The organism is Pseudomonas oryzihabitans, assembly GCF_007665395.1.
Classification (GTDB): Bacteria; Pseudomonadota; Gammaproteobacteria; order Pseudomonadales; family Pseudomonadaceae; genus Chryseomonas; species Chryseomonas psychrotolerans_C.
Genome location: NZ_VDND01000004.1, coordinates 111,070 through 167,980 on the forward strand (window position 1 = coordinate 111,070; position 56,911 = coordinate 167,980).

A 56,911-nucleotide genomic window follows, 5' to 3' on the forward strand; every position below is an offset into this window, starting at 1 on the left:
ACCGGCAGCTTGCGCTCGAGGCCGTGCTGGGCGTCCAGTGCCAGCTGGATGCCGGCGCCCGCGCCGCCGAAGTCCACGTCCATGACGATGACCGCCGGATGGCGACTATCCAGCATCCGGCGGAAGTCGTCGGCGTCGCGACTGATCTGGATGGTGACGCCGAAGTATTCCATCTGCTGGGCCAGGCGCTCGGCGCGGTCGGTGTCGAGCAGGGCGATGTAGATCGGCTTGCGCAACGGCGGCAGGCTGGTGGTCTCCAGCTGATCGCCCTGGCGCAGGCCGGTGCGCGACAGGCTCTGCATGGCCTGGCTGAGTTCGGTGATGGCCTGGCTGTTGAGCCGGCCCCGGTTGGCGACGACCTGCGCCAGGGTGCCGCCGATGGTTTCCGCGAGGTCGGCATGGCCCTGCTGGTCGAAGCGCTGCGCGTATTGCCGCAGCCGGGCAGTGGCATCGGTCAGCTCGCCCAGGCTGCCGGCGCTCCACTCGTCCCGCTGCAGGCGCTGCCAGATCTCCAGTACCTGGCGCGACTGATGGATGACCCGTTGGGCGAAGTGCAGCTTGAGTCGGTCCCGGCTCGGGTCGTCATGTTCGCTCACGAAATGGTCCGTCATTCTGGAGGTGATGGCCCTATGCTACCAATTGATGACCGGCAGGGGAGAGGCGGTACCCTGGTTAGCGGCGGTAATGCCGCTCGCACGGACACTGTCGGTCGCTTCTGGAGTAGCGTCCGTCGCCTGTTGCCCTAGTCTCGGCAACGGCGGCGAGCGCGGTCCGGCCCGGCGTCGCCCCGAGCGTGGCGCAACCGCTGCCGCTGGCAGGGGTCCAAGCGCCAACATCTTTGAAATCTGTGCAAGGAATTGTCCATGCGGGAGTGGAACGTGAGGTCGGGATGGCTCCGGCTGGTGGCGGTGCTGGTGGCGCTGTACCTGCTGGTGACCCTGGCGATAGGGTGGTACTGGAGCCGGGAGCCGGATTTCTTCCCGGTCCAGCAACATGCCCAGGAGGCGGCCGCGGCCAGCGGGCGCAAGCTGGTGCTCGGCTACACCACGGTCGAGACCCTCAAGCAGGTGGCGGGTACCCTGCTGGACAAGCCGGGTGGCTACCTGTCCAACGACATCCTGCCGCCAGGCGTCTGGCTCGACGACATGCCGTCCTGGGAATACGGGGTGCTGGTGCAGACCCGCGACCTGGCCCGGGCGCTGCGCAAGGATTTCGCCCGCTCTCAGTCGCAGTCCACCGAGGACGTCGACCTGGCGCAGGCCGAGCCGCGCTTCAACTTCGACAACCACAGCTGGGCCATGCCTTCGTCGGAATCCGAATACCGCGCCGGCATCGCTTCCCTCGACCGCTATCTCGCGCGCCTGGGCGGCCAGAACACCCAGGGGCAACCCACCGCCTACTTCTATTCGCGCTCCGACAACCTGCGCAACTGGCTGGGTGACGTCGAGACGCGCCTGGGCTCGCTGTCCCAGCGGCTGTCGGCCAGCGTCGGTCGCGTGCGCCTGGATGCCGAGGTACGGCCGAACCAGGACATCCCCGCCGGTCAGGTGCCGGAAGTCCACGAGCAACGCGTCGAGACGCCGTGGCTGCAGATCGACAACGTCTTCTACGAAGCGCGCGGCCAGGCCTGGGCGCTGTCGCACATCCTGCGCGCCATCGAGGTCGACTTCGCCGATACCCTGGCGAAGAAGAACGCCACGGTGAACGTGCGCGAGATCATTCGCGAGCTGGAGGCGGCGCAGCAGCCGATCTGGAGTCCGATGATCCTCAATGGCAGCGGCTTCGGCATCCTGGCCAACCATTCGCTGGTGATCGCCAACTACATCTCCCGCGCCAACGCCGCCATCATCGACCTGCGCCAGTTGCTGGAACAGGGCTGATGACGCCGGGCGACCGCGAAGCGGCCCATCGCGCCGCCTCCGACCGGGAGGCGGTGGTCTGGGTGGATCGCGACGACCGGGTCCAGGGCCAGCTGCCACGGGCGGAGTTGCGCGCCCGCGGCCTGATCGGCCGCTGCACCTTCATCCTGCTGTTCAACGCGGCCGGTGAGCTTTGCGTGCACCGGCGTACTCTCAGCAAGGCGCTCTACCCAGGCTACTGGGACGTGGCCGCCGGTGGCATGGTGGCGCCGGGGGAGAGCTACGCCGAGTCGGCGGCGCGGGAATTGGCCGAGGAACTCGGGGTGAGCGGCGTGCCGCTGCGCGAACACGGCACCTTCTATTTCGAGGAACCGGGCAACCGGCTCTGGGGCGGGGTATTCAGCGCCCGCTGGGACGGGCCGCTGCAGCTGCAGCCCGAAGAGGTGCTGGAAGCCCGTTTCCTCGCGCCCGCCGCCATCCTCGACCAGGCACGGACCCTGCCTTATTGCCCGGACTCCCTGGAAGCGCTGCAACTGGCCCTGGGCCAGGCGGATGTCGCATCCCTGCCTTAATTTCTCGCATTCGTCCCTTAGCATCCGGCGGCGATGCTGCTACATTGCGCGGCCCCGGACCAGTGCGGCCCCTGCCGGCCCGCGCTGCATCCAAGGTTTGCTCCAGGCGCCCGGCGCCTGGTGCCCGACGCCTGCCCCCGAGCTGGGAGGGATCGCCCCTTGAGCAAGAAAACCTCGTCGCTGTCGGACCTCAGTCGCCTGGTGTACTCCACCGACGTAGGTCGCATTCGCCCGGAAGAACCGCAAGTCCAGGCACCGGCCGGCGACGGGATCGCCCGGGTACGGCGCGAGACCAAGGGTCGGGGTGGCAAGACGGTGACCACCGTCACCGGCGTACCGCTGGACGAGGCCGAGCTCAAGGACCTGGCCAGCGCCCTCAAGCGCCGCTGCGGCACCGGCGGCGCGCTCAAGGAGGGCGTCATCGAGATCCAGGGCGATCACGTCGACCTGCTGGTCGGCGAACTCGAGAAACGCGGCTTCAAGACCAAGCGTTCGGGCGGCTAGGCCGCGCCTTCGGTACCTCTGCATACAACTTACCGTCCCTGGCGGCGGTCCATCCAAGCAAGATTCCCTACAGGAGATTCCCGCGAATGTCCCCACGACGCACGCGCAAAGACGATGGCAGCCAGTGGACCGTGGCGGACAGCCGCAGCGTCTACGGTATTCGCCACTGGGGCGCCGGTTACTTCGCCATCAGCGATGCCGGCAACGTCGAAGTCCGCCCCCACGGCCCGGATGGCCAGCCGATCGACCTGCACGTCCTGGTCGGCCAGTTGCGTGAAGCCGGGCTGTCGCTGCCGCTACTGGTGCGTTTCCCCGACATCCTGCAGGGCCAGGTGCGCCACCTGACCGGTGCCTTCGACCGCAACATCGAGCGGCTCGACTACCAGGGCCGCTACACCGCCCTCTACCCGATCAAGGTCAACCAGCAGGAGGCGGTGGTGGAGAACATCATCGCCACCCGCGACGTTTCCATTGGCCTGGAAGCCGGCTCCAAGCCGGAACTGATGGCGGTGCTGGCGCTGGCGCCCAAGGGCGGCACCATCGTCTGCAACGGCTACAAGGACCGCGAATTCATTCGCCTGGCGCTGATGGGCCAGAAGCTCGGCCATAGCGTCTTCATCGTCATCGAGAAGGAATCCGAGGTCCCGCTGGTGATCGAGGAGGCGGCCGAGCTCAAGGTCACCCCCCAGGTCGGCCTGCGCGTGCGGCTGTCGTCCCTGGCCTCGAGCAAGTGGGCCGATACCGGGGGCGAGAAGTCCAAGTTCGGGCTGTCCGCCGCCCAGCTGCTGTCGGTGATCGAGCGCTTCCGCGCCGCCGGCCTGGAGCAGGGGGTGCGCCTGCTGCACTTCCACATGGGCTCGCAGATCGCCAACCTGGCCGACTACCGCCAGGGCTTCCGCGAAGCCATCCGCTACTACGCCGAGCTGCGTGCCCTGGGCCTGCCGCTGGACCACATCGACGTCGGCGGTGGCCTGGGCGTCGACTACGACGGTACGCACTCGCGCAATGCCAGCTCCATCAACTACGACATGGACGACTACGCCGGTACCGTGGTCGGCATGCTCAAGGAATTCTGCGACCAGCAGGAGTTGCCGCATCCGCACATCTTCTCGGAAAGCGGCCGCGCCATGACCGCCCACCACGCCATGCTGGTGATGCAGGTCACCGACGTCGAGCGCCACAACGACAGCGTGCCGGCCAGCGAGCGCTTCGAAGGCAAGGCCGAGGTGGTGCAGTGGCTGGCCGAACTGCTCGGCGACACCGATCCGGAGATGGTCACCGAGACCTACTGGCGCGCCACCCAGTACGTCAGCGAAGCCGCCGCCCAGTACGCTGCGGGCAGTCTCAGCCTGGGCGACAAGGCCCTGGCCGAGCAGTGCTACTTCGCCATCTGCCGGCGGCTGTACAACCAGCTCAAGGCCCGCCAGCGCTCCCATCGCCAGGTGCTCGACGAACTCAACGACAAGCTGGCCGACAAGTACATCTGCAACTTCTCGGTGTTCCAGAGCCTGCCCGATACCTGGGCCATCGACCAGATCCTGCCCATCGTGCCGCTGACCCGGCTCGACGAGGAGCCGGTGCGCCGCGCCGTGCTGCAGGACCTGACTTGCGACTCCGACGGCAAGATCAAGCAGTACGTCGACGAGCAGAGCATCGAGACCAGCCTGCCGGTGCACGAGGTGCGCGAAGGCGAGGACTATCTGCTGGCGGTGTTCCTGGTGGGCGCCTACCAGGAGATCCTCGGTGACATGCACAACCTGTTCGGCGACACCGACTCGGTGAACGTCTACCAAGATGCCGACGGCAGCGTGCGCCACGGCGGCATCGAGACCCACGATACCATCGAGGACATGCTCAGGTACGTGCACCTCTCGCCCGAGGAGTTGATGACCTACTACCGCGACAAGGTCGCCAGCGCCCGACTCACCGCTCGCGAGCGCACCCAGTTCCTCGACGCCATGCGCCTGGGGCTGACCCGCTCTTCCTATCTCGCCAGCTAGGACGTGGCCCAGGCGCTGCTGCGCCTTGGCCACACTGCGTTGAAAATGCCTTCGAATGCCCCTTTACTCTCGGTAAATTGCGCTTTCTCAGGTCTTTGCTGCGTCGGTGCTACCCTGCGGGCCAGCCGTTGGCTGTCACTCCCGTCGGGTCTGGCTCGTGGTCGCGAGCGCGTGAACAGCGTCCGAGCGAGCGAACCCTGACGGCCAGGCGGGCTCTATAGCCTTGCCGTCAGGATGGAGGAGAAGGGTATGAAGTGGCGCATGGCGCTTCTGCTGATGGGCAGTCTGCTGCTGGCGGGGTGTGGCAAGGTCACCCAGGAAAACTATTCCCGGCTCAAGGCTGGCCAGACCAAGGCCGAGGTGGAGCATATCCTGGGTGCGCCCACGGAATGCGCCGGCGCCCTGGGCGTTACCACCTGTACCTGGGGTGATCGCGGCTCCTTCATCAGCGTGCAGTATCTCAACGATAAGGTGGCGATGTTCGCCGGGCAGGGTCTGCGATGAAAACCTCTACCAAACTGTTGCTGCTGGCGGGTGCCGCCGGAGTGCTCGCGGCCTGCGCCAGCGGTCCGCGCCAGGTGCCGCCGCTCACCGCGGGCGCTGTCGATCTGCAGCGTTACCAGGGTCACTGGTACGAACTGGCACGCCTGCCGATGTTCTTCCAGCGCAACTGCGCCCAGTCCGAGGCGAACTACCACGTCATGGCCGACGGCAAGGTGGCGGTGTTCAACAGCTGCCGCACCCTGGACGGCAAGGTCCAGGAAGCCACCGGCACCGCCACGCCGGTCAAGCCCGGCGTGACCGATCGCCTGGAAGTACGCTTCGACACCTGGTTCAGCGGCGTGCTGCCCAACGTGGCTAAGGGCCCCTATTGGATCCTCTACGTCGACGAGGACTACAAGACCGCCCTGGTCGGCAGCCCGGATCGCAAGTACCTCTGGCTGCTGGCGCGCAAGCCGGAGATCTCCGCGGCGCAGAGCGAGAAGCTGCTGCGCATCGCCCGCGAGAAAGGCTACAACCTCAATCGTCTGGTCTGGCGCGAGACCGACGCCCACATGCCCTAGGCCACAGGAGCTCACCGTGAAACTCTGGACCGATGCCTTCTCGGATAACGCCTTCATGCCCAAGCGCCACGAATTCGACGTGGCCGACTTCGGTGCCCATGGGGAGAATATGTCGCCGGCGCTGCAGTGGTCGGATCTGCCCGCCGACGCCAAGAGCCTCGCCCTCACCGTCTATGACCCGGATGCCCCCACCGGCAGCGGTTTCTGGCACTGGGTGGTGGTCAACATTCCGCTGACTACCCAGGGGCTGGCGGAAGACGCCGGCCGCGCCGACGGCTCGGGCCTGCCCGCGGGCGCCCTGCAGCTGCTCAACGACTATGGCACCCGCGGCTTCGGCGGCGCGGCGCCGCCCAAGGGCGACAAGCCGCACCGCTACATCTTCCAGCTGCATGCGCTCAAGGTCGACCAGTTGCCGGTACCGGCGGACGCGACCAATGCGGTGGGTCGCTTCATGATCCATCTCAACCAGTTGGCCTCGGCGACCTATACCGGTCTCTACGAGATCAAGTAGGACGAGGGGCGGACGGGCTAGAGCTCGTCCGTCGACATCGCCAGCCTGACGCCGGCAGCGCGCATCTCGGCCAGGAAGGCCTCGCCCTGGGCCTCGAAGCCGGGTACCGAATGGCTGCAGTCGGTCAGCAATATCAGGTCCTGGCGTCGCGCCGCCGGCCAGTGATCGAGCAGGTCGCGCAGGGTGCTGGCCACGCAATGGGACAGGGCCTCGCCCGCTACCAGCAAGGTATCCGCCTGCTGCAGGCGCGCAATGAACCGGGCATCCACGGCGGTCTCGGGATCCTGCGGATCCGGCACCTCGGCGCGCAGCGCCGAATAGTGCTCGGTATGGGGATTCCCTCCCTTCATCACGAAATCCACCAGGCGGCCCTGGGTCCGCCCCCAGGCATTCAACGCCCGGTGCACGTCCTGCTGCAGCCCATGGCCCCAGCCGCCCACCAGGCAGTGTTCCGGCCAGATCACCAGGCGATAACGACCGCCCGCTTCCAGGGCCTGGACATAGGCCAGCCCGCGGGCGCGTGCGGCCGGGTCGCGAGTCTGCCAGCGACCGCTGGCCACCTCGTCCGCGCCGATCTGGGTAAAGGGCGCCGGGGCCTGGCCGGCGGCGTCCTGCCACCAGTGCGGATGGGCGATATGCAGCGGCTGGTGGGAATCCAGGGTCACCTGCACCCCGGCGAGGCGGGCGCCGAGGCGGTCGACCAGGCCGGCGACGCGTTGCAGGCCGGCGACCGCGCCGGGCACGGGCAGGGCGGCACCCGGCAGGTCGCAGAAGTCATTCTGCGGATCGATCAGCAACAGCTGCAGCCTGGGCTGGGGCATGGGACTCTCCTCGGGTGACTGGCCACCGATGGTGCGCGGCCATGAGGGGCGAGGCAAGCCCGAGCGGCGTGGAAACCCGGTAAGGTGCAGGTCTATGATGAAGGGGCTGACCCTGCCCCGCGGAGCGCGACATGCTGAATCTGTACCCGGAAATCAAGCCCTACGCCCGCCACGAGCTGGCCGTCGAAGCGCCCCATGTGCTCTATGCCGACGAGAGCGGCTCGCCCGATGGCCTGCCGGTGCTGTTCATCCACGGCGGTCCCGGGTCTGGCTGCGATCGCCTGAGCCGCCGTTTCTTCGATCCCAACCTCTACCGCATCGTCACCTTCGACCAGCGCGGCTGCGGCCGCTCCACGCCCTATGCCAGCCTGGAGAACAACACCACCTGGCACCTGGTCGAGGACATCGAGCGCCTGCGCGAGCACCTCGGCATCGAGCAGTGGGTGCTGTTCGGTGGCTCCTGGGGTTCCACGCTGGCCCTGGCCTATGCCCAGCGGCATCCCGAACGGGTCCGGGCAATGGTGGTCCGCGGCATCTTCCTCTGTCGTCCGGTGGATCTGCGCTGGTTCTACCAGGAGGGCGCAAGCCGCCTGTTCCCGGATTTCTGGCAGGACTACCTGCATCCCATCGCCGAAGCGGAGCGGGGGGATCTGATCAATGCCTATTATCGGCGACTGACCGGGCCGGACGAGCTGGCGCAGATGTCCGCGGCCCGCGCCTGGTCCTGCTGGGAAGGGCGCACGGTGACCCTGAGGCCCAACCCGGACGTGCTGGAAAAATTCAGCGAGCACGCCCTGGCCATCGCCCGCATCGAATGCCATTACTTCGTCCACGACGCCTTCCTCGAACCGGACCAGTTGCTGCGCGACATGCCGAAGATCGCCCATATCCCGGCGGTGATCGTCCATGGCCGCTATGACATGGTCTGTCCGCTGGACAATGCCTGGGCGCTGCACCACGCCTGGCCCGGCAGCGAGCTGCAGATCATCCGCGACGCCGGCCATGCGGCGAGCGAGCCCGGTATCTGCGATGCCCTGGTGCGGGCGACCGACCAGATCGCCCGACAACTGCTCGATCTGCCCCAGGAGGCGGAGTGAAGGCGCTGCTGCAGCGGGTCAGCCGCGCCAGCGTCGACGTCGAGGGCGCCACGGTCGGCGCCATCGGCCCGGGCTTGCTGGTGCTGGTCGGTATCGAACCCCAGGATGACGAGGCCGCTTGCGCGCGGCTGCTCAAGCGCCTGCTGGAGTACCGCGTCTTCGCCGATGGCGAGCAGCGCATGAACCTGTCGCTGCAGGATGTCGCCGGCGGTCTGCTGCTGGTGTCCCAGTTCACCCTGGCCGCCGATACCCGCAGCGGGCGGCGGCCGAGCTTTTCCACGGCGGCCCCGCCCGCCCAGGGCGAGCGTCTCTTCGGCCATCTGGTCAACCTGGCCCGCGACCTGCACCCGGAGGTTCAGACCGGCCGTTTCGGTGCCGATATGCAGGTTTCCCTGACCAACGACGGACCCGTGACATTTTTATTGTCGATTTAGTGAGGGCGCCCCTTACAGCGCCCTGCCAAGTGTCTATGATTGCGCAGTTCGAGTTTGAACGGTCGTCCAACCGGGGAATCATTGACCCCTGGGGGAGTCGGACCCTTGCCTATCCGTTTCGCGACCTTGGGTCGCCAAACGTATTCGTACGCTGATTTAGGAGGCTGCGTGTTATCTCATTCCAAAGTTAAGCCGGGCAAGCAGGGCTTTGCCCTCGTCGGGCTCTCCGTCGCACTGGGCCTGTTCAGTGCTCAGGCCCTTGCCTTCAGCCTGGACGATGTGGCCGCCAAGGCCAAAGAACTCTCCGGCCAGAAGTTCGTCGCGCCCAAGAGCAACCTGCCCGCATCCTTCAGCGGCATGAAGTATGCCGACTATCAGCAGATCACCTTCAATCAGGACAAGGCCTACTGGAAGGATGCCAAGACGCCCTTCCGCCTGAATTTCTACCACGAAGGCATGCACTACAGCGTGCCGGTGAAGATCAACGAGGTCACCGCGAACAATGTCGAAGAGATCAAATACGATCCCTCGATGTTCAATTTCGGCAACCTGCAGGTCGACCAGTCCCAACTCAAGGACCTCGGCTTCGCCGGTTTCAAGGTGCTCTATCCGCTGAACAAGGCGGACAAGAACGACGAGCTGATGACCATGCTCGGCGCCAGCTACTTCCGCGTGATCGGCAAGAACCAGGTCTATGGCCTGTCCGCCCGCGGCCTGGCCATCGACACCGCGCTGCCGTCCGGCGAGGAATTCCCACGCTTCACCGAATTCTGGGTCGAGCAGCCCCAGTCGGATCGCCGCAACCTGGTGATCTATGCGCTGCTGGATTCGCCCCGGGCCACCGGTGCCTACCGGTTCGTGCTGACCCCCGGCAAGGACAGCACCGTCGACGTCGAAGCCAAGGTGTTCCTGCGTGACAACGTCAACAAGTTGGGCATCGCGCCGCTGACCAGCATGTACCTGTTCGGCCCCAACCAGCCGAGCGCCCAGGTCAACTACCGTCCGGCCCTGCACGACTCCAACGGCCTGGCCATCCATGCCGGCAACGGCGAGTGGCTGTGGCGTCCGCTGAACAACCCGCGCCGGCTGTCGGTCAGCACCTACACCATCGAGAATCCGCGCGGCTTCGGTCTGCTGCAGCGGGGTCACGAGTTCTACCGGTACCAGGACCTGGACGAGCGTTACGACAAGCGTCCCAGCGGCTGGGTCGAGCCCAAGGGCGATTGGGGCAAGGGGCACGTCGAGCTGGTGGAAATCCCCACGCCGGACGAGACCAACGACAACATCGTGGCCTTCTGGACGCCGGATACGCTACCGGAGAAGGGCCAGCCGATCGATGTCGCCTATCGCCTGCACTTCACCACCGACGAGCCCAACCTGCACACCAAGGACCTGGCCTGGGTCGCCCAGACCCGTCTGTCCACCGGTGACGTGCGCCAGTCCAACCTGGTGCGCCAGACCGACGGCAGCCTGGCCTACATCATCGATTTCGAGGGGCCGAATCTCGACGACCTGCCCGAGGATTCGCAGGTCGGCTCCCAGGTCAGCCTGGACGCCAACGGTGAACTGGTCGAGAACTCTGTGAGATACAACCCGGTTACCAAGGGTTATCGCCTGACCCTGAGACTCAAGGTCAAGGATCAGACCAAGCCGGTGGAAATGCGCGCCAACCTCGCCCAGGGTGACAAACCTCTCAGCGAAACCTGGACTTACCAGCTACCTGCCAATGAATAACTCCACCCGTGATACCTCGGTCGCCGCTGCGGGCGACTACCTCGAACACCTGCCGCTGCCCGCCGGGCAGCGGCAGGCGCTGGATCCTGCGGCCGATGTCGAGACGCTGCACCGGCAACTGGCCGGTGCCCGGGGGGAGGGCGCCCAGGGCGCCGATGCGGTCATCGCCTCCACCGAGGCCCGTCTCGCGGCGGGTTGGGATGACACCCTGGATGACGGCGAGCTGCTGGGCGCCGACGCCCAGGGGCGGGTCTTCATCAAGGCCACGCCGCCCATGACCCGTTCCATGATGGTGCCCGATCCCTGGCGCACCAATCCCGTGGCGCGGAGCTGGAAGCGCCTGCTCGGCCGCAAGGACCACAGCCGATGGCAGCCGGATCCCGAGGCAGACGCCCATGCGCACTGGCGCAAGGTGGGTTCCTTCCGGCGCTTCATTCTGCTGATCCTCATGCTGGTGCAAACCGGCATCGCCACCTGGTACATGAAGGCCGTGCTGCCCTATCAGGGCTGGGCGCTGGTCGATCTCGGCGAGGTCTATCGCCAGGGTTGGGGCGAATCCATTCGCCAGGTACTGCCCTATGTGGTGCAGACCAGCATCCTGCTGCTGTTTGCCTTGCTGTTCTGCTGGGTGTCCGCCGGCTTCTGGACCGCCCTGATGGGCTTCTGGCAGCTGCTCAGCGGTCGCGACAAGTACAGCATCTCGGCCAGCTCCACCGGCACCGAGCCGATCGATCCGCAGTCGCGGACCGCCCTGGTCATGCCCATCGCCAACGAGGATGTCCCACGTGTCTTCGCCGGCCTGAGAGCAACCTACGAGTCGGTCCGCGCCAGCGGCGAGCTGGAGCACTTCGACTTCTTCATCCTCAGCGACAGCAACGACCCGGACAAATGTGTGGCCGAGGAGAAGGCCTGGCTGGAGCTGTGCCGCGAGGTCGGTGGCTTCGGGCACATCTTCTATCGCCGTCGTCGCCGTCGGGTGAAGCGCAAGAGCGGCAACATCGACGACTTCTGCCGGCGCTGGGGCAGCCAGTACAAATACATGGTGGTGCTCGACGCCGACAGCGTCATGAGCGGCGAATGCCTGGCCAGCCTGGTCCGGCTGATGGAAGCCAACCCCCGGGCCGGCATCATCCAGACCGCGCCCAAGGCCTCCGGCATGGATACCCTGTACGCCCGTCTGCAGCAGTTCGCCACCCGGGTCTATGGACCGCTGTTCACCGCCGGCCTGCACTTCTGGCAGCTGGGTGAATCCCACTACTGGGGCCACAACGCCATCATTCGGGTCAAGCCGTTCATCGACCACTGCGCCCTGGCCCCGCTGCCGGGCACGGGTTCGTTCGCCGGTGCGATTCTCTCTCACGACTTCGTCGAAGCGGCGCTGATGCGGCGTTCCGGCTGGGGCGTGTGGATCGCCTACGACCTGCCGGGCAGCTACGAAGAACTGCCACCGAACCTGCTGGACGAACTCAAGCGCGACCGTCGCTGGTGCCACGGCAACCTGATGAACTTCCGGCTGTTCCTGGTTAAGGGCATGCACCCGGTACACCGCGCGGTGTTCCTCACCGGGGTGATGTCCTACCTGTCGGCGCCGCTGTGGTTCCTCTTCCTGGTGTTGTCCACGGCGCTGCTGGCGATCCACAAGTTGCTGGAGCCCCAGTACTTCTTCCAGCCCCGGCAGCTGTTCCCGGTCTGGCCCCAGTGGCATCCGGAGCAGGCCATCGCGCTGTTCTCCACCACCTTGATCCTGCTGTTCCTGCCCAAGCTGCTCAGCGTGGTGCTGATCATCGCCAAGGGGGCCAAGGAGTTCGGTGGCGGCCTGCGGCTGTTCCTGTCCATGATGCTGGAGATGCTCTTCTCGGTGCTGCTGGCACCGGTGCGGATGCTGTTCCACACGGTGTTCGTGACCGCCGCCTTCCTAGGCTGGTCGGTGCAGTGGAATTCGCCCCAGCGGGACGACAACGACACGCCCTGGAGCGAAGCCTTCCGCCGCCATGGTTCGCAGATGCTGCTCGGTCTGATCTGGACCGCCGGTGTGGCCTGGCTGGACCCGCGCTTTCTCTGGTGGCTGTCGCCCATCGTAGTCTCGCTGATCCTGTCGGCGCCGGTCTCGGTGATCTCCAGCCGCACCAACCTGGGGCTGGGCAGTCGTCGCCATCACCTGTTCCTGATCCCGGAGGAATACGCTCCGCCGCGCGAGCTGGTGGCCACCGACGAATACCTGCACCTGAACAACCGCAATGCCCTGACCAAGGGCTTCCTGCGCGCCACTGTCGATCCGGTGCTCAATGCCCTGGCCATCGGCATGGCCCGCGGTCGTCACGGCAAGGTGGTGGAGCCGGCACGCCGGCTGCGCGAAGAGCGGGTGGCCCGGGTCCTGGCCGCCGGTCCCGAGAAGACCAAGGGCGACGACCAGTGGCGTCTGCTCAGCGATCCGGACGGCATGGCGCAGCTGCACCTGCAGGTCTGGAAGGCCGAAGAGCACCGCAACTGGCGGGAAGCCTACGCCACCCTGCGGCCGCGCTCCCACAGCGACTCGGCCGCGGATGCTGCAGCCAGTCCCGCCAACCTGACCCCGCGGCCCGCCTCCTGAGGAGGCGCTCCGCGCATTGAAAAGCCCCGGTGTCGCGAGACGCCGGGGCTTTTTCTTGTCCCTGATCGGGCTAAGACAGGCGGGCTAGAACAGACGGGCCAGCAGGGCGGGTACGGCATTCTCCACCCGCAGGATGCGCTCGCCGAGCTGGACGGGCGCCAGACCCGCTTCCTGCAGCTTTTCGACCTCGTAGGGTATCCAGCCACCCTCCGGACCGATCGCCAGCGTCACGGGCTCGCTGAGGGCGCGAGGGCAGGCCGGATAGTCACCCGGATGCCCGACCAGGCCGCGCGAGCCCGCCGCGAGGCCCGGCAGGCGATCCTCGACGAAGGGCTTGAATCTCTTTTCGATCAGCACTTCCGGCAGCACCGTGTCCCGCGCCTGTTCCAGCCCCAGGCGCAGCTGCTCCTCGATGGCCTGAGGCTCCAGGAAGGGGGTCTGCCAGAAGCTCTTTTCCACTCGGTAGCTATTGAGCAGCACCAGGCGCTCGACACCCATGGCCGCGACGGTCTGCAGCACTCGGCGCAGCATCTTCGGTCGTGGCAGGGCGAGCAGCAGGGTGAGCGGCAGCTTGGCGGGAGGCGGCTGGTCGAGGGTCACCTGCAGGCAGGCCCGGTCCGCAGCGAGGGCGTCTAGTCGGCCCCGGCCCATCAGGCCGCCGAGCAGGCCCACGCGCAACTGATCACCGGCCTGGGCCTGGTGGACGTCGCGGAGATGGGCGAGACGGCGTTGATCGCGCAGCACGACCTGGTCGGCGGCCGTGAAGTCGGCCGCCTCGAGCAGGATCAGGTTCACGGGCGTTCGGCGGGCGGTTGCGCGTCGGCGCTGCTGTCGTCGGCGCCCAGGGGTCTTTCACGCTTTTGCACGAAGCGGCCGAACAGCAGGCCGATCTCGAACAGCAGCCACATGGGCACGGCCAGCATGGTCTGGGAGAAGACGTCCGGCGGCGTCAGCAACATGCCGACCACGAAGCAGCCGATGATGACGTAGGGGCGGATCTTCTTCAGGTAGGCGACGTCGACCACGCCGATCCAGATCAGCAGCACGGTGGCCACCGGAATCTCGAAGGCCGCGCCGAAGGCGAAGAACAGCGTCAGGATGAAGTCCAGGTAGGCATTCAGGTCCGGCATCATCATGGCGCCTTCCGGCGTGATGCTGCTGAAGAAATGGAAGATGATCGGGAACACCAGGAAGTAGGCGAAGGCCATGCCGGCGTAGAACAGCACGATGCTGGAGATCAGCAACGGGATGGCCACCTTCTTCTCGTGCCGATAGAGGCCGGGCGCCACGAAGCTCCAGACCTGATGCAGGATCACCGGCATGGCGATGAACAGCGAGACCACCAGGGTCAGCTTGAAGGGCGCGAGGAACGGCGAGGTGACGTCCGTGGAGATCATGGTCGCGCCTTCGGGCAGCACGCGCCGGATCGGCTCGGAGGCGAAGGCATAGATCTTCTGGGCGAAATAGAACAACCCGAGAAAGATCAGGAAGGTGGCCAGCACGCACCTGAGGATGCGCGTACGGAGTTCGGTCAGGTGCGAGACCAGGGGCATTTCCTGGTCGTCGTGGTCGGAGGGCTTGTCGCTCATGGTGCTCTTGGCGGCGTCTGCGGCGGATCCTGCGGGCGTTCGGCAACCACGTCCTGGGGCATGGGCGGGGCAGCGGCGGCAGGGGGCGTCTGGGCTTCCGGCGTGGCAGCGCCAGGCTTGGGCCGGTTGTCGCGCTGCTCCATGGAAAGGATATGCTCGTTGCGCAGTTGCTGGCGAATTTCGTCAGCCCCTATCTCCCGCTCGACTTCCTGGCGGATGCTGTTGAAGCTGCGCCTCAGGCGACCGATCCACAGGCCTGCGGTGCGCGCCGCGCCGGGCAGGCGTTCCGGGCCCAGTACCAGCAGGGCGACGAACCCCACCAGCATCATCTCGGGGAAGCTGATTCCGAACATGTGGGGGCCTTAGTCCTTGCGTACCACCGGCTCTTCGACCTTGCGGTGCTCGGCGTCGAAGGTCTGCGGACGATTCAGGGGAGCGTTCGGGTTGGCGGTGGTGGTGGACGGCTGCTCGGCCTTGTCGTCCTCGTCGGTGTGCATGGCCTTGCGGAAGCCCTTGATGGCCTCGCCCACGTCGGAGCCGAGGTGCTTCAGCCGTTTGGTGCCGAAGACGATCACCACGACGAGCAGGATGACGATCCAGTGTTTCCAGTCGAAGATACCCATGGTCTTTCCTCGTTGCGAAGCTTGGGGTCAGGATTGAGTACGAGCGGCCTTTTCGGCGTGCCCGGAGAGGCCGAACCGCCGATCCAGTTCGTCCAGCACGGCCTGGGGATGCTGGCCGAGGGCCGAGAGCATGATCAGGCTGTGGAACCAGAGGTCGGCGGTCTCGTAGATGACATCGTCGTATTGCTGGCTGAGGGCGGCATCCTTGGCGGCGAGGATGGTCTCGACGCTTTCTTCGCCGACCTTTTCCAGGATCTTGTTCAGGCCCTTGTGATAGAGGCTGGCCACATAGGAGGAATCCGGGGCCGCCTGCTTGCGTTCTTCCAGCACCTGCGCCAGGCGTGCGAGGGTGTCAGTCATGGCTGTGGCCTCCGGCGTAGATGGCGCTGGGATCCTTGCGTACCGGGTCGACGGTCTCCCACTGGCCCTCGCGCAGCACGCGATAGAAGCAGCTTTCGCGGCCGGTATGGCAGGCGATGCCGCCGAGCTGCTCCACCTGCAGCACCACCACGTCGGCGTCGCAGTCGAGGCGTAGCTCGAGGACGCGCTGAATGTGACCGGATTCCTCACCCTTGCGCCACAGCCGGTTGCGCGAGCGCGACCAGTAGACCGCGCGGCCTTCGGCGGCGGTCAGGGCCAGGGATTCGCGGTTCATCCAGGCCATCATCAGGATGCGCCCCGTGGTGGGGTCCTGGGCGATGGCCGGTACCAGGCCATCGCTGTTCCAGTGGATCTCGTCTAACCAGTCGCTCATGAGTCTGTTCAATACTACGAATTGGGGTACTGGGCGCTGTCCGAAAATGCCTGCGCTCGGTCATGCGGCGACTTTCAGACAGGCCCTAGCCTCGCACAAGACGCAGCTCGAATACAGCGGCAAGGCACCAGTGGCTGAGGGCGTGTATTGCGCCCGCTGAAAGTGACAGTGTCGTGACAGCTTAAGGAGTTCAGCGGCGGATCACCAGAACCAGGCCGCCGACCAGCATGGCCCAGGCCGGCCAGGCCTGAGCATGGGGCTCCAGCCCCAGTTGCGTAGCCCCGACCAGCAGGACCGCGCCGACCACCCGGACGATCCAGTCGTCGTGGCGACCGCCCCAGGGATTGGGGGGATCCTTGCGATGCGGCTGGGTGATGCGCTCCAGGGTATCGCGGGCCATCTGCGCCAGGTGCGGGATCTGTTCCAGTTGCTGCTGGATGTTGCGGGCGATCTGCGGCGGGCTGAGCCGCTTGCGCATCCACTTTTCCAGATAGGGCTTGGCCGTGGACCAGAGGTCCAGGTCCGGATAGAGCTGGCGACCCAGGCCCTCGATGTTGAGCAGGGTCTTCTGCAGCAGCACCAGTTGCGGCTGGATCTCCATGTTGAAGCGGCGCGCCACCTGGAACAGGCGCAGCAGCAACTGGCCGAAGGAGATGTCCTTGAGCGGCTTCTCGAAGATGGGTTCGCAGACGGTGCGGATGGCCGCTTCCAGTTCGTTGACCTGGGTGTTGGCCGGGACCCAGCCGGAGTCGATGTGCAGCTGGGCGACCTTGCGGTAGTCGCGCTGGAAGAAGGCCCAGAGGTTACGCGCCAGGTAGTCCTGGTCCTCGGGGGTCAGGCTGCCGATGATGCCGCAGTCCACCGCGATGTAGAGCGGGTCCCAGGGCTTGGCGGTGCTGACGAAGATGTTGCCCGGGTGCATGTCGGCGTGGAAGAAGCTGTCGCGGAACACCTGGGTGAAGAAGATCTCCACGCCGCGTTCGGCCAGCAGCTTGAAGTCGGTGCCCTGGTCGCGCAGGGCGGCCAGGTCGGTGACCGGGATGCCGTAGATGCGCTCCATGACCAGGACTCGCTCGCGGCACCAGTCCCAGTACACCTGGGGCACGTAGAGGCGTTCGGAGCCCTCGAAGTTGCGTCTGAGCTGGCTGGAGTTGGCCGCTTCGCGCAAGAGGTCCAGTTCGTCGTAGATGGTCTTCTCGTAGTCGCTGACCACGTCCATCGGGTGCAGCCGCCGTGCTTCCGCCGAGAGCTTTTCAGCGGTACGCGCCAACAGGAACAGCCAGGCGATGTCCTGGCTGATGATGTTCTTCAGGCCAGGCCGCACCACCTTGACCACCACTTCCTCGCCGGTACGCAACTGGGCGGCATGGACCTGGGCCACCGAGGCCGAGGCCAGCGGCTGGTGGTCGAAGCGGGCGAAGGCCTGCTTGATGGGTACGCCGAGTTGCGACTCGATGAGCGCCACGGCTTTTTCCGGCGGGAAGGGCGGGACCTTGTCCTGCAGGAACATCAGCTCGTCGGCGATATCCTCGGGCATGAGGTCGCGGCGGGTGGAGAGGATCTGGCCGAACTTGACGAACACCGGCCCCAGTCCTTCCAGGGCCAGGCGCAGGCGCGCACCGCGTGGCAGCGTCTTGCTCGGCCGCGGCAGCCAGCGCCAGGGCAGCACGTAGCGGGTGGCGCGCAGGTACCAGGGCAGCGGCAGGGCATAGACGATGTCGTCCAGCCGATAGCGGATGACGACGAAGAAGATCCGCAACAGGCGGTTGAGGGCAGCGAACAGCTTCATTCGTCGGGGTTATCCCTGGCGTTGCGGGCGGTTTCCAGGCGGGCAAGCCGGGCGTCGAGCCGATCCACGTCCAGCCGCAGGGCATCGATCTCGGCGAAGCGTGCCTCGCCTTCGAGGCGACCGACCAGGTGACGACTCTCCTCGTTCAGCCAGTTGGACAGCGTCAGCTGCAGGCTGTCGCGGCTCTGCGCGCCCAGGGCCTGGCCACGTCGGGCCAAGTCGCCCAGCAGCGCGGCCGGCAGCGGGCCGAGCCAGCGGCTGACCTCGTGCTGCCAGTCCAGCTCCAGCTTCTGCAGGATGTCGGCGAGTTCGATCAGCAGGGTGCTGTCGCCTTCCAGGCGCACATCCGGCTGGTGCAGCACCCGCTGCTTTTCGCGGGCCAGGGCCAGCTCGGCCAGGCGCGTGGCCGGGGCCTGCAGGGTGCAGTCGACGTCGCCCTCGTGATGGGCGGCGAAGTGCAGGCCGTCACCGGCCGGCAGGATGTAGAGACGCAGCGCGGGTTGCCGCGTCTGGACGGCGATCACCCGACCGGTCAGGGCGGCCAGGCGCGGCAACGCCACCGGGTCGAGCGCCAGCAGCGGATTCAGGCCGCGCTCCAGCGCCGCCAGCAGGGCCTGGGTGACGAGGGCCATCAGGGCTTGATGCCGCGATGCAGGGCGACCACGCCGCCGGTCATGTTGTGGTAGGAGACCCGGGCGAAGCCGGTCTCTTCCATCATGGCCTTGAGGGTCTGCTGGTCGGGGTGCATGCGGATGGATTCCGCCAGGTAGCGATAGCTCTCGGCGTCACCGGCCACCAGCTTGCCCATCAGCGGCAGGAAGCCGAAGGAGTAGGCGTCATAGGCCTTGGATACCAGTGGATTGGTGGGCTTGGAGAATTCCAGCACCAGCAGCCGGCCACCGGGCTTGAGCACGCGCAGCATGGAGGCCAGCGCCTGGTCCTTGTGGGTGACGTTGCGTAGGCCGAAGGCGATGGTGATGCAATCGAAATGGTTGTCGGGGAAGGGCAGCTTCTCGGCATCCGCCTGGACGAAGCGCACGTTGCTGGCCACGCCCTCGTCAAGCAGGCGATCACGGCCGACCCTGAGCATGGAGTCGTTGATATCGGCGAGGACCACCTCGCCGGTGGGGCCGACCAGGCGCGCGAACTGCTCGGTCAGGTCGCCGGTACCGCCGGCGATGTCCAGCACCCGGTTGCCGCGACGCACGCCGGACAGCTCGATGGTGAATCTCTTCCACAGCCGGTGGATGCCCGCCGACATCAGGTCGTTCATCACATCGTACTTGGCGGCCACCGAATGGAAGACCTCCGCGACCTTGTAAGCCTTCTGGCTCTCCGGAACGCTCTGGTAGCCGAAGTGGGTCTGGGATTCGGCCTCGGGGCCTTTGCGCGGATCGCTCATGGGGCTACACCTGGGACAGGGACAAGAGGGCATTCTAGCAGGCCGATCGCCCGGCTTGCCCGGCTAAAACCAGGGCTGACCGCTCGGTTCTCGCGATTGGCGGCGTGGCGGGCTCTCGCTATAGTCAGGGCCCCTTATCCGGAGTTCCCCGATGTCCCAGATCACCATCGAACGCAGCCACTCGCTCGGGCTGGAAGGCGCCCGGCAGAAGGCCGACCAGCTGGCGGAAAAGCTCACGCGTGACTATGGGGTGGCCTGCGCCTGGGAAGGCGACACCCTGACCTTCGCACGCAGCGGCGTGGATGGACGAATCGAGGTGGCACCGGACCGGGTCCGGGTGCTGGCGACCCTGGGGATGATGTTCTCGATGCTCAGCGGCCAGATCGAGAAGGAGATCGAGCGTAAGCTGGACAAGGCCCTGGCGGCCTGAGTCCGGGTCAGAGCATCAGCTTGACCGCGCTGACGTGCGGGTCCCGCGTCTTGCCGGCGCGGGCCAGCTTTTCCAGGTAGTCGGCCCAGAGGTGGTCGCGGCGGCAGCCGAGTTCGTAGAGATAGTCCCAGCTGAACAGGCCGCTGTCGTGGCCGTCGTCGAAGGTCAGCTTGATGGCATAGCGCCCGGCCGGCTCCACGGCGGTGATGCCGACCTGCTGCTTGCCGAACTGTAGCACCGGATTGCCGTGTCCCTGGACCTCGGCCGAGGGCGAATGTACCCGCAGGAATTCGGCGGGCAGCTCGAAGGTCTCCGCGCCATAGCTGACGCTGAGGGTCTTCGAGGCCTTGTGCAGCTGGATGGCGGTGGGGATGCGCATGGTGAGGTTCTCGGGGCGGAGTTTCAGTCTTTGCCTAAGGCCATCGCGGCCCGCCGATGCGGCCGCTCCTACAGGCGGCCGTAGGTTGGGTTGAGCGCAGCGAAGCCCAACATTGGCTCGGGGCGTAGGCCATGTTGGGCTTCGACGATAGAGCTGTCTCAACCCAACCTACGATCTATCACGGCCATGGCTGCGATAGGACAGTTGCTCTTACAGGATATATCGGCACCTGTAGGGGCGACCGCCATGGCGTCAACCAGGTAACAAGCCTACCGTCACAGTATATAGCGCGACAGGTCTTCGTCCTGGGCCAGTTCGCCCAGGTGGCCGTTCACATAGGCCGCGTCGATGACGATGGCCTCGCCATTCTGCTGACCGGCGAGGTCGGCGGCGCTGAAGGATACCTCTTCCAGCAGGCGCTCCAGCAGGGTGTGCAGGCGGCGTGCACCGATGTTCTCGGTCTTTTCGTTGACCTGCCAGGCGATCTCGGCGATGCGGGTGATGCCGTCGGCGGCGAAGTCCACGTGCAGCCCTTCGGTCTTGAGCAGTTCACGATACTGCTCGGTGAGCGAGGCGTGCGGCTCGGTGAGGATGCGCTCGAAGTCCTGCGGGGTCAGCGCCTTGAGTTCGACGCGGATCGGCAGGCGGCCCTGCAGCTCCGGCACCAGGTCGCTGGGCTTGGACAGGTGGAAGGCGCCCGAGGCGATGAACAGGATGTGGTCGGTCTTGACCATGCCCAGCTTGGTGTTGACGGTGCAGCCTTCGATAAGCGGCAGCAGGTCGCGCTGCACGCCTTCGCGGGAGACGTCGGCACCGCTGGTGTTGCCGCGCTTGGCCACCTTGTCGATCTCGTCGATGAAGACGATGCCGTGCTGCTCGACGGCCTCCAGGGCGCGGCCCTTGAGTTCTTCCTCGTTGACCAGGCGGGCGGCTTCTTCGTCACGCACCAGCTTGAGCGCTTCCTTGACCTTGAGCTTGCGCTGCTTGGTCTTGCCCTTGTGCATGCCGGCGAAGAGATTCTGCAGCTGGCTGGTCATCTCCTCCATGCCGGGCGGGGTCATGATCTCGACGCCGGCCGGGGTGTCGGCGACCTCGATGTCGATGTCCTTGTCGTCCAGCTGGCCTTCGCGCAGGCGCTTGCGGAACAGTTGGCGAGTGTTGCTATCGGTGGCAGCCGGCTGCGGCTCGTTGCTGAAGCCCACCGAGGGGCGGGCGGCGGGCAGCAGGGCATCGAGGATGCGCTCTTCGGCGGCGTCTTCGGCGCGGTGGCGGTTACGCACCATCTCCTGCTCGCGGAGCATCTTCACGGCGGCGTCGGCGAGGTCACGGATGATGGACTCGACATCGCGACCGACGTAGCCGACCTCGGTGAACTTGGTGGCTTCCACCTTGAGGAAGGGCGCATTGGCCAGCTTGGCCAGGCGCCGGGCGATCTCGGTCTTGCCCACGCCGGTAGGGCCGATCATCAGGATGTTCTTGGGCGTGACCTCGGGACGCAGCTCGGCGGGCAGCTGCATGCGCCGCCAGCGGTTGCGCAGGGCGATGGCCACGGCGCGCTTGGCGTCGTCCTGGCCGATGATGTGGCGATTGAGCTCGTGGACGATCTCGCGGGGGGTCATGGACATGGGCAGTCTCTAAACCGGATCACGCCTGGGGCGCGTCCAGCTCCTCGATGGTCAGGTTGCGGTTGGTGAACACGCAGATGTCACCGGCGATGTTCAGCGCGGTCTCGGCGATCTCGCGGGCGCTCAGGTCGGTGTGCATGAGCAGGGCGCGGGCGGCGGCCTGGGCATAGGCGCCACCGGAGCCCATGGCGATCAGGCCTTCCTCGGGCTCTACCACGTCGCCGTTGCCGGTGATGATCAGGGAGGCGTCCTTGTTGGCCACGGCCAGCATGGCTTCCAGGCGACGCAGGGCGCGGTCGGTGCGCCAGTCCTTGGCCAGCTCGACGGCGGCGCGGACCAGGTGGCCCTGGTGCTTCTCGAGTTGCGCCTCGAAGCGCTCGAAGAGGGTGAAGGCGTCGGCGGTACCGCCGGCGAAGCCGGCCAGCACCTCGCCCCGGTACAGCCGCCGGACTTTCTTGGCATTGCCTTTCATGACGGTGTTGCCCAGGGAAACCTGGCCGTCGCCGCCGATCACGACCTTGCCGTTGCGGCGTACAGAAACGATGGTGGTCAAGGGAATCTCTCCGCGTTGCTTGGGGCGGTCAGCCCCGGTTACGCAGAGATATGGGGATGGCCGCGACGCCCTTCAAGCGCCGCGGCGAGGGGATTCATCCAATCAGTGACCGCGGCGTTGCTGCAGCAACAGATTCTTGAAGCCGCTGCCGGCGAGCTGCTTCTGCGCCTGGGTCAACTGGTCGCGATCGCTGTAGGGGCCGACCAGTACCCGGTACCAGGTGTCGTCCTTGACCTTGCCCGACTCCACCCGCACGTCCTGGCCGAGCATGATGATCTGGGCACGCACCCGGTCGGCATCGGCTTGGGTGCGGAAGGATCCGGCCTGGAGGAAGAACAGCGTCACCGGCGGCTGGGCCTTGGTGGTGGCTTCCTTGGGCGGCGTGGCGGCGGGTTGGCCCGGCGCGGTCGCGGTCGCGGGCGTGGCCGGCGTCGCGGTCGCTGGCTGGCCGGGTTGCGCCGGGGTCGCGGCGGCATCCGGTTTGCCCGGGGTGGTCGGCTTGGCGGCCGGATTGCGCGGCACGGCGTCCGGCGGCACGATCACCTCGGATTCGGGCAGCAGGGTATAGAAGTCGTACTTGGGTTTGATCGGCGTGGGCGGCGTGCCTTCGGTCTTGCCGGCGCTGGTCGACGGCTTGCCATTGCCCGCCGCGGCCGCCGGACGACCTTCTTCCGGCTTGGCGCGCTGCACCGCCTTGTTGCCCGGTTCGAGCTTCATCAGGAACACCACGAAGGCCCCGATGGCCAGACCCGACGCGAGCCAGACCCAGCCGGGCAGGGGCTGCTTCTTGGGAGCCGAGGTGTTGCGACTGGCGCCGCGCTTGGGTGGGGCTTTCTTGGTGGCCATCTGGCGGTGATCCGTCTCTTACATGCGTTCCAGGGTGTGCAGGCCGAGCAGTTCCAGACCCTGCTTGAGGGTGCGCCCGGTGAGGGCGGCCAGCCGCAGGCGGCTCTGGCGCAGCTCGGGGTCCTCGGCGGTCAGGATCGGGCAATTCTCGTAGAAGCTGGAGAACAGGCCGGCCAGGTCGTAGAGGTAGCTGCACAGCAGGTGCGGGGTGCCCTTGTCGGCGACGCTGGCGAGGATCTCGCCGAACTGTGCCAGCCGCCCGCCGAGGCCCTGCTCCTGGGGGGCGTCCAGGCGGATGCTGCCCTCGGGCTCGGTCTGCCCGGCCTTGCGCAGCACGCTGGCGACCCGGGTGTAGGCGTACAGCAGGTAGGGCGCGGTGTTGCCTTCGAAGCTGAGCATCTGCTCGAAGTTGAAGCTGTAGTCGCTGGTGCGGTGCTTGGAGAGGTCGGCGTACTTGACCGAGGCGATGCCCACCACGCGGCCGATGTGGCGCAGCTCCTCTTCGCTGAAGGGCGTTTCGCCACGCTCGGCGCGTCCGGCATTGCGCTCCTTGACCAGCTGGTAGGCGCGTTCCTCGGCTTCGTCGAGCAGGTCGACCAGCTTGACGGTGCCACCGTCACGGGTCTTGAACGGGCGGCCATCGGCGCCGTTCATGGTGCCGAAGCCCATGTGCTCGAGGTCCATGGCCGGATCGACGAAGCCGGCGCGGCGCGCCACCTCGAAGGCCATCTGGAAGTGCAGGGCCTGGCGCTGGTCGACGAAGTACAGCGCCCGATCGGCGTGCAGCTGGCGGCTGCGGTAGCGCATGGCGGCCAGGTCGGTGGTGGAATAGAGGTAGCCGCCACCGGCCTTCTGCACGATCACCGGCAGCGGATTGCCCTCGGCGTTCTTGAATTCGTCGAGGAAGACGCAGCGGGCGCCATCGCTCTCGGTGAGCAGGCCGGCGGCGTCCAGGTCGGCCACCACCTGGGCCAGGTCGTCGTTGTAGGCACTCTCGCCCTTGACGTCGGCCGGGGTCAGCTTGACGTTGAGGCGGTCGTAGACCTCCTGGCAGTGGGACAGCGAGACGGCGTTGAAGCGCTCCCAGAGCCGCAGGCAGTGGGCATCGCCCGCCTGCAGCGCCACCACCAGTTCGCGAGCGCGGGCGGCGAACTCCGGCGAGGCGTCGAAGCGGCCCTTGGCGGCGCGATAGAACACCTCGAGATCGGCCAGCTCGCCCTCGGCGGCCTGGGGCTGCTCTTCCATGTAGGCCAGCAGCATGCCGAACTGGGTACCCCAGTCACCGACGTGGTTCTGGCGGATCACCTCGTCGCCGAGGAATTCCAGCACCCGCGCTACCGCATCGCCGATGATGGTGGATCTCAGGTGGCCGACGTGCATCTCCTTGGCCAGGTTCGGCGAGGAGAGGTCCACCACCACGCGCTGGCGGGGGTCGTGCTGGGGCACCCCCAGGTGCGCATCGGCGAAGGCCGCATCCAGCCGCGCGGCCAGCTGCGCGTGATTCTGGAAGAAGTTGAGAAAGCCGGGGCCGGCGATCTCCACCTTGCTCACCGCCGGATCGGCGGGGAGGGCGGCCAGCAGCTTCTCGGCCAGGTCGCGCGGCTTGGCCCGCGCCGGCTTGGCCAGCAGCAGGGCGACGTTGCTGGCGAAGTCGCCATGGCTCTTGTCCTTGGTGTTCTCGACCTGGATGGCCGGGGCGACGTCGGCCGGCAGGGTGCCGTCGGCGATCAGGCGGTCGAGGGCGTGCTGGATGAGCTGGCGGATGCTGTCTTTCATGGTCGTTGGCCTTCGGCGTGCGCCGAGCGCGCACTGCGATGAAAACCCGGCATTATCCGTGGCCGGCCCGGCCTTGCCAATGGTAAGCCTGTGCCACTAGAACAGATCGATGGGATCGACATCCAGCGACCAGCGCACCTGGCGCGCCTCCGGCAAGCTTTCCAGCTGGACGACCCAGATGCCCAGCAGGCGGTGCAAGGGTGCGCGACTGCTGCTCTGCAGCAGCAGCTGGGCGCGGTGACGACCGGCGCGGCGCTCCATGGGCGCCGGTACCGGACCGAGCAATTCCACCTGGGGCAGGGCGAGATTCACCGCCAGCCCCTCGGCGACGTGATAGGCCGCTTCGAGGAAATTCTCCACCTGATCCTGCCGATGGGCATCGGCGCGCAGCAGCGCCAGGTAGGCGAACGGCGGCAGGCCGGCGGCACGGCGCTCCTGCAGCGCCTGGCGGGCGAAGGCCGGATAGCCTTCCTCGGCCAGCTGCACCATCAGCGGATGATCGGCCAGGTGGGTCTGGATCAGCACCTGCCCGGGCTCTTCGGCGCGGCCCGCGCGGCCGGCCACCTGGACGATCTGCTGCGCCATGCGCTCGCTGGCGCGGAAGTCGGCGGAGAACAGCCCGCTGTCGGCATCCAGCACGGCGACCAGGGTCACCTTGGGGAAATGGTGCCCCTTGGCGAGCATCTGGGTGCCGACCAGGATACAGGGGGCGCCGCTGTGGATGGTGCGCAGCAGTTTGCCCAGGGCGTCCTTGCGCGCCGTGGTGTCGCGGTCGATGCGCAGCACCGGGATGTCCGGGAACAGCAGCTGCAGCCGTTCCTCGGCTCTTTCGGTGCCGGCGCCCACCGGGCGCAGGTCGAGCTTGCCGCAGGACGGGCAATGGCGGGGCGGCGCCTGGCGATGGTCGCAGTGGTGGCAGCGCAGCTCGCCGGAGCCGCGGTGATAGGTCATGCGCGCATCGCAGCGCGGGCACTGGGCCAGCCAGCCGCAATCGTGGCAGAGCAGGGTGGGCGCGAAGCCGCGCCGGTTGAGGAACACCAGCACCTGCTGGCCGCGCTCCAGGGTCGCGCCCATCGCTTTCAGCAGCGGCTGCGACAGGCCGCTGTCCAGCGGGCGGCTGCGCACGTCCAGCCGCTCGAAGCGCGGCGGCTGGGCGCCGCCGGCGCGCAGTGACAGGCGCAGATGGGCATAGCGGCCCTGGTCGGCGTTGTGCAGGCTTTCCAGCGAGGGCGTCGCCGAGCCCAGGACCACCGGCAGGTTCTCGAAGCGGGCGCGGACCACCGCCAGGTCGCGGGCGTGGTACCTCAGGCCTTCCTGCTGTTTATAGGAGGCGTCGTGTTCTTCGTCGACGATGATCAGGCCGGGATGCTTGAGCGGGGTGAACAGCGCCGAGCGAGTGCCCACCACGATGTCCAGTTCGCCGTCGCGCGCGGCCAGCCAGATGTCCATGCGCTCGCGGTCGGTCAGCGCCGAATGCAGCAGGGCGATGCGGGCATTGAAGCGCTGCTCGAAGCGACCCAGGGTCTGGGGCCCCAGGTTGATTTCCGGAATCAGCAGCAGCGCCTGGCGTCCCGCCTCCAGGGTGGCGCGGATCAGTTGCAGATAGACCTCGGTCTTGCCGCTGCCGGTCACCCCTTCCAATAGATAGCAGTGGAAGCCGCTGCCGGCGCGGACCGCCTCGTAGGCCAGGCGCTGTTCGCCGTTGAGCGGCAACTCGGCCTGGGCGAGCCAGGAGCCCTGGTGCCGGGTCGGCTGGTGATAGCGGGTCTCCACCTTGACCAGGCCCTTGGCCTGCAGGAGGTCGAGACTGTCCTTGACCAGGCCGAGCTGGCCAAGCAATTCGTGGAGCACGCCATGGGGGTGCTGACGCAGGGTCTTGAGCGACTCGCGCTGCCGCGGCGCCCGGGCCAGGCGCGGGTCTTCCGGGCGGGCATCGGGCTGGGCGATCCAGAAGCGTTGCAGCCGGCGCTCGGCGGGCTCGCCCTGACGCAAAAGGGCAGGAAGTGCCCAGCTCAGGGTGTCACCGAGGCTGTGCTGGTAATACTGGGCGGACCACTGGCAGAGTTCGAACAGCGCGCTCGGCAGCGGCGGTCGCTCGTCGAGCAGCTGCAGGGCCTTGCGCAGCTTGTCCGGGGGCACCTCGGTGTCCTGGGCGACCTCGATCAGCACCCCGATGACTTCGCGGCGACCGAACGGCACCCGCAGCCGCACGCCCGGCCGCAACTGCTCCTCGACCGCGCCCTTGGGCGGCAGGTAGTCGAACAGGCGACGCAGCGGGGAGGGCAGCGCCAGACGCAGGATCAGGGGCACGGCAAGACTCGCAGGAGGAAAGCCCGATGGTAGCAGACGGGCGGCGTGGGGGTCGCTTGCACGTCCTAGCCGCTCTGGTATGATTTGCAGCCCAAATCTGTGCGGTATCCGGCAATGGCGCCGGGTGGCGGCACAGCTAGACCCCGAGGATAGCCCCATGAAAGCCGATATCCATCCCCAGTACGATGCCATCGAAGCTACCTGCAGCTGCGGCAACGTCATCAAGACCCGCTCGACCCTGAGCAAGAACATTCACCTGGACGTCTGCTCCGAATGCCACCCGTTCTACACCGGCAAGCAGAAGGTCCTGGACGCTGGCGGCCGTATCGATCGCTTCAAGCAGCGCTTCGGCGTGTTCGGCAGCAGCAAGTAATGCGCTGCCGTCGGCCATCTCCGCATGGCTCGACACTGAAGAAGGCGTCCCTCTGGGGCGCCTTTTTCGTTTGGGCGCTGGGTGGCGCGTCCCTCGCCCTCGCCGAGGAATGCCCGCTGCTACCGGACGGACAGGAGGTGACGGTCCGCCAGGTGGTGGATGGCGACACCCTGCGGCTGGTCGATGGCCGTTCCGTGCGCCTGATCGGCGTCAATGCCCCGGAGCTGGGCAAATCCGGCGGTACCGCCCAGCCCTTTGCCGAAGCGGCCCGCCGGCGTCTGCAGGCGCTGGTCGAGGCCAGTGGCGAGCGCCTGCGGCTGGTGCCGGGACGCGAGGCGACCGACCACTACGGGCGGACCCTGGCCCATCTCTATGATCGCCAGGGCAGCAACCTGGAAGCCCGCCTGATCGCCGAAGGACTCGGCTATGCGGTGGCCATCGCGCCCAACACCCGGTTGGCCAACTGCCAGGCGGCGGCGGAGCGCCAGGCCCGCCAGGCGCGACTCGGCCTCTGGAAGCAGGATCCGACCATTGCCGCCAGCGCCATCCGGGACGGTGGGTTCGCCCTGGTCCAGGGCCGTCTGCAGAGCGTGGAGCGCAATCGCGGTGGCCTCTGGCTGCAGTTCGACGGCGAGCTGGTGGTCAATGTACCGAGCCGCTTCGTAGATGCCTTCGACGAGCTGCCGTTGCCGCAATGGATAGGTCGCACGCTCGAGGCGCGGGGCTGGATTTCCGATCGCAGCAGGCGCAAGGAACCCGGTCGGGCGCGTTGGCAGATGACCCTGAGCGACCCCCATATGCTGGGTCTGAAGGTTGAATCGTTTTAGCCGAAAGTCGTATTGCGATTGATTTCAGGCATATGGCCGATTGCTTGTGGCACCTTGAGTCTTTGCGTATTCTCGCCCGACCCAAGACCCACACCACGCGGATATACCAATAATGTCTGATCTCAAAACCGCTGCCCTCGAATACCATGCTCAGCCGCGCCCCGGCAAACTCAGCGTCGAGCTGACCAAGCCCACCGCCACCGCCCGTGACCTGTCCCTGGCCTACAGCCCGGGTGTCGCCGAACCGGTCCGCGAGATCGGCCGCGATCCCGAACTGGCCTACCGCTACACCGGCAAGGGCAACCTGGTCGCCGTGATTTCCGATGGCACCGCCATCCTCGGCCTGGGCAACCTCGGCCCGCTGGCCTCCAAGCCGGTGATGGAAGGCAAGGGCGTGCTGTTCAAGCGCTTCGCCGGTGTGGACGTCTTCGACATCGAGGTGGAAGCCGAGAGCCCCCAGGCCTTCATCGATACCGTCAAGCGCATCTCCATCACCTTCGGCGGCATCAACCTGGAAGACATCAAGGCCCCCGAGTGCTTCGAGATCGAGCGCGCCCTGATCGAGCAGTGCGACATCCCGGTCTTCCATGACGACCAGCACGGTACCGCCATCGTCACCGCCGCGGGCATGCTCAACGCCCTGGAAATCGCCGGCAAGCGCCTGGAAGACGCCAAGATCGTCTGCCTGGGTGCCGGTGCCGCCGCCATCTCCTGCATGCGCCTGCTGGCCAGCATGGGCGCCAAGGTCGAGAACATCTACATGATCGACCGTCAGGGCGTGGTCCACAGCGGCCGCAACGACCTGAACCAGTACAAGGCGGCCTTCGCCACCGAGACCAGCAAGCGCACCCTGGACGATGCCCTCGACGGCGCCGATGTGTTCGTCGGCCTGTCCGGCCCCAACCTGCTGTCGGCCGAAGGCCTCAAGCGCATGGCGGCCAACCCCATCGTCTTCGCCTGCTCCAACCCGGATCCGGAAATCACCCCCGAGCTGGCCCACGCCACCCGTGACGACGTGATCATGGCCACCGGTCGTTCCGACTACCCGAACCAGGTCAACAACGTCCTCGGCTTCCCCTTCATCTTCCGCGGTGCCCTGGACGTGCGCGCCCGGGTCATCAACGAAGAGATGAAGATCGCCGCTGCCCTGGCGCTGCGTGACCTGGCCAAGCTGCCGGTACCCCAGGAAGTCTGCGAGGCCTATCAGGTCGACAGCCTGAGCTTCGGCCGCGAGTACATCATCCCCAAGCCGATGGACGCGCGCCTGATCACCCTGGTTTCCGACGCCGTGGCCAAGGCCGCCATCGAGACCGGCGTGGCCACCTTGCCCTACCCGGCGAACTATCCGCTGAAGTCGGTGGACGACGTCTTCGCCAAGTAAGACCCGCCCAATAAAAAACCCCGCCTCGGCGGGGTTTTTTATGGCCTGGAATCAGAAGATATCCATGGGCACGGTTTCGCTGGAAGGCAGCGGGGTGCCGGGCGCCACGCCGGGCGGGAGCTCGTCCAGGCTGGGCGGGGTGTCCTCGCTCTTGAACAGCTCGAAGTAGGCGTTGGGCGTGCCGGGAGGCGCCGCGCGACCGGTGGTGGGGTCGACCCGGATGGACACGATGCCGTCCGGTTCCTTGAGCTGGTGCGGCGGCTTGTCCTTGAGCGCCGCGCCCATGTAGCTCATCCAGATCGGCAGGGCGACGGTGCCACCGAATTCCTGGCGGCCCAGGGTATCGGGCTGGTCGAAACCGGCCCAGACCGTGGTCACGTAGTCGCCGTTGTAGCCGGAGAACCAGGTGTCCTTGGACTCGTTGGTGGTACCGGTCTTGCCGGCCAGGTCGTTGCGGCCCAGCTCCAGAGCCTTGCGCCCGGTGCCGCGCTTGATCACGTCCTGCAGCATGCTGTTCATGATGAAGGCGTTGCGCGGGTCGATGACCTGGGGCGCGAACACCGGCGCCGGATTGGCCGGGTCGGCGGACGCGGTGTCGGCGGCAGGGGTGACCTCGACGCCCGGGGCGGCCTTGGCCTGGACCTGCTGCGGCACCCGCGGCGCGGCGGCGCGATAGACCACCTTGCCGTCACGATCGGTCACGTGGTCGACCACGTAGGGCGTCACCTTGTAGCCCTCGTTGGCGAACACCGACCAGCCGGTGGCCACTTCCAATGGCGTCAGGCCCGGGGTACCGAGGGCCAGGGACAGGTTGCGCGGCAGCTGGTCCCGTTCGAAGCCAAAGCGACTGACGTAGTCCAGCGCATAGTCGATGCCGATGGCCTGCAGCACCCGGATGGAGACCAGGTTGCGCGAGCGATAGAGCGCCTCGCGCAGGCGGATCGGACCGAGGAAGGTGTTGTTGTCGTTCTTCGGTCGCCAGGCTTCGTCGGGATTCTCGTCCATGAAGACGATGGGGGCGTCGTTGACCAGGCTGGCCGCGGTGAACCCCTTGTCCAGGGCCGCGCTATAGATGAACGGCTTGAAGCTGGAACCGGGCTGGCGGCGGGCCTGGGTGGCGCGGTTGTAGTTGCTCTGCTCGAAGGAGAAGCCGCCGATCAGGGCGCGGATGGCGCCATCCTGGGGATCGAGGGAGACCAGGGCGCTCTGCGCCTTGGGGATCTGCGAGAACTTCAGGCTGCCATCGTCCTGGCGCTGCACCCGGATCAGGTCGCCGACCTTGACCACGTCGGCCGGGCCGTTCGGCCGCGGGCCCAGGCTGTTGGCGCTGAGGTAGGGGCGGGCCCACTTCATCGACTCCCAGGACACCGCCTCTTCCTTGCCGTCGCGGGTCAGCACCAGGATGCCGCTCTTCTCCACCTGGGTGACGATGGCGGGATCCTGGCCGCCGACGATGCGCTGCTTCTGGATCAATGCGGTCCATTCGGCCCGGCTGCGGTTGGGCCATTGCGCCTCGGGACCGCGATAGCCATGGCGGCGGTCGTAGTCGGTCAGGCCGTCACGGACGGCTTCGAAGGCGTCGGTCTGCAGCCGGCTGTCGATGGTGGTGTACACCTGGTAGCCGTCGGTATAGGCGTCGCCACCATAGCGGCCGACCATTTCCGCCCGCGCCATCTCGGCGATGTAGGGGGCGTTGAGCTCGGGGATGGCGACGTGGTGATAGGCCTCGAGCGGCTCGGCGATGCCGGCCTGGTAGGCCGCCTGATCGATATATCCGAGCTTGAACATGCGTTCGAGAATCCAATTCCGTCTTTCCAGGCTACGCTCAGGATTAGCGACCGGGTTGTAACGCGACGGCGCCTTGGGCAGACCGGCAATCATCGCCATCTGGGCGATGGTCAGGTCCTTGATGGACTTGCCGTAGTAGACCTGGGCGGCGGCCTCGATACCGTAGGCGCGGTTGCCCAGGTAGATCTTATTGACGTAGAGCTCGAGGATCTCGTCCTTGCTCAGTTGGCGCTCGATTTGCAGCGCCAGGAGGATCTCGGTGAATTTGCGCGAGAAGCTGCGCTCGCTGGTTAGGAAGTAGTTCTTGGCGACCTGCATGGTGATGGTACTGCCGCCGGTCTGGATGTGCCCGGTCTTGACCAGCTGGCTCACCGCGCGCGCCAGGCTCTTCACATCCACACCATAGTGATTGGCGAAGTTGTCGTCCTCGGCGGAGAGCAGGGCATGGATGAAATCGGGTGGTATCTCGTTGAAACGCAGCGGCGAGCGGCGCATTTCGCCGAATTCGGCGATGAGTTTGCCATCCGCGCTGTACACCCGCAGGGGGATCTGCAGTTGCACGTTACGCAGGGCATCGATGGAGGGCAGGCTAGGGCTAAGGTAGAGGAAGGCACCGCTGAGACCCAGCAACAGGCTGCAGATCAGGGCGACCAAAGACCACCAGAAAAATTTCAGAACACGCATCAAGAGACTTTTCGAATGGAAAGAAGGAAAGGGCGACAGGTGACGGTCAGCCTACACGGCGTCGCCATTATAGGCGCGTTTGGCGGTTGGCCGCTATTTGCTCGGGTGTCAAGTCTGTTATCTAATGCCCGTCCGCGGAATACCACCGTCGCTCATAGGGAACTGATGTGCTAGGGCTATTCAGAAAGAAGGCGAATACGCTGCTGGGTATCGACGTCAGTTCGACATCCGTGAAACTCATCGAGTTGAGCCGTGCAGGCGGTCGCTATCGGGTGGAAGCCTATGCGGTCGAACCCCTGCCGGCCAATGCCGTGGTCGAGAAGAACATCGCCGAGCTCGAGGGCGTCGGCCTGGCCATCGGCCGCGTGCTGGTCAAGGCGCGGACCTCCGCGCGCAGCGCCGCCGTGGCCGTCTCCGGCTCGGCGGTGATCGCCAAGACCATCGAGATGGATGCCGGCCTGTCCGACGACGAGCTGGAAAACCAGATCAAGCTGGAAGCCGACCAGTACATTCCCTATCCCCTAGACGAGGTCGCCATCGACTTCGAGGTGCAGGGGCCGTCGCCCCGCAACGCCGAGCGCGTCGAGGTGCTGCTGGCCGCCTGCCGGAAGGAAAACGTCGAGGTCCGCGAGGCGGCGCTGGCGCTGGCCGGCGTCTCGGCCAAGGTGGTCGACGTCGAGGCCTATGCGCTGGAGCGCGCCTACCAGTTGCTGGCCAACCAGCTGGGCGGGCACGTCGACGACCTGACCGTGGCGGTGGTCGACATCGGCGCCACCATGACCACCCTGAGCGTGCTGCACAACGGCAAGACCATCTATACCCGCGAGCAGCTGTTCGGCGGCCGCCAGCTCACCGAGGAGATCCAGCGCCGCTATGGCCTGTCGGTGGAGGAGGCGGGGCTGGCCAAGAAGCAGGGCGGACTGCCGGACGACTACCAGAGCGAGGTCCTGACGCCGTTCCGCGAGGCGGTGGTGCAGCAGGTGGCCCGCTCGCTGCAGTTCTTTTTCGCCGCCGGGCAATACAATGATGTGGACTACATTTTGCTTGCCGGAGGAACAGCGTCAATTTCCGGACTCGACCGTTTGATCCAGCAGAAAATCGGCACCCCGACCGTCCTGGCCAATCCCTTCGCCGACATGACCGTCAGCAACAAGGTCAACGCGGCAGCCCTGGCGGGGGACGCTCCGGCACTGATGATCGCCTGCGGCCTGGCCATGAGGAGTTTCGAATAGATGGCCCGCATCAACCTCTTGCCCTGGCGGGAACAGCTGCGCGAAGAAAGGCGCAAGCAGTTCCTGGTCATCCTGGGCGGCATCTTCGTGCTCTCGTGCGGCGCCGTGTTCCTCGGCGACCAGTACCTGTCCGGCGAGATCGCCCGCCAGGAGGCGCGCAACGCCTTCATCCAGCAGAACATCGCCCAGCTGGACGTGCGCATCAAGGAAATCAGCGAACTCAAGACCCGCCGCCAGCAGCTGCTGGCGCGGATGAAGATCATCCAGGACCTGCAGGGCAATCGGCCGGTGATCGGCCATGTCTTCGACCAACTGGTGCGGACCCTGCCGGACGGGGTGTATTTCCGTGAGCTGAAGATGCAGGGCGATACCCTGTCGATCAGTGGCGAGGCGGAATCCAACAACCGGGTCTCCAACCTGATGCGCAACCTGGACGCCTCGGACTGGTTCGCCTCGCCGACGCTGATCGAGGTGAAGGCGACCACCGCCGGGGCGGTGGACCAGGCCAATACCTTCCAGCTCACCGTCAAGCAGACCCAGCCCGGCGCCCCGGCGCCGGCCCCGCTCGCCCAGGGAGTCAAACCATGAGTCTCGCCGATTCCCTGGCCAGCCTGCGCAAGATCGACATCAACGAACTCAATCTGGAGAACCTGGGCTCCTGGCCCAAGCCGGTCAAGGTCATCGCCTGCCTGCTGATCGTGCTGGTGGTGCTGCTGCTCGGCTACCAGTTCCACCTCAGCGACATGCAGGCGCAGCTGGACAACCAGCGCACCCAGGAAGAGACGCTCAAGCAGCAATACGCCAGCAAGGCCTTCCAGGCCGCCAACCTGGATGCCTACAAGCAGCAGATGGTGGAGATGGAAGAATCCTTCGGCGCGCTGCTGCGGCAGCTGCCGGGCGACACCGAGGTGCCGGCGCTGCTCGAGGACATCACCCGCACGGGCCTGGGCAGTGGCCTGGAGTTCGAGCAGATCAAGCTCCTCCCCGAGGTCACCCAGCAGTTCTATGTCGAGTTGCCGATCCAGATCACCGTGGTGGGCAGCTATCATGACCTGGCGACCTTCGTCAGCAGCGTCTCCAGCCTGCCGCGCATCGTCACCCTGCACGACTTCGACCTCAAGCCGGTGGACGACAAGAACGCCAACGGCAACGGCTCGGTGTCCGGCACCGGTGGCAAGCTGCGCATGAACGTGCTGGCCAAGACCTATCGCTACAACGACAAGGGGCTCGGCAAATGAGAACGCCCCTGTTGCTTTGCCTCCTGACCAGCGTGCTGGTCGGCTGCGGTTCCAGCGATACCAGCGATCTGCAGGCCTTCATGGACGAAACCCGCGCCAAGCCGCGGGGCTCCATCGAGCCGCTGCCGCAATTTCGCGCCTACGAGCCCTTCACCTACGCCGCGGCCGCCCTGCGCAGCCCCTTCCAGGCGCCGATCCGCATCGATCCCACGGTACGCCAGCGCGGCACCGGCAACATCAAGCCGGACGCGAATCGGCCCAAGCAGTTCCTCGAGGGCTTCAACATCGAGACCTTCAGCATGGTCGGCATCCTGGCCAACGCCAGTGGCCGCTATGCCCTGGTCAACGGGGCCGGCGGGGTGCATCGCGTCAAGGTAGGGGACTACCTGGGGCGTAACGACGGGCGCATCACCAAGATTACCGACGGCGAGATCGACGTGATCGAAATCGTCCCGGATGGCGAGGGTGGCTGGCTGGAACGGCCGCGCACCATCACCTTGAAGGAAAAGACTTAATGGGCAGGGCGAGTACAGTGAAGACGAAAAGCGCAAGACGGTGGGGACTGGGCTTGGCCTTGCTGCTGGGCGGCCTGGCTGGCCAGGCCCTGGCGGCCGATCTGCAGGCCTTGAACGTCGCCTCCCTGCCCGGGGATCGCATCGAGCTCAAGCTGACCTTCGATCAGCCGGTACCCGTGCCCAAGGGCTACACCATCGAGCAGCCGGCGCGGATCGCCCTGGACCTGCCCGGGGTGGCCAACAAGCTGGGCACCAAGAGCCGCGACCTGGGCAATGGCAATGCGCGCAGCGTGACGGTGGTCGAAGCCGGTAACCGGACCCGGCTGATCATCAACCTGACCAACCTGGCCAGCTACGATACCCGTGCCGACGGCCGCAACCTCTTCGTCACCATCGGCGGCACCGCGGGTCGCCAGACGGTCAGCGCCCAGGCCAACCTGACGCCGAACCTGCCCCGCGCGGCGGCGCCGGCCACCGTGACCGCACCCGCGGCCGCGCCCCTGCCCGCCACCCGCGGCGCCCTGCCGCCGACTCCGGCCGCCTCGACCGTGGCCGCCATGACCGCGCCGCGCCCGGCACTGCGCGGCAAGGCGATCCGCCATATCGATTTCCAGCGCGGCCCCCAGGGTGAGGGGAACGTGGTCATCGACCTGAGCGAGACCGGCATCAATCCGGACATCCAGGAGCAGGGCGGCAAGATCCGCCTGACCTTCGCCGGCACGCAGCTGCCCGAAGAGCTGCGCGTGCGCCTGGACGTCAAGGACTTCGCCACCCCGGTGCAGTTCGTCAATGCCTCGGCCGACAACGGCGCCGCCTCCATCGTCATCGAGCCGACCGGCACCTACGACTACCTGGCCTACCAGACCAACAATCGCCTGACCCTGAGCGTCAAGCCGCTGACCACCGAGGAGAAGGAAAAGCGCGCAGCGGATCGCTTCACCTATACCGGTGAGAAGCTGTCGCTGAACTTCCAGGACATCGACGTGCGCTCGGTGCTGCAGCTGATCGCCGACTTCACCAACCTCAACCTGGTGGCGAGCGACACCGTGCAGGGCAACATCACCCTGCGCCTGCAGAACGTGCCCTGGGACCAGGCGCTGGACCTGATCCTCAAGACCAAGGGTCTGGACAAGCGCCAGATCGGAAACGTGCTGCTGGTGGCCCCGGCCGACGAGATCGCCGCCCGCGAGCGCCAGGAACTGGAGTCGCAGAAGCAGATCCAGCAACTGGCGCCGCTGCGCCGCGACCTGATCCAGGTCAACTACGCCAAGGCCGCCGACATCGCCAAGCTGTTCCAGTCGGTGACCAGTGCCGACAAGACCGCCGACGAGCGCGGCTCCATCTCGGTGGACGAGCGCACCAACAGCATCATCGCCTACCAGACCCAGAATCGCCTGGACGAGCTGCGCCGCATCGTCTCCCAGCTGGACATCCCGGTCCGCCAGGTGATGATCGAGGCGCGCCTGGTGGAAGCCAACGTCGACTACAGCAAGCAGTTGGGCGTGCGCTGGGGCGGTAACAGCAGCCACGGCAATTTCTCGGTCTATGGCAAGGATGGCGCGACGACCGTGGACAGCACCACCGGCCAGGTCTACCTGCCGGGGACCAGCACGGTCGGCAGCTTCACCTCCACCAGCGGCGTGGCGCCCACACCCTTCGTCGACATGGGCGTGTCCGGCAGCACCTCGGGCATCGGCATCGGCTTCATGGCCGGCGGCCAGATGCTTGACCTGCAGCTGTCCGCCCTGCAGTCCAGCGGCAATGGCGAGATCATCTCCCAGCCCAAGGTGGTGACCTCGGACAAGGAGACCGCCAAGATTCTGCGCGGTACCGAGATTCCCTACCAGGAGGCCAGCTCCAGCGGTGCCACCAGCACCAGCTTCAAGCAGGCCGCGCTGTCCCTGGAAGTGACGCCGCAGATCACCCCGGACAACCGCATCATCATGGAGGTCAAGGTCAACAAGGATGCGCCGGACTACCAGAACGCCCTCAACGGCGTGCCGCCGATCAGCAAGAACGAGGTCAATGCCAAGGTGCTGGTGAGCGATGGCGAGACCATCGTGCTCGGCGGGGTGTTCTCCAACACCCAGACCAAGTCCACCACCAAGGTGCCGATGCTGGGCGACATCCCCTATGTCGGCCGCCTGTTCCGCCGGGATGCGGTCACCGACAGCAAAGTCGAGCTGCTGATCTTCCTCACCCCGCGTATCATGAACAACCAGGCGATAGCGGTCGGTCGATGACATAAGTGCGTAATCTGTTTCTCGTGGGACCGATGGGCTCGGGCAAGAGCACCATCGGTCGGCTCCTGGCGAAGGAGCTGCGGTTGCCGTTCAAGGATTCCGACAAGGTGATCGAAGAGCGCACCGGTGCCGACATTCCCTGGATCTTCGACGTGGAAGGCGAGCAGGGCTTTCGCGAGCGTGAGCGCGCCGCGATCGCCGAGCTGTGCGCGGAAAACGGCCTGGTCATGGCGACCGGCGGCGGCGCCGTGCTGCGTGAGGATAATCGCCAGGCGCTCAAGCGCGGCGGCCGGGTCATCTACCTGCATGCCTCCATCGAGCAGCAGATCGAGCGGACTGCCCGGGATCGCAATCGGCCGCTGTTGCAGACCGCCGATCCCGCGGCGGTGCTGCGCAACCTCATGGCCATGCGCGATCCGCTCTATCGCCAGATCGCCGACATCATCATCGAGACCGACGAGCGACCGCCGCGGCTGGTGGTGCTGCAGATACTCGACCGTCTGAAAGCCCTGGCGCCGCATTAAAGCCGCGCGCGTTCTGCGCTATGCTAGGCGCCCTTTGAATCTTGGTGACGGCATGCGGACTCTTCACGTCGAGCTCGGTGAGCGCAGCTACCCGATCTACATCGGCCAGGGCCTTCTGGATCGGCCGGAATGCTTCCTGCCCCACCTCGCCGGGCGCAAGGTGGCCATCGTCACCAACGACACCATCGCGCCACTCTATCTGGAGCGGCTGCGGCGCACCCTGGGCGATCGCCAGGTCAGCGCCATCGTGCTGCCCGACGGCGAGGCGCACAAGAACTGGGAAACCCTGCAGCTGATCTTCGATGGCCTGCTGCAGGATCGCCATGACCGCAAGACCACCCTGATCGCCCTGGGGGGCGGGGTGGTCGGCGACATGGGTGGTTTCGCCGCGGCCTGCTATCAGCGCGGGGTGGATTTCATCCAGGTGCCCACCACCTTGCTCTCCCAGGTGGACTCCTCGGTCGGCGGCAAGACCGGCATCAACCACCCGCTGGGCAAGAACATGGTCGGTGCCTTCTACCAGCCCAAGGCGGTGGTCATCGACACCGACAGCCTGGCCACCCTGCCGGCGCGGGAGCTGTCGGCCGGCCTGGCGGAGGTCATCAAGTACGGCCTGATCTGCGACGAGCCCTTCCTCGGCTGGCTCGAAGAGCATGTCGAGGCGCTGCTGGCCCTCGATCAGGCGGCGCTCACCCAGGCCATCGAGCGCTCCTGCGCGGCCAAGGCCCAGGTCGTCGGCAGCGACGAGCGCGAGTCGGGGTTGCGCGCCATCCTCAACCTGGGCCATACCTTCGGCCATGCCATCGAGACCCACCAGGGCTATGGCGTCTGGCTGCACGGCGAGGCGGTCTCCGCCGGGATGGTGATGGCCCTGCAGATGTCCCTGCTGCTGGGCTGGTTGAGCGCGGCCCAGCGCGACCGCGCCATCCGCCTGCTGCTGAGGGCCAAGCTGCCCGTGGTACCGCCGGCCGACATGCGGCCCGCCGATTTCGAACGCCTCATGGCGGTGGACAAGAAGGTCCTGGACGGACAACTCCGGCTGGTGCTGCTCAGTGACCTGGGCCAGGCCGTGGTGACCGCCGACTTCGCCCGCGACATCCTCGAGCAGACGCTGCGTACCGATTACCGCGTTCTGACCGCCCAGTAAGGAGAGCAAGAGAGTCCCATGTCCAATCTGCACGCCGACGAAGCCTTTCTCGGTCACTACCAGTTCACCCACGACCCGTTCGCCGCACGCGTTCCCGGTTTCAAGTTCTTCCCGGCGCAGCGCAAGCCGGTGCTGGGCCAGTTGCATCACCTGGCCCGCTACAGCCAGCTGCTGCTGGTGGTCAGCGGCCCCGAGGGCAGTGGCAAGACGCTGCTGCGCCAGGCCCTGGCGGCCAGCACCAAGAAGGAAGCCGTGCACTGCGTGGTGATTTCCGCGCAGAACGGCGGCGACGCCCGCACCGTGCTGGCCCAGGTCGCCAAGGGCGTGGGCGCCGATAGCCAGACCCCGGCCGCCATTCTCGAGCAGGCCGCGGAAGTGCGCCTGGCCGGGCAGGAGGTCTACATCCTGGTCGATGACGCCGAGGCGCTGGCGACGCCCGCCCTGGAAGCCCTGCTGGAACTGGCCGGCGGCGCCGAGAAGGAGCGTCTGCACGTGTTCCTGTTCGGCGAAGCCGAGGTGGTGATGCGCCTGGAGGACATCGCCCAGGGTGAAGAGCGCTACCACGCCATCGAATTGCTGCCCTACAGCGAAAGCGAGGCCGAAGAGTACCTGGCCCAGCGCCTGGAAGGTGCCGGCCAGGGGCTGGAGATATTCACCGACGAGCAGCTGGCGACCATTCACGAGCGCTCCGGCGGCTGGCCCGGCCGGCTCAACGAAGAGGCGCGGGACATCCTGGTGGCGGGCATGAGCGCCCGCCGCAAGAAGGCGGCGGCGCCGGCCAAGGCCTCGCGCAATCTGCTCGCCGCCCTGCCGCGCAAGCACCTGATCATTCTCGGGGTGGTGGTGCTGGCGGTCGGCGCCGCGGCGCTGTCGCTCAAGGGCGGCAAGAGCGAGGCGCCGGCGACCACGGCGAGTGGACAGGACCTGCCCCTGGGTGGCCAGGCCACGGCTTCCAGCGGCAAGGATGCTCAAGGTGCGCCCATCCAGTTCGACGGCTCGTCCAAGCCGCTGCCGCTGCCCCTGGTAGGCGAGTCGCAACCGGTCATCCGCGAGCCGCTGGCGGAAGCCGCCGGTGGGCGCCAGGCCGGTACCGCGGCCGGCAACGACCAGGGCGCGGGAGGTGTGCCGCCGACCGTGAGCACCGAGGCGCCGCCGCTGGACGACGAGGACGAACTGCCCAGCCGGACGCCGGCCCGTACCCCGGCGCCCAGCGCCCCGGCGGTCGCGGCACCTGCGCCCCGGCATACGGCCCCCGCGGCGACTCCGACGCCGGCACCGGCCAAGCCCGCTCCGGCTCCCGCTGCGCCCGCGACGCATTCCGCGGGTGCGGCCGCCGGCTGGTACGGCAGTCAGTCCGGTAGCAAGTACGCCCTGCAGGTCGTCGGCACCAGTACCGAGAAGGCGGCGCAGGACTTCATCGCCGCCCAGGCCGACAGTGGCAGCTTCCATTACTTCAAGAAGAGCTACCAGGGCAAGGCGCTCTATGTGGTGACCTACGGCAACTTCGCCAATCGCGCGGCGGCCGAAGCGGCGGCCAAGCAGTTGCCGGCCAAGGTACAGGCCAGCAAGCCCTGGCCGCGGACCTTCGCCAGTATCCAGCAGGACATCGCCACCAGTCGCTGATTGTTGCTTGGCAGGAAAAGAAAGCCCCGGCGCTATCACGAGAGTGACGCCGGGGCTTTCTGTTTTGCGTCATGCAATTTTCATCAGGTGTCATCGGTATTTGTCGAAGGCGATTTTTTCGATACACTGGTCAGCCTTTGACTGTCCGAAAAAAGTTCAAACAAACGGACCGTTTTGTGATGCCTTCGCAACAACCTGATTGCCGGTGAGAGCGCTATGAAAGCAGGCCTGTTCAATCCCGATAGCTTCAAGGACAACTGCGGCTTCGGCCTGATCGCCCATATGCAGGGCGAGCCCAGCCATGACCTGCTGGAAACGGCCATCGAAGCCCTGACCTGCATGACCCACCGGGGCGGTATCAACGCCGACGGCAAGACCGGCGACGGTTGCGGTCTGCTCATGCAGAAGCCGGACGCCTTCCTGCGCGCCATCGCCCAGGAGCAGTTCGGTGCCGAGTTGCCCGAGCAGTACGCCGCCGGCGTGGTGTTCTTCAACCAGGACGAGGCCCGTGCCGAACAGGCCCGCGCCAACATGAACCTGGAGATCGAGGCCGCCGGCCTGACCCTGGTCGGCTGGCGCAAGGTGCCCATCGACACCTCGGTGCTGGGCGAACTGGCGCTGGCACGCCTGCCGCGCATCGAGCAGGTGTTCGTCGCCGGCCCGGGTCTCGACGATCAGCAGTTCGGGGTCAAGCTGTTCTCCGCCCGCCGCCGTTCCTCGGTGCGCAATGCCGAGGACGCCGAGCACTACATCTGCAGCCTGTCGTCGCGGGTCATCGTCTATAAAGGTCTGATGATGCCGGCGGACCTCGCCGCCTTCTATCCGGACCTCGGCGATCCGCGTCTGGCCACCGCCATCTGCGTGTTCCATCAGCGCTTCTCCACCAACACCCTGCCGAAGTGGCCGCTGGCGCAGCCCTTCCGCTATCTCGCCCACAACGGCGAGATCAACACCATCACCGGCAACCGCAACTGGGCCCAGGCGCGGCGGACCAAGTTCGTCAACGAACTGATCCCGGACCTCGACCAGCTCGGTCCGCTGGTCAACCGCGTCGGTTCCGATTCCTCCAGCATGGACAACATGCTGGAACTGCTGGTGACCGGTGGCATGGACCTGTTCCGCGCCGTGCGCATGATCATTCCGCCGGCCTGGCAGAACGTCGAGACCATGGACGCCGATCTGCGCGCCTTCTATGAATTCAACTCCATGCACATGGAGCCCTGGGACGGTCCGGCCGGCGTGGTGCTGACCGAAGGTCGCTACGCCGTCTGCCTGCTCGACCGCAACGGCCTGCGCCCGGCGCGCTGGGTGACCACCAAGAACGGCTACATCACCCTGGCCTCGGAAGTCGGCGTCTGGAACTACCAGCCCGACGACGTCATCGCCAAGGGCCGGGTCGGCCCGGGGCAGATCCTCGCGGTGGACACCGAGACCGGCGAGGTGCTGCAGACCGACGACATTGACAACCGCCTCAAGGCGCGCCACCCCTACAAGCAATGGCTGCGCAAGAACGCCATGCGTATCCAGGCGACCCTGGACGACAACGATCACGGCTCGGCCTTCTACGACCAGGATCAGCTGCGCCAGTACATGAAGATGTTCCAGGTCACCTTCGAGGAGCGTGACCAGGTGCTGCGCCCGCTGGGCGAGCAGGGCCAGGAAGCCGTGGGCTCCATGGGCGACGACACCCCGATGGCGGTGCTGTCGCGGCGTATCCGTTCGCCCTACGACTATTTCCGCCAGCAATTCGCCCAGGTCACCAACCCGCCGATCGACCCGCTGCGCGAGTCCATCGTCATGTCCCTGGAGACCTGCCTGGGCGCCGAGCGCAACGTCTTCGAGGAGACCGCCGAGCACGCCGATCGCGCCATCCTGAGCAGCCCGGTGGTCTCGCCGGCCAAGTGGCGGACCATCCTCAACATGCCCAAGCCCGGCTTCGAGCATGTCAAGATCGACCTCAACTACCCCGAGTCCATGGGGCTCGAGGCGGCGCTGCGCAACATCGTCGAGCAGGCCGAGGAGGCCGTGCGCGCCGGCAAGGTGCTGCTGGTACTGACCGACCGCCACATCGAGCCGGGCAAGCTGCCGGTACACGCGGTGCTGGCCACCGGCGCCGTGCATCACCACCTGGTCAACCTGGGCCTGCGCACCAGCAGCAACATCCTGGTGGAGACCGCCACCGCCCGCGACCCGCACCACTTCGCCGTGCTGCTGGGCTTCGGTGCCACCGCGGTCTATCCGTTCCTGGCCTACGAGGTGCTGGGCGACCTGATCCGCACCGGAGAGGTGCTGGGCGATCTCTACGAGGTGTTCAAGTACTACCGCAAGGGCATCACCAAGGGCCTGCTCAAGGTGATCTCCAAGATGGGCATCTCCACCGTCGCCTCCTACCGCGGCGCCCAGCTGTTCGAGGCCGTGGGCCTGGCGGACGAGGTCACCGACCTCTGCTTCCCCGGCGTCACCAGCCGCATCAAGGGCGCGCGCTTCGTCGACCTGGAGGCCGAGCAGAAGCTGCTGGCCGGCGAGGCCTGGAACAACCGCAAGCCGATCCAGCCGGGCGGCCTGCTCAAGTTCGTCTACGGCGGCGAGTACCACGCCTACAACCCGGACGTGGTCAACCTGCTGCAGGCGGCCGTGCAACAGGGCGACTACGCCAAGTTCCGCGAATACACCGCGCTGGTGGACCAGCGCCCGGTGGCCATGATCCGCGACCTGCTCAAGGTCAAGACCAGCGACCAGCCCCTGGCGCTGGAAGAGGTCGAGCCGCTGGCCAACATCTTCACCCGCTTCGATGCCGCCGGTATCTCCTTGGGCGCCCTGTCGCCGGAAGCCCACGAGGCCCTGGCCGAGGCCATGAACCGCCTGGGCGGTCGTTCCAACTCCGGTGAGGGCGGCGAAGACCCGGCGCGCTACGGCACCATCAAGAGCTCCAAGATCAAGCAGGTGGCCACCGGGCGTTTCGGCGTCACCCCCGAGTACCTGGTCAATGCCGAGGTGCTGCAGATCAAGGTGGCCCAGGGCGCCAAGCCCGGCGAGGGCGGCCAGCTGCCCGGCGGCAAGGTCAACGGCCTGATCGCCAAGCTGCGCTACGCGGTACCCGGCGTGACCCTGATCTCGCCGCCGCCGCACCACGACATCTACTCCATCGAGGACCTGTCGCAGCTGATCTTCGACCTCAAGCAGGTCAACCCCCAGGCGCTGGTGTCGGTCAAGCTGGTGTCCGAGCCCGGCGTGGGCACCGTGGCCGCCGGTGTGGCCAAGGCCTATGCCGACCTCATCACCATCTCCGGCTACGACGGTGGTACCGGCGCCTCGCCAGTCACCTCCATCAAGTACGCCGGTTCGCCCTGGGAGCTGGGCCTGGCCGAGGCGCACCAGACCCTGCGCGGCAACGACCTGCGCGGCAAGGTGCGGGTGCAGACCGACGGTGGCCTGAAGACCGGCCTGGACGTGATCAAGGCGGCCATCCTCGGCGCCGAGAGCTTCGGCTTCGGCACCGCGCCGATGATCGCCCTGGGCTGCAAGTACCTGCGCATCTGCCACCTGAACAACTGCGCCACCGGCGTGGCCACCCAGAACGACCGGCTGCGTAAGGAACACTTCATCGGCACGGTGGAGATGGTGATGAATTTCTTCACCTTCATCGCCGAGGAAACCCGCGAGTGGCTGGCCAAGCTGGGCGTGCGCAGCCTGGGCGAGCTGATCGGCCGTACCGATCTGCTGGAGATCCTGCCGGGCGAGACCGCCAAGCAGCAGCACCTGGACCTGACCCCGCTACTGGGCAGCGACCATATTCCGGCCGAGAAGCCGCAGTTCTGCCAGGTGGAGAAGAACCCACCGTTCGACCAAGGCTTGCTGGCCGAGGAAATGGTGCGCATGGCGCTGCCGGGCATCGAGCAGCTCGAAGGCGGTGAGTTCAGCCTGAGCATCGGCAACTGCGACCGTTCCATCGGTGCCCGCGTCTCCGGCGAAATCGCCCGGCGCCACGGCAACCAGGGCATGGTCAAGGCGCCGGTGACCTTCCGCTTCAAGGGCACCGCCGGGCAGAGCTTTGGCGTGTGGAATGCTGGCGGTCTGCATCTGTATCTGGAAGGCGACGCCAACGACTACGTGGGCAAGGGCATGACCGGCGGCAAGCTGGTGATCACCCCGCCCCAGGGCGCGGGCTTCAAGAGCCAGGAGTCGGCGATCATCGGCAACACCTGCCTCTATGGCGCCACCGGTGGCAAGCTGTTCGCCGCCGGCACCGCCGGTGAGCGTTTCGGGGTGCGCAACTCCGGGGCCCACACCGTGGTGGAAGGCACCGGCGACCACTGCTGCGAGTACATGACCGGCGGCTTCGTCTGCGTCCTGGGCAAGACCGGCTACAACTTCGGCTCGGGCATGACCGGCGGCTTCGCCTATGTGCTGGACCTGGACAACGGCTTCTACGACCGGGTCAACCACGAACTGGTGGAGATCCAGCGCATCAACAGCGAGGCCATGGAGGCCTACCGTAGCCACCTGGAAGGGGTGCTGGCCGAATACGTGCGCGAGACCGGCAGTGCCTGGGGCAGCCATCTCCATGAGAACCTGGACGACTACCTGCGCAAGTTCTGGCTGGTGAAGCCCAAGGCCGCGAGCCTGGCCTCGCTGCTGGTCAGCACCCGCGCCCGTCCGGAATAACGACTTCGATGCCGGCTCCCAGGGGGCCGGTTTCACCGTGCTAGCTCGTGGCGCCCAGCTGAAGGGGCGTCGCTTCAAGAGGTTTGGAAATGGCTGAACGTCTGAACAACGACTTCCAGTTCATCGAGGTCGGTCGCAAGGATCCGAAGAAGAAGCTGCTGCGCCAGCGCAAGAAGGAATTCGTCGAGATCCACGATCCCTTCAAGCCGCAGCAGGCCGCCGAACAGGCACACCGCTGCCTGGGCTGTGGCAACCCCTATTGCGAATGGAAGTGCCCGGTGCACAACTTCATTCCCAACTGGCTCAAGCTGGTGTCCGAGGGCAACATCCTGGCGGCGGCGGAATTGTCGCACCAGACCAATACCCTGCCCGAGGTCTGTGGCCGGGTCTGCCCGCAGGATCGGCTCTGCGAGGGTGCCTGCACCCTCAACGACGGCTTCGGCGCGGTGACCATCGGCTCGGTGGAGAAGTACATCACCGACACCGCTTTCGCCATGGGCTGGCGCCCGGACATGTCCAAGGTCAAGCCCACCGGCAAGCGCGTCGCCGTGATCGGCGCCGGTCCGGCCGGCCTGGGTTGTGCCGACATCCTGGTGCGCAACGGCGTGACCCCGGTGGTGTTCGACAAGCACCCCGAGATCGGTGGCCTGCTGACCTTCGGCATCCCCGAGTTCAAGCTGGAAAAGACCGTGCTCAGCCGCCGTCGCGAGGTCTTCGGCGGGATGGGTGTGGAATTCCGCCTCAACACCGAGGTGGGCAAGGACGTGACCATGGATCAGCTGCTCGAGGAATTCGATGCGGTCTTCCTCGGCATGGGCACCTACACCTACATGAAGGGCGGCTTCCCCGGCGAAGACCTGCCCGGCGTGCACGACGCCCTGGACTTCCTGGTGGCCAACGTCAACCGCAACCTGGGCTTCGAGAAGGATGCGGCCGACTTCGTCGACATGAAGGGCAAGCGGGTGGTGGTCCTGGGAGGTGGTGACACCGCCATGGACTGCAACCGCACCTCGATCCGCCAGGGCGCCAAGAGCGTCACCTGCGCCTACCGCCGCGACGCCGCCAACATGCCGGGCTCGCGCAAGGAAGTGAAGAACGCCAAGGAAGAGGGCGTGAAGTTCCTCTTCAACCGCCAGCCCATCGCCATCATCGGCGAAGACAAGGTGGAAGGCGTCAAGGTGGTGGAAACCCGCCTCGGCGAGCCCGATGCCCGCGGCCGCCGCAGCCCCGAGCCGATTCCCGGTTCCGAGGAGATCCTGCCGGCCGAGGCGGTGGTCATCGCCTTCGGATTCCGCCCGAGTCCGGCACCCTGGTTCGAGCAGTTCGGCATCGACCTCGACAGCCAGGGCCGCGTGGTGGCGCCCGGGATGAACGAGTTCAAGCACCAGACCAGCAATCCGAAGATCTTCGCCGGTGGCGACATGGTGCGCGGTTCCGACCTGGTGGTGACCGCCATCTTCGAAGGCCGCAACGCCGCCGAGGGCATCCTCGACTACCTGGGCGTCTAAACCGCCCTGGACGGAAAAGGCTGACCGGCACCGAGCCGGTCGGCCTTTTTTGTGGCTGTCAGATCATCGCGGCCATGGGCCGCTCCTACGGGGAACGATGCCGCTGTAGGAGTGGTCGCTACGGCGCATCGGCATGGCCTCGATCAGCTCGTTGGGCGGCCGCATCGGTAGACCGTCGTGGCCGCAACGCCGCCGAGGGCATCCTCGACTACCTGGGCGTCTAAGCCGCTCCGGATGGAGGAAAGCCGACCGGCGCCAAGCCGGTCGGCTTTTTTCTTGGGCGTCGTTCAGCGGCGAGGCTGCTTTCTGGTGCAGTCTCGGGTGCCGCCAGCCCCCGGACAGCCCGTCCGCGCGCCAGGCGGCCCTGGCACAAGGCCTGCAGAGATCTCGGTTCTCTCCTGCGAGGTACTGCCATGAACAAGCCCGAAATGACCTCCGCCATCCTGGCCGCCAAGCAGCGTCTCGGCCTGAGCTGGGTCGCGATCGCCGCCAGCCTGGAAATGTCGCCGGTCTGGACCACCTCCGCCTGCCTGGGCATGAACAGCATGCCGCCGGCGGTGGCGGAGCGCCTGTGCCAGGTGCTGGAGTTGCCGGAGGAAGTGTCCCTGGCCCTGCAAGCCTTCCCGCACAAGCACTGGGACAAGGCCGTGCCGACCGATCCGCTGATCTATCGCTTCTACGAGATGATCAACGTCTACGGCGATACCATCAAAGCCCTGATCCATGAGGAATTCGGCGACGGCATCATGAGCGCCATCGACTTCAGCATGGATATCTCGCGAGTGGCCGATCCCAAGGGGGATCGGGTGCAGATCGTCCTCAACGGCAAGTTCCTGCCCTACAAGAGCTGGTGAGCCGATCGCCGCGATAGACAAAAGGCACGCCCTGGCGCCGTGCCTTTTGCCAGCCGCTTTGCGACAATGCCGGCACTTTTGCTGCCGGATGTCGCCATGACCGCCCTGAAGAACGACCGTTTCCTGCGTGCCCTGCTCAAGCAGCCGGTGGACGTCACCCCGGTGTGGATGATGCGCCAGGCCGGGCGTTACCTGCCCGAGTACCGCGCCAGCCGGGCCCGCGCCGGTGACTTCATGAGCCTGTGCAAGAACCCGCAGTTCGCCTGCGAGGTGACCCTGCAGCCGCTGGAACGCTATCCGCTGGATGCGGCCATCCTCTTTTCCGACATCCTCACCATCCCCGATGCCATGGGCCAGGGCCTGTACTTCGAGACCGGCGAGGGGCCGCGCTTTCGCAAGGTGATCGATACCCCGGCGGACATCGAGGCCCTGCCGATCCCCGATGCCGAGAGCGACCTGGGCTACGTCATGGACGCCGTGCGCACCATCCGCACCGCGCTGGATGGGCGGGTGCCGCTGATCGGCTTTTCCGGCAGTCCCTGGACCCTGGCGACCTACATGATCGAGGGCGGCTCCAGCAAGGACTTCCGCAAGGCCAAGGCCATGCTCTACGACACCCCCGAGGCCCTGCACCTGCTGTTGGACAAGCTGGCCCAGGCGGTCACCGCCTACCTCAACGGCCAGATCCGCGCCGGCGCCCAGGCGGTGCAGATCTTCGATACCTGGGGCGGCAACCTCTCGGCGGCGGCCTACCAGGAATTCTCCCTGGCCTATATGCGCAAGATCGTCGCCGGGCTGATCCGCGAGCACGAGGGGCGCCGGGTACCGGTGATCCTCTTCACCAAGAACGGCGGCCTCTGGCTGGAAAGCCTGGCCGACAGCGGCGCCGAGGCCCTGGGACTGGACTGGACCTGCGACATCGGCGAGGCGCGCCGGCGGGTAGGTGGCCAGGTCGCGCTGCAGGGCAACATGGACCCCAGCGTGCTCTACGCCAAGCCGGCGGCCATCCGTGCCGAGGTGGGGCGCATCCTGGAGAGCTATGGCCAGGGCAGCGGCCATGTCTTCAACCTCGGCCACGGCATCACCCCCGAGGTGGATCCGGCCCATGCCGGTGCCTTCATCGAGGCCGTGCACGAGTTGTCCGGGCGCTACCACCAGGGCTGACTGTGCCGGGATCGGCCTGGCCGCTCCCAAGTCGAGCGAGCGGCGGGCGCCCGCTTGCGGCATAGTCGGGGTTTCCCCCGATGGAGCGCCGCCATGGCCCAGATGACCCCGCAAGACCTGCAGCACCTGGCCGAGGAGGTGCTCGCGGCCCATGGCTTCAGCCCCGCGCAGGGGGCGGCCATCGCCGCGGTGATGGTGGCCGGGCAGCAGGATGACTGCGCCTCCCATGGCATCTATCGGCTCCTGGGCATCATCAAGACGCTCAAGGCCGGCAAGGTGGTGGCGGATGCCGAGCCCAGGGTCGAGGACCTGGCCCCGGCCATCGTCCGGGTCGATGCGGGCGGCGGCTTCTCGCCGCTGGCCTTCGCGACCGGTCTGCCGCTGCTCGAGACCAAGGCCCGTGCCTGCGGCCTGGCGGCCCTGGCGATCAACCGTTGCGTGCACTTCTCGGCGCTCTGGGTGGAGATGGAAGCCCTCACCGCCCGGGGCCTGGTGGCCCTGGCCTGCAATCCGACCCAGGCCTATGTCGCCCCGGCCGGCGGCCGGCGCCCGCTGTTCGGCACCAATCCCATCGCCTTCGGCTGGCCCCGTCCGGAGGGTCCGCCCTTCGTCTTCGACTTCGCCACCAGTGCCGTGGCCCGCGGCGAGATCGAGCTGCATCGCCGGGCCGGCCAAGCCTTGCCCGAGGGCTGGGGCGTGGACGCCGACGGGGCGCCCAGCCGCGACGCCGGTACCGTACTGGAGGAGGGCGCCATGCTCACCTTCGGTGGCCACAAGGGTTCCGCCCTGGCGGCCATGATCGAGCTGCTGGCCGGGCCGCTGATCGGCGATCTCACCAGTCCGGAATCGTCGGCCTTCGACGCCGGGGCGGGTGGCTTGCCCTATCACGGTGAACTCATCCTCGCCTTCGATCCCCAGCGCTTCCTCGGTGCGGCGGTGGCCGACTATCAGGCGCGTGCCGAGCAGCTGTTCGCCGGTATCGAGGCCCAGGGCGCACGGCTGCCGTCGCAGCGGCGCTATGGGGCCCGGCAGCGCAATACCGCGCGGGGCTGGCTGGAGGTGCCGGACGAGCTGCTGGCCGACGTCCGGGCACTGCTGCCGGGCTGATCGGGGAGGCGATCCGCATCACCTGGCGGCGACTGCGACATCGTGGTCGCTGAACCCCACTCCGGACGCAGGGTCCACGGCTGGCCCCCTTAGTGCCAGCCTTGGGTCTTCATGTACGCCGACGACACCGATCGCCCCCACCACCGCGGCCTCCTGCTGCTGAGCATCACCCTCATGGTGCTGGTGTATTTTCTCGACAACCTGTCCATCGCCCTGGCCAATCGTTACGTCTATGGCGGCCTGGGCATCGACCAGCGCAGCTATAGCCTGGCTACCGCCTGCTACAGCGCCGCGGTCATCCTCAGCAGCGCACCGCACCAGTGGTTCGCCCAGCGCCTGGGCTATCGCAACCTGATCTTCGCCGCCGTCGGCATCCACCTCGTCGGCCAGGGGTGCTGCCTGCTGGCCACCGACCTGCCGACCTTCATCGCCGGGCGCGTCCTGATGGGCGCCGGCGCCGCCACCTTCTTCGCCGGGGCGCGGGTGCTGGTGCAGATGTACTTCTCCGGGCCCCAGTTGCCGACCGGCATCCGCGCCTTCGCCTCCGGCGTGCCCCTGGGCGGGGCCCTGGCTTCCTTCACCACCGCGGAGCTGCTGGAAGGGCATCAATGGCGCGCCATCTTCCTGGTGCCGGCCCTGGCGTGCCTGCTGGTGGCGATCTGCGTCTGGCTGTCGCTGCCGCGGCGCTCCCATCCGCTGCAGAATTCCGGCGCGCCTTCGCTCCTTTCCATGGTGCTGCTCGCCGCCGGCAGCCTGCTGCTGACCACCACCACCCAGCGGCTGGCCTTCGACTTCTTCAGCGATGGCCTGTGGCTGGCGCTGGAGCTGCTGCTGGGGGCGGCCATCCTCGGGCTGTACGTCTACTACGAGCGGGGCCTGGCGCGGCCGACGCTGGACTTCAAGCATGCCATCACCCCCGGCTTTCTCGCCGGCATGCTGTTCATGATGCTCAACTACTTCCTGCTCGGCGCCTACAACTTCATCATCCCCCAGTACGTGGTCAACGGCCTGCAACTGCCGGTGTACACCGCCGGGGGCGTCATGGCGCTGGGCTGGTTGTGCGGCCTGGTGCCGCTGCTGATGATCACCTCGGTCTGGCTGCGCGACCGCTTTCCCTGGGGCGGCTTCCGCAAGTACCTGGTCGCCGGCTATCTGCTGCTGGCCGGCTATGGCTTCTGGATGGTGCGCCAGCACGCCGACGTCCCCCTCTACCAGCAACTGGTCCCGGGGCTGATGATGCACGGCACCTACCTGATCGGCACCTTCGCGGTGATCATCATGTACACCTTCATGCGCGTCGAACCGGCCTACTTCAGCCAGGCCTACCAGATCAAGAACATGACCCAGCAGCTGGTCATGCCGATGGGCATCGTGCTGTCCAACGTCTTCCTGCAATGGCGCGATGCCTTCCATACCACGGTGCTCAGCGCCGCGGTCACCCCCTATGCCCGGACCTACCAGGCCTATGGCGAGCGCTACCGGCAGGCCACCGGCGCCGACAGTGCCCTCGCCCAGATCTCCAGCCTGGTCACCCGCCAGAGCCAGGTGCTGGGCTATCTCGACTATTTCTGGCTGGTCGGCTGGGTCGGCCTGGCGCTGGCCGCCTACATGGCCGTGCAGCGGCATTTCCGCTAGGGCGGCGCGATTGCCCATCCTTAAGCCGACGTTCAGCTAGCCACCACCATAATGCCGGCTTTTGCAGGCGGCAGCGGCCGCCTGGAGACGGCGTCGGTCGGCCGCGCCCCGGTCGGTCCGGAGCTTGCATTGCTGGGCTGTCGGGCTTTGTGGAACAATGCGGGCAACGACATTTTTCAAGGGTGGCAGCCGTGATCGACGCTGATGGTTTTCGCCCCAATGTCGGCATCATTCTCGCCAACGATGCCGGCCAGGTACTGTGGGCCCGCCGGATCAACCAGGATGCCTGGCAGTTTCCCCAGGGTGGGATCGATGACCGGGAAACGCCCGAAGAGGCGCTGTACCGGGAGCTGAACGAAGAGGTGGGGCTGAGTCCGGATGATGTCCGTATCCTGGCCTGTACCCGTGGTTGGCTGAGGTATCGGCTGCCGCAGCGCATGGTGCGTACCCACAGCCGTCCGCTGTGCATCGGCCAGAAGCAGAAGTGGTTCCTGCTGCGGCTGACCGCGGAAGAGCAACGCGTACGCATGGATGTCACCGGCAAGCCGGAATTCGATGGCTGGCGCTGGGTAAGCTACTGGTACCCCCTGGGCCAGGTGGTGACCTTCAAGCGAGAGGTCTATCGGCGGGCGCTCAAGGAGTTGGCACCCCGCTTGCTGGCCTGATTACCGGTACGGCCGGTGCGAAAGAGGTGAGGAGAAGCTGTGGTCATGCAGGATGAACGACACGTGATGCACGCCGGCGAGTCCGCCGGGCGTCGACTGCGGAGGCGCTAGATGCTTGCAGTTCTGCGCAAGATCGTCCAGGAGGTCAATGCCGCCAAGGATCTGGGGTCGGCACTGTCCATCATCGTGCAGCGTGTCCGCGCGGCCATGCAGTCGCAGGTCTGCTCCGTCTATCTGCTGGACCCGGACACCAACCGTTTCGTGCTGATGGCCACCGAAGGCCTGAACAAGAAGTCCATCGGCCGGGTCAGCATGGCCCCCAACGAGGGCCTGGTCGGCCTGGTCGGCACCCGCGAGGAGCCGCTCAATCTCGAGGACGCCGCCAGCCATCCCCGTTTCCGCTATTTCGCCGAGACCGGCGAAGAACGCTACGCCTCCTTCCTCGGTGCGCCCATCATCCACCACCGCCGGGTGATGGGCGTGCTGGTGGTGCAGCAGAAGGAGCGCCGCCAGTTCGACGAGGGCGAGGAAGCCTTCCTGGTGACCATGAGCGCCCAGCTCGCCGGGGTCATCGCCCATGCCGAGGCCACCGGGACCATCCGCGGCCTGGACCGGCAGGGCAAGGGCATCCAGGAAGCCCGCTTCGTCGGCATCCCCGGTTCGCCCGGCGTCGGTGTCGGCAAGGCCGTGGTGGTGCTGCCGCCCGCCGACCTGGAAGTGGTCCCCGACAAGACCGTGACCGACATCGACGCCGAGCTGCAACTGTTCCGCACCGCCCTGGAAGGGGTGCGGGCGGACATGAAGGCGTTGTCCAAGCGCCTGTCCACCCAGCTGCGCAAGGAAGAGCGGGCGCTGTTCGACGTCTACCTGATGATGCTCGACGACGCCGCCCTCGGTAACGAGGTGACCACCATCATCAAGAGTGGCCAATGGGCCCAGGGCGCCCTGCGCCAGGTGGTGATGGAGCATGTCCAGCGCTTCGAGCTGATGGACGACGCCTATCTGCGCGAACGGGCCGCCGACGTGCGCGACCTGGGTCGCCGGCTGCTGGCCTATCTGCAGCAGGCCCACCAGGCCTGCCTGATCTATCCCGAGAACACCATCCTGGTCAGCGAGGAACTCTCGCCGGCCATGCTCGGCGAGGTACCCGAGGGCCGCTTGGTCGGCCTCATCTCGGTACTCGGCTCGGGCAACTCCCACGTCGCCATCCTGGCCCGCGCCATGGGCGTGCCGACCGTGATGGGCGCGGTGGACCTGCCGTATTCCAAGGTGGACGGCATCGACCTCATCGTCGACGGCTACCACGGCGAGATCTTCACCAACCCGTCGCCGACGCTGATCAAGCAGTATGGCGACGTGGTGGAAGAGGAGCGCCAGCTGACCCAGGGCCTCGATGCCCTGCGCAGCCTGCCCTGCGAGACCCTCGATGGCCACCGCATGCCGCTATGGGTCAACACCGGCCTCATGGCCGACGTCGCCCGCGCCCAGCAGCGTGGCGCCGAAGGGGTAGGGCTGTACCGCACCGAAGTCCCCTTCATGGTCAACGAGCGTTTCCCCAGCGAGAAGGAGCAGCTCTCCATCTATCGCGAGCAGTTGGCCGCCTTCCATCCGGCGCCGGTGACCATGCGCACCCTGGACGTCGGCGGCGACAAGGCGCTGTCCTATTTCCCGATCAAGGAAGACAACCCCTTCCTCGGCTGGCGCGGCATTCGCGTCACCCTCGACCACCCGGAAATCTTCCTGGTGCAGACCCGCGCCATGCTCAAGGCCAGCGAGGGGCTGAACAACCTGCGCATCATGCTGCCGATGATCTCCGGCGTGCACGAGGTGGAGGAGTCCCAGCACCTGCTGCACCGTGCCTGGTGCGAGGTGCGTGACGAAGGCGTCGACATCCCCATGCCGCCGGTGGGCGTCATGGTCGAGGTGCCCTCGGCGGTCTACCAGGCCCGCGACCTGGCCCGCCAGGTGGACTTCATCTCGGTGGGCTCCAACGACCTCACCCAGTACCTGCTGGCGGTGGATCGCAACAACCCGCGGGTGGCCGATCTCTACGACTACTTCCACCCGGCGGTGCTGCAGGCGCTGCAGCAGGTGGTCGACGGGGCCCACGCCGAAGGGGTGCCGGTGAGCATCTGCGGCGAGATGGCCGGCGACCCGGCGGCAGCCGTGCTGCTCATGGGCATGGGTTTCGACACCCTGTCGATGAATGCCACCAACCTACCCAAGGTGAAATGGCTGCTGCGCCAGGTCACCCTGGAGAAGGCTCGCGAGCTGGTCCAGCAGATGCGCCAGATCGACAACCCCCAGGTCATCCACAGCGCCCTGCACCTGGCCTTGCGCAACCTCGGACTGGGCCGGGTGATCAACCCGGCAGCCAGCGTCCAGAACTGAGCGTGCCAGGCGGGGGCATCGCTTCCCGCCCGGCAGGTAGCGGCGTACCATGCCGCTTCTTGCGCCCGAGGTGATGATGGATCTGTTGCTCTTCCTGGTTCTCGGTGCCTGCGCCGGGGTACTGGCCGGCCTGTTCGGGGTCGGTGGCGGCCTGATCATCGTGCCGGTGCTGGTCTACAGCTTCACCGCCAAGGGACTCGCGCCGGACATCCTCACCCACCTGGCCGTGGGGACCTCGCTGGCCACCATCGTCTTCACCTCGCTCAATTCGGTCTGGGCCCACCATCGACTCGGCGCGGTGCGCTGGCGACTGTTCGCCTGGATGGCGCTGGGCATCGTCTTCGGCAGCGCCCTGGGCGCCGTCACCGCCGCCGCCATCCACGGACCGCTGCTGCAGAAGATCATCGGCACCTTCGCCCTCCTGATCGCCGTGCAACTGGCGCTGGACCTGCGGCCCCAGGCCCAGGCCCGCGAGCCGGGCAAGCCGGAGCTGACGCTGGCGGGCGTGGTGATCGGCTGGGCCTCGGCGATCTTCGGCATCGGTGGCGGCTCGCTCACCGTGCCCTTCCTGGTCTGGCGCAGCCTGTCGATGCAGCAGGCGGTCGCCACCTCGGCGGCCTGCGGGCTGCCCATCGCCCTGTCCGGTGCCCTGGCGTTCATCGTCGTCGGCTGGCGGGAGCCGGGGCTGCCGGCCTGGAGCCTGGGCTACGTCTATCTCCCGGCGCTACTCGGCATCGCCCTGACCAGCATGTTCTTCGCGCGCTTCGGCGCCCGCCTGGCCCATCGCCTGTCGCCCCGGCTGCTCAAGCGCCTGTTCGCGCTGCTGCTGTTCGGCGTCGGTCTCAACTTCCTACTTTGATCCCTTCCAAGGAGGCACCATGCTGCCGTATCCGCAAATAGACCCGGTGGCCCTGTCGCTGGGGCCGCTGAAGATCCACTGGTACGGCCTCATGTACCTGGTGGGGATCGGCGGCGCCTGGTGGCTGGCCAAGCGCCGGCTGAATCGCTTCGATCCGCGCTGGACCAGCGAGACCCTCTCCGACCTGGTGTTCTGGGTGGCACTGGGGGTCATCGCCGGCGGGCGCCTGGGCTATGTGCTGTTCTACAACCTGGCGGAGTACATCGCCAATCCGACGCTGATCTTCGAGGTCTGGAAGGGCGGCATGTCCTTTCACGGCGGCCTGCTCGGGGTCATCCTGGCGGTCTGGTGGTTCGGCAAGCGCCATGACAAGGGCTTCTTCGAACTGATGGACTTCATCGCGCCGCTGGTGCCCATCGGCCTCGGCGCGGGCCGCATCGGCAACTTCATCAACGCCGAACTCTGGGGCAAGCCCACCGACGTGCCCTGGGCGATGATCTTCCCGCCCTACAGCGATCCGGCCCAGCTGCCGCGCCATCCCTCGCAGCTCTACCAGTTCGCCCTGGAAGGCTTGGCGCTGTTCGTCATCCTCTGGCTCTACTCGCGCAAGCCGCGGCCGACCATGGCCGTGTCCGGCCTGTTCGTGCTCTGCTACGGCATCTTCCGCTTCATCGTCGAATTCGTCCGGGTGCCCGATGCCCAGCTCGGCTACCTGGCCTGGGGCTGGCTGACCATGGGCCAGGTGCTCTGCGTGCCCATGGTGCTCGGCGGTATCGCGCTCATGGTCTACGCCTACCGTCGCGCGCCTCAGCCGGTCGTCCGCACCGAGTGACGTCCGGGGACCGCCCGCATGACAAGTGCGGGCGGCCTGTTATAGTTCAGGGACCTCCACCACAACCGCGCAAGGGATCAGCCGTATGAATCCGTTCCGTAGCCTGGCGGCCGTGCTGGCCCTGGCATTGACCTGCCAGGTCATGCCGGCGCAGGCGCAGCAGGCCCAGGGTGACGTCACCGAATACCAGACCGCCGACCAGGCGTTCGGTGAAGCCCAGGCGCCAGAGGCCTTCTCCATGATCGGTGATCTGTTGATCGCGCGGCCGTTGCTGATCGCCGCCACCGTGATCGGCGCGGGTGCCTTCGTGGTGAGCCTGCCGTTCACCGCCGCGGGCGGCAATGTTGGCAAGGCCGGCAAGGCGCTGGTGGTCGAGCCGGGCAAGGCGGCTTTC

General features: G+C 66.7%; 52 protein-coding genes (2 of these 52 running past the window's edge). 34 read left to right on the forward strand and 18 right to left on the reverse strand.

Annotated features, from left to right (window positions below):
- Window positions 1-596: the 5' end (the start) of a response regulator gene (locus FSV73_RS10565; RefSeq protein WP_145007505.1), read on the reverse strand. 1,024 nt of this gene lie to the left of the window's left edge; 596 of the gene's 1,620 nt are visible here — the first part of the coding sequence; it begins with the start codon at window positions 594-596; its stop codon lies beyond the left edge, outside the window.
- A gap of 267 nt (window positions 597-863) precedes the next feature.
- Here FSV73_RS10565 and FSV73_RS10570 point away from each other — a divergent pair, with 267 nt between their 5' ends.
- From FSV73_RS10570 to FSV73_RS10600, 7 genes are all read left to right on the forward strand, one after another.
- Entirely contained in the window at window positions 864-1,880 is a 1,017-nt protein-coding gene (locus FSV73_RS10570) for a DUF2333 family protein (protein ID WP_145007507.1), read from the forward strand.
- Complete coding sequence (locus FSV73_RS10575) at window positions 1,880-2,431, forward strand: NUDIX hydrolase (protein WP_145007509.1); 552 nt, start codon at window positions 1,880-1,882, stop codon at window positions 2,429-2,431. The genes FSV73_RS10570 and FSV73_RS10575 overlap by 1 nt, the downstream gene beginning before the upstream one ends.
- A gap of 159 nt (window positions 2,432-2,590) precedes the next feature.
- A complete protein-coding gene (locus tag FSV73_RS10580) occupies window positions 2,591-2,935 on the forward strand; it encodes a translation initiation factor Sui1 (protein ID WP_145007511.1) in 345 nt (114 codons plus the stop codon).
- Window positions 2,936-3,021: 86 nt separating this feature from the next.
- Window positions 3,022-4,935 carry an arginine decarboxylase gene (speA, locus tag FSV73_RS10585; RefSeq protein ID WP_145007513.1) on the forward strand — a complete coding sequence of 638 codons (1,914 nt, stop codon included), beginning with the start codon at window positions 3,022-3,024 and terminating at the stop codon, window positions 4,933-4,935.
- A gap of 249 nt (window positions 4,936-5,184) precedes the next feature.
- A complete protein-coding gene (locus tag FSV73_RS10590) occupies window positions 5,185-5,439 on the forward strand; it encodes an outer membrane protein assembly factor BamE (protein WP_145007515.1) in 255 nt (84 codons plus the stop codon).
- A complete protein-coding gene (locus FSV73_RS10595; protein WP_145007517.1) occupies window positions 5,436-5,999 on the forward strand; it encodes a lipocalin family protein in 564 nt (187 codons plus the stop codon). The genes FSV73_RS10590 and FSV73_RS10595 overlap by 4 nt, the downstream gene beginning before the upstream one ends.
- A 16-nt stretch (window positions 6,000-6,015) precedes the next feature.
- A complete protein-coding gene (locus FSV73_RS10600; RefSeq protein WP_145007519.1) occupies window positions 6,016-6,510 on the forward strand; it encodes a YbhB/YbcL family Raf kinase inhibitor-like protein in 495 nt (164 codons plus the stop codon).
- A 17-nt stretch (window positions 6,511-6,527) separates the two neighbouring features.
- Here the strand turns inward: FSV73_RS10600 and FSV73_RS10605 are convergent, their stop codons facing one another.
- Window positions 6,528-7,331: a hypothetical protein gene (locus FSV73_RS10605; protein ID WP_145007521.1), complete on the reverse strand. Its 804-nt coding sequence runs from the start codon at window positions 7,329-7,331 to the stop codon at window positions 6,528-6,530.
- Window positions 7,332-7,462: 131 nt separating this feature from the next.
- On the opposite strand from FSV73_RS10605, the gene pip reads away from it, so the two are divergent.
- The 4 genes from pip (at window position 7,463) to mdoH (ending at window position 13,186) form a co-directional block, all read left to right on the forward strand.
- The gene (gene pip / locus FSV73_RS10610; RefSeq protein ID WP_145007523.1) at window positions 7,463-8,428 is read left to right on the forward strand and encodes a prolyl aminopeptidase; all 966 of its coding nucleotides are present in this window, start codon (window positions 7,463-7,465) and stop codon (window positions 8,426-8,428) included.
- Window positions 8,425-8,862 (forward strand): D-aminoacyl-tRNA deacylase, encoded by a 438-nt coding sequence (gene dtd / locus FSV73_RS10615; RefSeq protein ID WP_145007525.1) that lies wholly within the window; start codon window positions 8,425-8,427, stop codon window positions 8,860-8,862. Before pip ends, dtd begins: the two co-directional genes overlap by 4 nt.
- A 234-nt stretch (window positions 8,863-9,096) precedes the next feature.
- Window positions 9,097-10,596, forward strand: coding sequence for a glucan biosynthesis protein G (locus tag FSV73_RS10620; protein WP_260856063.1), 1,500 nt, complete (start codon window positions 9,097-9,099; stop codon window positions 10,594-10,596).
- Window positions 10,589-13,186 carry a glucans biosynthesis glucosyltransferase MdoH gene (mdoH, locus tag FSV73_RS10625; RefSeq protein WP_145007529.1) on the forward strand — a complete coding sequence of 866 codons (2,598 nt, stop codon included), beginning with the start codon at window positions 10,589-10,591 and terminating at the stop codon, window positions 13,184-13,186. The genes FSV73_RS10620 and mdoH overlap by 8 nt, the downstream gene beginning before the upstream one ends.
- 84 nt (window positions 13,187-13,270) lie before the next feature.
- Here the strand turns inward: mdoH and FSV73_RS10630 are convergent, their stop codons facing one another.
- From FSV73_RS10630 to ubiE, 9 genes are all read right to left on the reverse strand, one after another.
- Complete coding sequence (locus tag FSV73_RS10630; protein ID WP_145007531.1) at window positions 13,271-13,981, reverse strand: 16S rRNA (uracil(1498)-N(3))-methyltransferase; 711 nt, start codon at window positions 13,979-13,981, stop codon at window positions 13,271-13,273.
- The gene (gene tatC / locus FSV73_RS10635; RefSeq protein ID WP_145007533.1) at window positions 13,978-14,775 is read right to left on the reverse strand and encodes a twin-arginine translocase subunit TatC; all 798 of its coding nucleotides are present in this window, start codon (window positions 14,773-14,775) and stop codon (window positions 13,978-13,980) included. The genes FSV73_RS10630 and tatC overlap by 4 nt, the downstream gene beginning before the upstream one ends.
- The gene (tatB, locus tag FSV73_RS10640) at window positions 14,772-15,128 is read right to left on the reverse strand and encodes a Sec-independent protein translocase protein TatB (protein WP_145007535.1); all 357 of its coding nucleotides are present in this window, start codon (window positions 15,126-15,128) and stop codon (window positions 14,772-14,774) included. The genes tatC and tatB overlap by 4 nt, the downstream gene beginning before the upstream one ends.
- A gap of 9 nt (window positions 15,129-15,137) precedes the next feature.
- Window positions 15,138-15,398, reverse strand: a complete 261-nt coding sequence (locus tag FSV73_RS10645) for a twin-arginine translocase TatA/TatE family subunit (protein WP_145007537.1) — start codon at window positions 15,396-15,398, stop codon at window positions 15,138-15,140.
- Window positions 15,399-15,425: 27 nt separating this feature from the next.
- On the reverse strand, window positions 15,426-15,758 hold the full coding sequence (locus FSV73_RS10650; protein ID WP_145007539.1) for a phosphoribosyl-ATP diphosphatase: 333 nt from the start codon (window positions 15,756-15,758) through the stop codon (window positions 15,426-15,428).
- Window positions 15,751-16,152: a phosphoribosyl-AMP cyclohydrolase gene (gene hisI / locus FSV73_RS10655; protein ID WP_145007541.1), complete on the reverse strand. Its 402-nt coding sequence runs from the start codon at window positions 16,150-16,152 to the stop codon at window positions 15,751-15,753. Before hisI ends, FSV73_RS10650 begins: the two co-directional genes overlap by 8 nt.
- A gap of 190 nt (window positions 16,153-16,342) precedes the next feature.
- Window positions 16,343-17,941, reverse strand: coding sequence for a ubiquinone biosynthesis regulatory protein kinase UbiB (gene ubiB / locus FSV73_RS10660; RefSeq protein WP_145007543.1), 1,599 nt, complete (start codon window positions 17,939-17,941; stop codon window positions 16,343-16,345).
- On the reverse strand, window positions 17,938-18,573 hold the full coding sequence (locus tag FSV73_RS10665) for a ubiquinone biosynthesis accessory factor UbiJ (RefSeq protein WP_145007545.1): 636 nt from the start codon (window positions 18,571-18,573) through the stop codon (window positions 17,938-17,940). The genes ubiB and FSV73_RS10665 overlap by 4 nt, the downstream gene beginning before the upstream one ends.
- Entirely contained in the window at window positions 18,573-19,343 is a 771-nt protein-coding gene (ubiE, locus tag FSV73_RS10670) for a bifunctional demethylmenaquinone methyltransferase/2-methoxy-6-polyprenyl-1,4-benzoquinol methylase UbiE (protein WP_145007547.1), read from the reverse strand. The genes FSV73_RS10665 and ubiE overlap by 1 nt, the downstream gene beginning before the upstream one ends.
- A 151-nt stretch (window positions 19,344-19,494) precedes the next feature.
- Here ubiE and FSV73_RS10675 point away from each other — a divergent pair, with 151 nt between their 5' ends.
- Window positions 19,495-19,773: a polyhydroxyalkanoic acid system family protein gene (locus tag FSV73_RS10675; RefSeq protein ID WP_145007549.1), complete on the forward strand. Its 279-nt coding sequence runs from the start codon at window positions 19,495-19,497 to the stop codon at window positions 19,771-19,773.
- A gap of 7 nt (window positions 19,774-19,780) precedes the next feature.
- Here the strand turns inward: FSV73_RS10675 and FSV73_RS10680 are convergent, their stop codons facing one another.
- The 6 genes from FSV73_RS10680 to FSV73_RS10705 form a co-directional block, all read right to left on the reverse strand.
- Window positions 19,781-20,152, reverse strand: coding sequence for a gamma-butyrobetaine hydroxylase-like domain-containing protein (locus FSV73_RS10680; protein WP_145007551.1), 372 nt, complete (start codon window positions 20,150-20,152; stop codon window positions 19,781-19,783).
- Between the two features lie 275 nt (window positions 20,153-20,427).
- A complete protein-coding gene (hslU, locus tag FSV73_RS10685; protein ID WP_145007553.1) occupies window positions 20,428-21,777 on the reverse strand; it encodes an ATP-dependent protease ATPase subunit HslU in 1,350 nt (449 codons plus the stop codon).
- 19 nt (window positions 21,778-21,796) lie between these two features.
- Window positions 21,797-22,330: an ATP-dependent protease subunit HslV gene (gene hslV, locus FSV73_RS10690; protein ID WP_058764934.1), complete on the reverse strand. Its 534-nt coding sequence runs from the start codon at window positions 22,328-22,330 to the stop codon at window positions 21,797-21,799.
- Window positions 22,331-22,432: 102 nt separating this feature from the next.
- A complete protein-coding gene (locus FSV73_RS10695; protein ID WP_145007555.1) occupies window positions 22,433-23,176 on the reverse strand; it encodes an SPOR domain-containing protein in 744 nt (247 codons plus the stop codon).
- Window positions 23,177-23,194: 18 nt separating this feature from the next.
- Window positions 23,195-24,952: an arginine--tRNA ligase gene (gene argS / locus FSV73_RS10700; protein ID WP_145007557.1), complete on the reverse strand. Its 1,758-nt coding sequence runs from the start codon at window positions 24,950-24,952 to the stop codon at window positions 23,195-23,197.
- A gap of 96 nt (window positions 24,953-25,048) precedes the next feature.
- The gene (locus FSV73_RS10705; protein WP_145007559.1) at window positions 25,049-27,262 is read right to left on the reverse strand and encodes a primosomal protein N'; all 2,214 of its coding nucleotides are present in this window, start codon (window positions 27,260-27,262) and stop codon (window positions 25,049-25,051) included.
- 157 nt (window positions 27,263-27,419) lie between these two features.
- Here FSV73_RS10705 and rpmE point away from each other — a divergent pair, with 157 nt between their 5' ends.
- The 3 genes from rpmE to FSV73_RS10720 all read left to right on the forward strand — a co-directional run bounded on the left by rpmE (window position 27,420) and on the right by FSV73_RS10720 (window position 29,843).
- Window positions 27,420-27,635 carry a 50S ribosomal protein L31 gene (gene rpmE, locus FSV73_RS10710; protein WP_007161618.1) on the forward strand — a complete coding sequence of 72 codons (216 nt, stop codon included), beginning with the start codon at window positions 27,420-27,422 and terminating at the stop codon, window positions 27,633-27,635.
- Window positions 27,635-28,462: a thermonuclease family protein gene (locus tag FSV73_RS10715; RefSeq protein ID WP_145007561.1), complete on the forward strand. Its 828-nt coding sequence runs from the start codon at window positions 27,635-27,637 to the stop codon at window positions 28,460-28,462. Before rpmE ends, FSV73_RS10715 begins: the two co-directional genes overlap by 1 nt.
- Window positions 28,463-28,574: 112 nt before the next feature.
- Window positions 28,575-29,843, forward strand: coding sequence for a malic enzyme-like NAD(P)-binding protein (locus FSV73_RS10720; protein ID WP_145007563.1), 1,269 nt, complete (start codon window positions 28,575-28,577; stop codon window positions 29,841-29,843).
- Between the two features lie 51 nt (window positions 29,844-29,894).
- Here the strand turns inward: FSV73_RS10720 and FSV73_RS10725 are convergent, their stop codons facing one another.
- On the reverse strand, window positions 29,895-32,315 hold the full coding sequence (locus FSV73_RS10725) for a penicillin-binding protein 1A (protein ID WP_145007565.1): 2,421 nt from the start codon (window positions 32,313-32,315) through the stop codon (window positions 29,895-29,897).
- Between the two features lie 167 nt (window positions 32,316-32,482).
- Here FSV73_RS10725 and FSV73_RS10730 point away from each other — a divergent pair, with 167 nt between their 5' ends.
- The 19 genes from FSV73_RS10730 to FSV73_RS10820 form a co-directional block, all read left to right on the forward strand.
- The gene (locus FSV73_RS10730) at window positions 32,483-33,547 is read left to right on the forward strand and encodes a pilus assembly protein PilM (protein WP_145007567.1); all 1,065 of its coding nucleotides are present in this window, start codon (window positions 32,483-32,485) and stop codon (window positions 33,545-33,547) included.
- A complete protein-coding gene (locus tag FSV73_RS10735; protein WP_145007569.1) occupies window positions 33,548-34,135 on the forward strand; it encodes a PilN domain-containing protein in 588 nt (195 codons plus the stop codon).
- Window positions 34,132-34,785: a type 4a pilus biogenesis protein PilO gene (gene pilO / locus FSV73_RS10740; protein WP_145007571.1), complete on the forward strand. Its 654-nt coding sequence runs from the start codon at window positions 34,132-34,134 to the stop codon at window positions 34,783-34,785. Before FSV73_RS10735 ends, pilO begins: the two co-directional genes overlap by 4 nt.
- Complete coding sequence (locus FSV73_RS10745; RefSeq protein WP_145007574.1) at window positions 34,782-35,300, forward strand: pilus assembly protein PilP; 519 nt, start codon at window positions 34,782-34,784, stop codon at window positions 35,298-35,300. Before pilO ends, FSV73_RS10745 begins: the two co-directional genes overlap by 4 nt.
- Window positions 35,300-37,543 (forward strand): type IV pilus secretin PilQ, encoded by a 2,244-nt coding sequence (gene pilQ, locus FSV73_RS10750; protein WP_145007576.1) that lies wholly within the window; start codon window positions 35,300-35,302, stop codon window positions 37,541-37,543. Before FSV73_RS10745 ends, pilQ begins: the two co-directional genes overlap by 1 nt.
- A 5-nt stretch (window positions 37,544-37,548) precedes the next feature.
- Entirely contained in the window at window positions 37,549-38,067 is a 519-nt protein-coding gene (gene aroK, locus FSV73_RS10755) for a shikimate kinase AroK (RefSeq protein WP_145007578.1), read from the forward strand.
- Between the two features lie 52 nt (window positions 38,068-38,119).
- Window positions 38,120-39,214 (forward strand): 3-dehydroquinate synthase, encoded by a 1,095-nt coding sequence (aroB, locus tag FSV73_RS10760; RefSeq protein ID WP_145007581.1) that lies wholly within the window; start codon window positions 38,120-38,122, stop codon window positions 39,212-39,214.
- A gap of 18 nt (window positions 39,215-39,232) precedes the next feature.
- On the forward strand, window positions 39,233-40,837 hold the full coding sequence (locus tag FSV73_RS10765; protein WP_145007583.1) for an AAA family ATPase: 1,605 nt from the start codon (window positions 39,233-39,235) through the stop codon (window positions 40,835-40,837).
- A 216-nt stretch (window positions 40,838-41,053) separates the two neighbouring features.
- Window positions 41,054-45,502: a glutamate synthase large subunit gene (gene gltB / locus FSV73_RS10770; RefSeq protein ID WP_145007585.1), complete on the forward strand. Its 4,449-nt coding sequence runs from the start codon at window positions 41,054-41,056 to the stop codon at window positions 45,500-45,502.
- 89 nt (window positions 45,503-45,591) lie between these two features.
- Window positions 45,592-47,010, forward strand: a complete 1,419-nt coding sequence (locus FSV73_RS10775) for an FAD-dependent oxidoreductase (RefSeq protein WP_145007587.1) — start codon at window positions 45,592-45,594, stop codon at window positions 47,008-47,010.
- A 413-nt stretch (window positions 47,011-47,423) separates the two neighbouring features.
- Window positions 47,424-47,864 (forward strand): cyanase, encoded by a 441-nt coding sequence (gene cynS / locus FSV73_RS10780; RefSeq protein ID WP_145007589.1) that lies wholly within the window; start codon window positions 47,424-47,426, stop codon window positions 47,862-47,864.
- 96 nt (window positions 47,865-47,960) lie between these two features.
- Window positions 47,961-49,028 carry a uroporphyrinogen decarboxylase gene (gene hemE, locus FSV73_RS10785; protein WP_145007591.1) on the forward strand — a complete coding sequence of 356 codons (1,068 nt, stop codon included), beginning with the start codon at window positions 47,961-47,963 and terminating at the stop codon, window positions 49,026-49,028.
- Between the two features lie 93 nt (window positions 49,029-49,121).
- The gene (locus FSV73_RS10790; RefSeq protein ID WP_145007593.1) at window positions 49,122-50,135 is read left to right on the forward strand and encodes an Ldh family oxidoreductase; all 1,014 of its coding nucleotides are present in this window, start codon (window positions 49,122-49,124) and stop codon (window positions 50,133-50,135) included.
- Between the two features lie 111 nt (window positions 50,136-50,246).
- Window positions 50,247-51,770: an MFS transporter gene (locus FSV73_RS10795; protein WP_145007594.1), complete on the forward strand. Its 1,524-nt coding sequence runs from the start codon at window positions 50,247-50,249 to the stop codon at window positions 51,768-51,770.
- A 191-nt stretch (window positions 51,771-51,961) separates the two neighbouring features.
- Window positions 51,962-52,435: an RNA pyrophosphohydrolase gene (locus tag FSV73_RS10800; protein ID WP_007161635.1), complete on the forward strand. Its 474-nt coding sequence runs from the start codon at window positions 51,962-51,964 to the stop codon at window positions 52,433-52,435.
- A 111-nt stretch (window positions 52,436-52,546) separates the two neighbouring features.
- The gene (ptsP, locus tag FSV73_RS10805; protein WP_145007596.1) at window positions 52,547-54,826 is read left to right on the forward strand and encodes a phosphoenolpyruvate--protein phosphotransferase; all 2,280 of its coding nucleotides are present in this window, start codon (window positions 52,547-52,549) and stop codon (window positions 54,824-54,826) included.
- A gap of 76 nt (window positions 54,827-54,902) precedes the next feature.
- Complete coding sequence (locus FSV73_RS10810; protein WP_145008034.1) at window positions 54,903-55,685, forward strand: sulfite exporter TauE/SafE family protein; 783 nt, start codon at window positions 54,903-54,905, stop codon at window positions 55,683-55,685.
- A gap of 19 nt (window positions 55,686-55,704) precedes the next feature.
- Complete coding sequence (gene lgt / locus FSV73_RS10815; protein ID WP_145007598.1) at window positions 55,705-56,517, forward strand: prolipoprotein diacylglyceryl transferase; 813 nt, start codon at window positions 55,705-55,707, stop codon at window positions 56,515-56,517.
- Between the two features lie 85 nt (window positions 56,518-56,602).
- Window positions 56,603-56,911, forward strand: the 5' portion of a protein-coding gene (locus tag FSV73_RS10820; protein ID WP_145007600.1) for a multidrug transporter. Its footprint extends 51 nt past the window's final position; 309 of the gene's 360 nt are visible here — the first part of the coding sequence; it begins with the start codon at window positions 56,603-56,605; the stop codon falls past the right edge of the window.

What these genes read in the sequence shown, in the direction of transcription:
- FSV73_RS10575 (WP_145007509.1), top strand. Translation starts at nt 1,880, where the DNA reads ATGACGCCGGGCGACCGCGAAGCGGCCCATCGCGCCGCCTCCGACCGG.
- argS (WP_145007557.1), bottom strand. Translation starts at nt 24,952, where the DNA reads ATGAAAGACAGCATCCGCCAGCTCATCCAGCACGCCCTCGACCGCCTG.
- tatC (WP_145007533.1), bottom strand. Translation starts at nt 14,775, where the DNA reads ATGAGCGACAAGCCCTCCGACCACGACGACCAGGAAATGCCCCTGGTC.
- tatB (WP_145007535.1), bottom strand. Translation starts at nt 15,128, where the DNA reads ATGTTCGGAATCAGCTTCCCCGAGATGATGCTGGTGGGGTTCGTCGCC.
- FSV73_RS10590 (WP_145007515.1), top strand. Translation starts at nt 5,185, where the DNA reads ATGAAGTGGCGCATGGCGCTTCTGCTGATGGGCAGTCTGCTGCTGGCG.
- FSV73_RS10715 (WP_145007561.1), top strand. Translation starts at nt 27,635, where the DNA reads ATGCGCTGCCGTCGGCCATCTCCGCATGGCTCGACACTGAAGAAGGCG.
- rpmE (WP_007161618.1), top strand. Translation starts at nt 27,420, where the DNA reads ATGAAAGCCGATATCCATCCCCAGTACGATGCCATCGAAGCTACCTGC.
- pilO (WP_145007571.1), top strand. Translation starts at nt 34,132, where the DNA reads ATGAGTCTCGCCGATTCCCTGGCCAGCCTGCGCAAGATCGACATCAAC.
- FSV73_RS10570 (WP_145007507.1), top strand. Translation starts at nt 864, where the DNA reads ATGCGGGAGTGGAACGTGAGGTCGGGATGGCTCCGGCTGGTGGCGGTG.
- FSV73_RS10665 (WP_145007545.1), bottom strand. Translation starts at nt 18,573, where the DNA reads ATGGCCCTCGTCACCCAGGCCCTGCTGGCGGCGCTGGAGCGCGGCCTG.
- mdoH (WP_145007529.1), top strand. Translation starts at nt 10,589, where the DNA reads ATGAATAACTCCACCCGTGATACCTCGGTCGCCGCTGCGGGCGACTAC.
- FSV73_RS10645 (WP_145007537.1), bottom strand. Translation starts at nt 15,398, where the DNA reads ATGGGTATCTTCGACTGGAAACACTGGATCGTCATCCTGCTCGTCGTG.
- FSV73_RS10680 (WP_145007551.1), bottom strand. Translation starts at nt 20,152, where the DNA reads ATGCGCATCCCCACCGCCATCCAGCTGCACAAGGCCTCGAAGACCCTC.
- FSV73_RS10695 (WP_145007555.1), bottom strand. Translation starts at nt 23,176, where the DNA reads ATGGCCACCAAGAAAGCCCCACCCAAGCGCGGCGCCAGTCGCAACACC.
- FSV73_RS10605 (WP_145007521.1), bottom strand. Translation starts at nt 7,331, where the DNA reads ATGCCCCAGCCCAGGCTGCAGCTGTTGCTGATCGATCCGCAGAATGAC.
- FSV73_RS10810 (WP_145008034.1), top strand. Translation starts at nt 54,903, where the DNA reads ATGGATCTGTTGCTCTTCCTGGTTCTCGGTGCCTGCGCCGGGGTACTG.
- FSV73_RS10675 (WP_145007549.1), top strand. Translation starts at nt 19,495, where the DNA reads ATGTCCCAGATCACCATCGAACGCAGCCACTCGCTCGGGCTGGAAGGC.
- hisI (WP_145007541.1), bottom strand. Translation starts at nt 16,152, where the DNA reads ATGAGCGACTGGTTAGACGAGATCCACTGGAACAGCGATGGCCTGGTA.
- FSV73_RS10775 (WP_145007587.1), top strand. Translation starts at nt 45,592, where the DNA reads ATGGCTGAACGTCTGAACAACGACTTCCAGTTCATCGAGGTCGGTCGC.
- pilQ (WP_145007576.1), top strand. Translation starts at nt 35,300, where the DNA reads ATGGGCAGGGCGAGTACAGTGAAGACGAAAAGCGCAAGACGGTGGGGA.
- ubiB (WP_145007543.1), bottom strand. Translation starts at nt 17,941, where the DNA reads ATGAAGCTGTTCGCTGCCCTCAACCGCCTGTTGCGGATCTTCTTCGTC.
- cynS (WP_145007589.1), top strand. Translation starts at nt 47,424, where the DNA reads ATGAACAAGCCCGAAATGACCTCCGCCATCCTGGCCGCCAAGCAGCGT.
- FSV73_RS10745 (WP_145007574.1), top strand. Translation starts at nt 34,782, where the DNA reads ATGAGAACGCCCCTGTTGCTTTGCCTCCTGACCAGCGTGCTGGTCGGC.
- lgt (WP_145007598.1), top strand. Translation starts at nt 55,705, where the DNA reads ATGCTGCCGTATCCGCAAATAGACCCGGTGGCCCTGTCGCTGGGGCCG.
- gltB (WP_145007585.1), top strand. Translation starts at nt 41,054, where the DNA reads ATGAAAGCAGGCCTGTTCAATCCCGATAGCTTCAAGGACAACTGCGGC.
- FSV73_RS10725 (WP_145007565.1), bottom strand. Translation starts at nt 32,315, where the DNA reads ATGCGTGTTCTGAAATTTTTCTGGTGGTCTTTGGTCGCCCTGATCTGC.
- FSV73_RS10720 (WP_145007563.1), top strand. Translation starts at nt 28,575, where the DNA reads ATGTCTGATCTCAAAACCGCTGCCCTCGAATACCATGCTCAGCCGCGC.
- speA (WP_145007513.1), top strand. Translation starts at nt 3,022, where the DNA reads ATGTCCCCACGACGCACGCGCAAAGACGATGGCAGCCAGTGGACCGTG.
- FSV73_RS10735 (WP_145007569.1), top strand. Translation starts at nt 33,548, where the DNA reads ATGGCCCGCATCAACCTCTTGCCCTGGCGGGAACAGCTGCGCGAAGAA.
- FSV73_RS10595 (WP_145007517.1), top strand. Translation starts at nt 5,436, where the DNA reads ATGAAAACCTCTACCAAACTGTTGCTGCTGGCGGGTGCCGCCGGAGTG.
- ptsP (WP_145007596.1), top strand. Translation starts at nt 52,547, where the DNA reads ATGCTTGCAGTTCTGCGCAAGATCGTCCAGGAGGTCAATGCCGCCAAG.
- aroB (WP_145007581.1), top strand. Translation starts at nt 38,120, where the DNA reads ATGCGGACTCTTCACGTCGAGCTCGGTGAGCGCAGCTACCCGATCTAC.
- hemE (WP_145007591.1), top strand. Translation starts at nt 47,961, where the DNA reads ATGACCGCCCTGAAGAACGACCGTTTCCTGCGTGCCCTGCTCAAGCAG.
- FSV73_RS10790 (WP_145007593.1), top strand. Translation starts at nt 49,122, where the DNA reads ATGGCCCAGATGACCCCGCAAGACCTGCAGCACCTGGCCGAGGAGGTG.
- hslU (WP_145007553.1), bottom strand. Translation starts at nt 21,777, where the DNA reads ATGTCCATGACCCCCCGCGAGATCGTCCACGAGCTCAATCGCCACATC.
- pip (WP_145007523.1), top strand. Translation starts at nt 7,463, where the DNA reads ATGCTGAATCTGTACCCGGAAATCAAGCCCTACGCCCGCCACGAGCTG.
- ubiE (WP_145007547.1), bottom strand. Translation starts at nt 19,343, where the DNA reads ATGAGCGATCCGCGCAAAGGCCCCGAGGCCGAATCCCAGACCCACTTC.
- FSV73_RS10765 (WP_145007583.1), top strand. Translation starts at nt 39,233, where the DNA reads ATGTCCAATCTGCACGCCGACGAAGCCTTTCTCGGTCACTACCAGTTC.
- FSV73_RS10650 (WP_145007539.1), bottom strand. Translation starts at nt 15,758, where the DNA reads ATGACTGACACCCTCGCACGCCTGGCGCAGGTGCTGGAAGAACGCAAG.
- FSV73_RS10795 (WP_145007594.1), top strand. Translation starts at nt 50,247, where the DNA reads ATGTACGCCGACGACACCGATCGCCCCCACCACCGCGGCCTCCTGCTG.